At 41.7% G+C, this 56,266-nt stretch carries 64 protein-coding genes (2 of these 64 cut by a window edge); 29 read left to right on the forward strand and 35 right to left on the reverse strand.

Features of this window, described 5'->3' with window-relative positions:
• From nusB to Q3A68_RS07985, 8 genes are all read left to right on the forward strand, one after another.
• A protein-coding gene (gene nusB / locus Q3A68_RS07950) for a transcription antitermination factor NusB (RefSeq protein ID WP_302900529.1) crosses the window boundary here: on the forward strand, positions 1–738 show its 3' portion. Its footprint begins 213 nt before the window's first position; only the last 738 of its 951 coding nucleotides appear in the window; its start codon lies beyond the left edge, outside the window; it ends in the stop codon at positions 736–738.
• Positions 739–781: 43 nt separating this feature from the next.
• The gene (locus tag Q3A68_RS07955; RefSeq protein ID WP_302900530.1) at positions 782–1,207 is read left to right on the forward strand and encodes a DUF1573 domain-containing protein; all 426 of its coding nucleotides are present in this window, start codon (positions 782–784) and stop codon (positions 1,205–1,207) included.
• A gap of 16 nt (positions 1,208–1,223) precedes the next feature.
• Positions 1,224–1,547: a preprotein translocase subunit YajC gene (gene yajC / locus Q3A68_RS07960; RefSeq protein ID WP_302900531.1), complete on the forward strand. Its 324-nt coding sequence runs from the start codon at positions 1,224–1,226 to the stop codon at positions 1,545–1,547.
• 83 nt (positions 1,548–1,630) lie between these two features.
• Complete coding sequence (locus tag Q3A68_RS07965; RefSeq protein ID WP_302900532.1) at positions 1,631–2,578, forward strand: YbbR-like domain-containing protein; 948 nt, start codon at positions 1,631–1,633, stop codon at positions 2,576–2,578.
• Positions 2,579–3,175, forward strand: coding sequence for a dephospho-CoA kinase (gene coaE / locus Q3A68_RS07970; protein WP_302900533.1), 597 nt, complete (start codon positions 2,579–2,581; stop codon positions 3,173–3,175).
• 54 nt (positions 3,176–3,229) lie between these two features.
• Positions 3,230–4,183 carry an MBL fold metallo-hydrolase gene (locus Q3A68_RS07975; protein ID WP_302900534.1) on the forward strand — a complete coding sequence of 318 codons (954 nt, stop codon included), beginning with the start codon at positions 3,230–3,232 and terminating at the stop codon, positions 4,181–4,183.
• 1 nt (position 4,184) lies between these two features.
• Positions 4,185–4,343 (forward strand): C1orf53 family protein, encoded by a 159-nt coding sequence (locus tag Q3A68_RS07980; RefSeq protein WP_302900535.1) that lies wholly within the window; start codon positions 4,185–4,187, stop codon positions 4,341–4,343.
• Positions 4,344–4,373: 30 nt separating this feature from the next.
• On the forward strand, positions 4,374–4,835 hold the full coding sequence (locus Q3A68_RS07985) for a MarR family winged helix-turn-helix transcriptional regulator (RefSeq protein ID WP_368045659.1): 462 nt from the start codon (positions 4,374–4,376) through the stop codon (positions 4,833–4,835).
• 57 nt (positions 4,836–4,892) lie between these two features.
• Here Q3A68_RS07985 and Q3A68_RS07990 read toward each other — a convergent pair whose 3' ends face one another.
• Genes Q3A68_RS07990 through Q3A68_RS08000 form a run of 3 tightly spaced genes read right to left on the reverse strand, consistent with a single transcriptional unit; the run spans position 4,893 to position 6,902 of the window.
• Positions 4,893–5,609, reverse strand: coding sequence for a ZIP family metal transporter (locus Q3A68_RS07990; protein ID WP_302900536.1), 717 nt, complete (start codon positions 5,607–5,609; stop codon positions 4,893–4,895).
• Entirely contained in the window at positions 5,609–6,172 is a 564-nt protein-coding gene (locus Q3A68_RS07995) for a phosphatase PAP2 family protein (RefSeq protein WP_302900537.1), read from the reverse strand. Before Q3A68_RS07995 ends, Q3A68_RS07990 begins: the two co-directional genes overlap by 1 nt.
• Positions 6,165–6,902 carry an SAM-dependent methyltransferase gene (locus Q3A68_RS08000; protein ID WP_302900538.1) on the reverse strand — a complete coding sequence of 246 codons (738 nt, stop codon included), beginning with the start codon at positions 6,900–6,902 and terminating at the stop codon, positions 6,165–6,167. The genes Q3A68_RS07995 and Q3A68_RS08000 overlap by 8 nt, the downstream gene beginning before the upstream one ends.
• A 114-nt stretch (positions 6,903–7,016) precedes the next feature.
• Here Q3A68_RS08000 and glmM point away from each other — a divergent pair, with 114 nt between their 5' ends.
• The 4 genes from glmM (at position 7,017) to Q3A68_RS08020 (ending at position 10,356) form a co-directional block, all read left to right on the forward strand.
• On the forward strand, positions 7,017–8,402 hold the full coding sequence (gene glmM / locus Q3A68_RS08005) for a phosphoglucosamine mutase (protein WP_302900539.1): 1,386 nt from the start codon (positions 7,017–7,019) through the stop codon (positions 8,400–8,402).
• A 105-nt stretch (positions 8,403–8,507) separates the two neighbouring features.
• The gene (locus tag Q3A68_RS08010; protein ID WP_302900540.1) at positions 8,508–9,644 is read left to right on the forward strand and encodes a cysteine desulfurase family protein; all 1,137 of its coding nucleotides are present in this window, start codon (positions 8,508–8,510) and stop codon (positions 9,642–9,644) included.
• A gap of 100 nt (positions 9,645–9,744) precedes the next feature.
• Positions 9,745–10,062, forward strand: coding sequence for a hypothetical protein (locus Q3A68_RS08015; RefSeq protein WP_302900541.1), 318 nt, complete (start codon positions 9,745–9,747; stop codon positions 10,060–10,062).
• Between the two features lie 66 nt (positions 10,063–10,128).
• Positions 10,129–10,356 (forward strand): hypothetical protein, encoded by a 228-nt coding sequence (locus Q3A68_RS08020; protein WP_302900542.1) that lies wholly within the window; start codon positions 10,129–10,131, stop codon positions 10,354–10,356.
• Positions 10,357–10,551: 195 nt separating this feature from the next.
• Here Q3A68_RS08020 and accD read toward each other — a convergent pair whose 3' ends face one another.
• Positions 10,552–11,397, reverse strand: a complete 846-nt coding sequence (gene accD, locus Q3A68_RS08025; protein WP_302900543.1) for an acetyl-CoA carboxylase, carboxyltransferase subunit beta — start codon at positions 11,395–11,397, stop codon at positions 10,552–10,554.
• 312 nt (positions 11,398–11,709) lie between these two features.
• Between accD and fbaA the strand changes: the two genes are divergently transcribed.
• Both fbaA and Q3A68_RS08035 read left to right on the forward strand, forming a co-directional pair.
• Positions 11,710–12,789 (forward strand): class II fructose-bisphosphate aldolase, encoded by a 1,080-nt coding sequence (gene fbaA / locus Q3A68_RS08030; RefSeq protein WP_302900544.1) that lies wholly within the window; start codon positions 11,710–11,712, stop codon positions 12,787–12,789.
• Between the two features lie 89 nt (positions 12,790–12,878).
• A complete protein-coding gene (locus Q3A68_RS08035) occupies positions 12,879–13,304 on the forward strand; it encodes a GNAT family N-acetyltransferase (protein WP_302900545.1) in 426 nt (141 codons plus the stop codon).
• A gap of 27 nt (positions 13,305–13,331) precedes the next feature.
• On the opposite strand, the gene Q3A68_RS08040 is transcribed toward Q3A68_RS08035, so the two are convergent.
• The 6 genes from Q3A68_RS08040 to Q3A68_RS08065 all read right to left on the reverse strand — a co-directional run bounded on the left by Q3A68_RS08040 (position 13,332) and on the right by Q3A68_RS08065 (position 20,632).
• Positions 13,332–14,189, reverse strand: coding sequence for a hydroxymethylglutaryl-CoA lyase (locus Q3A68_RS08040; RefSeq protein WP_302900546.1), 858 nt, complete (start codon positions 14,187–14,189; stop codon positions 13,332–13,334).
• 4 nt (positions 14,190–14,193) lie between these two features.
• Complete coding sequence (locus tag Q3A68_RS08045) at positions 14,194–14,814, reverse strand: hypothetical protein (RefSeq protein ID WP_302900547.1); 621 nt, start codon at positions 14,812–14,814, stop codon at positions 14,194–14,196.
• 42 nt (positions 14,815–14,856) lie between these two features.
• Positions 14,857–16,170, reverse strand: coding sequence for an NAD(P)/FAD-dependent oxidoreductase (locus tag Q3A68_RS08050; protein WP_302900548.1), 1,314 nt, complete (start codon positions 16,168–16,170; stop codon positions 14,857–14,859).
• 88 nt (positions 16,171–16,258) lie between these two features.
• The gene (gene secDF, locus Q3A68_RS08055) at positions 16,259–19,243 is read right to left on the reverse strand and encodes a protein translocase subunit SecDF (protein WP_302900549.1); all 2,985 of its coding nucleotides are present in this window, start codon (positions 19,241–19,243) and stop codon (positions 16,259–16,261) included.
• A gap of 115 nt (positions 19,244–19,358) precedes the next feature.
• Positions 19,359–19,841 (reverse strand): dihydrofolate reductase, encoded by a 483-nt coding sequence (locus Q3A68_RS08060; RefSeq protein WP_302900550.1) that lies wholly within the window; start codon positions 19,839–19,841, stop codon positions 19,359–19,361.
• Positions 19,838–20,632, reverse strand: coding sequence for a thymidylate synthase (locus Q3A68_RS08065; RefSeq protein ID WP_302900551.1), 795 nt, complete (start codon positions 20,630–20,632; stop codon positions 19,838–19,840). The genes Q3A68_RS08060 and Q3A68_RS08065 overlap by 4 nt, the downstream gene beginning before the upstream one ends.
• Positions 20,633–20,804: 172 nt before the next feature.
• Between Q3A68_RS08065 and ispE the strand changes: the two genes are divergently transcribed.
• Complete coding sequence (gene ispE, locus Q3A68_RS08070; RefSeq protein WP_302900552.1) at positions 20,805–21,602, forward strand: 4-(cytidine 5'-diphospho)-2-C-methyl-D-erythritol kinase; 798 nt, start codon at positions 20,805–20,807, stop codon at positions 21,600–21,602.
• 24 nt (positions 21,603–21,626) lie between these two features.
• On the opposite strand, the gene Q3A68_RS08075 is transcribed toward ispE, so the two are convergent.
• The 5 genes from Q3A68_RS08075 to tgt form a co-directional block, all read right to left on the reverse strand.
• On the reverse strand, positions 21,627–22,511 hold the full coding sequence (locus Q3A68_RS08075; protein WP_302900553.1) for an NAD(P)-dependent oxidoreductase: 885 nt from the start codon (positions 22,509–22,511) through the stop codon (positions 21,627–21,629).
• Positions 22,512–22,595: 84 nt separating this feature from the next.
• Entirely contained in the window at positions 22,596–22,874 is a 279-nt protein-coding gene (locus tag Q3A68_RS08080) for a LapA family protein (RefSeq protein WP_302900554.1), read from the reverse strand.
• 917 nt (positions 22,875–23,791) lie between these two features.
• A complete protein-coding gene (locus Q3A68_RS08085; RefSeq protein ID WP_302900555.1) occupies positions 23,792–24,694 on the reverse strand; it encodes a DMT family transporter in 903 nt (300 codons plus the stop codon).
• The gene (locus Q3A68_RS08090; RefSeq protein ID WP_302900556.1) at positions 24,694–25,794 is read right to left on the reverse strand and encodes an LptF/LptG family permease; all 1,101 of its coding nucleotides are present in this window, start codon (positions 25,792–25,794) and stop codon (positions 24,694–24,696) included. The genes Q3A68_RS08085 and Q3A68_RS08090 overlap by 1 nt, the downstream gene beginning before the upstream one ends.
• On the reverse strand, positions 25,795–26,925 hold the full coding sequence (tgt, locus tag Q3A68_RS08095) for a tRNA guanosine(34) transglycosylase Tgt (RefSeq protein WP_302900557.1): 1,131 nt from the start codon (positions 26,923–26,925) through the stop codon (positions 25,795–25,797).
• 255 nt (positions 26,926–27,180) lie between these two features.
• On the opposite strand from tgt, the gene Q3A68_RS08100 reads away from it, so the two are divergent.
• The 6 genes from Q3A68_RS08100 (at position 27,181) to Q3A68_RS23155 (ending at position 30,597) form a co-directional block, all read left to right on the forward strand.
• The gene (locus Q3A68_RS08100) at positions 27,181–28,299 is read left to right on the forward strand and encodes a glycosyltransferase (RefSeq protein ID WP_302900558.1); all 1,119 of its coding nucleotides are present in this window, start codon (positions 27,181–27,183) and stop codon (positions 28,297–28,299) included.
• Positions 28,290–28,895 carry an RNA polymerase sigma factor gene (locus tag Q3A68_RS08105; RefSeq protein ID WP_302900559.1) on the forward strand — a complete coding sequence of 202 codons (606 nt, stop codon included), beginning with the start codon at positions 28,290–28,292 and terminating at the stop codon, positions 28,893–28,895. Before Q3A68_RS08100 ends, Q3A68_RS08105 begins: the two co-directional genes overlap by 10 nt.
• Positions 28,885–29,514, forward strand: a complete 630-nt coding sequence (gene rsmG / locus Q3A68_RS08110; protein WP_302900560.1) for a 16S rRNA (guanine(527)-N(7))-methyltransferase RsmG — start codon at positions 28,885–28,887, stop codon at positions 29,512–29,514. Before Q3A68_RS08105 ends, rsmG begins: the two co-directional genes overlap by 11 nt.
• A 66-nt stretch (positions 29,515–29,580) precedes the next feature.
• Positions 29,581–29,865, forward strand: coding sequence for a hypothetical protein (locus Q3A68_RS08115; protein ID WP_302900561.1), 285 nt, complete (start codon positions 29,581–29,583; stop codon positions 29,863–29,865).
• Positions 29,866–30,062: 197 nt separating this feature from the next.
• The gene (locus Q3A68_RS08120) at positions 30,063–30,446 is read left to right on the forward strand and encodes a DNA-processing protein DprA (RefSeq protein WP_302900562.1); all 384 of its coding nucleotides are present in this window, start codon (positions 30,063–30,065) and stop codon (positions 30,444–30,446) included.
• Positions 30,447–30,510: 64 nt separating this feature from the next.
• On the forward strand, positions 30,511–30,597 hold the full coding sequence (locus tag Q3A68_RS23155) for a hypothetical protein (RefSeq protein ID WP_368045663.1): 87 nt from the start codon (positions 30,511–30,513) through the stop codon (positions 30,595–30,597).
• Between the two features lie 138 nt (positions 30,598–30,735).
• Here Q3A68_RS23155 and Q3A68_RS08125 read toward each other — a convergent pair whose 3' ends face one another.
• The 7 genes from Q3A68_RS08125 to sppA form a co-directional block, all read right to left on the reverse strand.
• Positions 30,736–31,218: a SixA phosphatase family protein gene (locus Q3A68_RS08125; RefSeq protein WP_302900563.1), complete on the reverse strand. Its 483-nt coding sequence runs from the start codon at positions 31,216–31,218 to the stop codon at positions 30,736–30,738.
• Between the two features lie 11 nt (positions 31,219–31,229).
• Positions 31,230–32,198 (reverse strand): glycosyltransferase family 9 protein, encoded by a 969-nt coding sequence (locus Q3A68_RS08130; protein WP_302900564.1) that lies wholly within the window; start codon positions 32,196–32,198, stop codon positions 31,230–31,232.
• 1 nt (position 32,199) lies between these two features.
• The gene (gene rfaE2 / locus Q3A68_RS08135; protein ID WP_302900565.1) at positions 32,200–32,706 is read right to left on the reverse strand and encodes a D-glycero-beta-D-manno-heptose 1-phosphate adenylyltransferase; all 507 of its coding nucleotides are present in this window, start codon (positions 32,704–32,706) and stop codon (positions 32,200–32,202) included.
• A 3-nt stretch (positions 32,707–32,709) separates the two neighbouring features.
• Positions 32,710–33,273 (reverse strand): D-sedoheptulose 7-phosphate isomerase, encoded by a 564-nt coding sequence (gene gmhA / locus Q3A68_RS08140; protein WP_302900566.1) that lies wholly within the window; start codon positions 33,271–33,273, stop codon positions 32,710–32,712.
• 15 nt (positions 33,274–33,288) lie between these two features.
• Complete coding sequence (rfaE1, locus tag Q3A68_RS08145) at positions 33,289–34,278, reverse strand: D-glycero-beta-D-manno-heptose-7-phosphate kinase (RefSeq protein WP_302900567.1); 990 nt, start codon at positions 34,276–34,278, stop codon at positions 33,289–33,291.
• Positions 34,265–35,953: a helix-hairpin-helix domain-containing protein gene (locus tag Q3A68_RS08150; protein ID WP_302900568.1), complete on the reverse strand. Its 1,689-nt coding sequence runs from the start codon at positions 35,951–35,953 to the stop codon at positions 34,265–34,267. The genes rfaE1 and Q3A68_RS08150 overlap by 14 nt, the downstream gene beginning before the upstream one ends.
• 162 nt (positions 35,954–36,115) lie before the next feature.
• On the reverse strand, positions 36,116–37,903 hold the full coding sequence (gene sppA / locus Q3A68_RS08155; RefSeq protein WP_302900569.1) for a signal peptide peptidase SppA: 1,788 nt from the start codon (positions 37,901–37,903) through the stop codon (positions 36,116–36,118).
• 87 nt (positions 37,904–37,990) lie between these two features.
• On the opposite strand from sppA, the gene folK reads away from it, so the two are divergent.
• On the forward strand, positions 37,991–38,470 hold the full coding sequence (folK, locus tag Q3A68_RS08160; RefSeq protein WP_302900570.1) for a 2-amino-4-hydroxy-6-hydroxymethyldihydropteridine diphosphokinase: 480 nt from the start codon (positions 37,991–37,993) through the stop codon (positions 38,468–38,470).
• Positions 38,471–38,517: 47 nt separating this feature from the next.
• Positions 38,518–38,895, forward strand: coding sequence for an Hpt domain-containing protein (locus Q3A68_RS08165; RefSeq protein ID WP_302900571.1), 378 nt, complete (start codon positions 38,518–38,520; stop codon positions 38,893–38,895).
• Here Q3A68_RS08165 and purS read toward each other — a convergent pair.
• The 3 genes from purS to rho form a co-directional block, all read right to left on the reverse strand.
• A complete protein-coding gene (gene purS / locus Q3A68_RS08170; RefSeq protein WP_302900572.1) occupies positions 38,892–39,146 on the reverse strand; it encodes a phosphoribosylformylglycinamidine synthase subunit PurS in 255 nt (84 codons plus the stop codon). The two genes, Q3A68_RS08165 and purS, sit on opposite strands and share 4 nt — an antisense overlap.
• Positions 39,127–39,849 carry a CDP-alcohol phosphatidyltransferase family protein gene (locus Q3A68_RS08175; protein WP_302900573.1) on the reverse strand — a complete coding sequence of 241 codons (723 nt, stop codon included), beginning with the start codon at positions 39,847–39,849 and terminating at the stop codon, positions 39,127–39,129. Before Q3A68_RS08175 ends, purS begins: the two co-directional genes overlap by 20 nt.
• Positions 39,850–39,926: 77 nt before the next feature.
• Positions 39,927–41,546 carry a transcription termination factor Rho gene (gene rho / locus Q3A68_RS08180; RefSeq protein ID WP_302900574.1) on the reverse strand — a complete coding sequence of 540 codons (1,620 nt, stop codon included), beginning with the start codon at positions 41,544–41,546 and terminating at the stop codon, positions 39,927–39,929.
• A gap of 252 nt (positions 41,547–41,798) precedes the next feature.
• Between rho and pyrF the strand changes: the two genes are divergently transcribed.
• Both pyrF and Q3A68_RS08190 read left to right on the forward strand, forming a co-directional pair.
• Entirely contained in the window at positions 41,799–42,632 is an 834-nt protein-coding gene (gene pyrF, locus Q3A68_RS08185; RefSeq protein ID WP_302900575.1) for an orotidine-5'-phosphate decarboxylase, read from the forward strand.
• Between the two features lie 33 nt (positions 42,633–42,665).
• Positions 42,666–43,388: a hypothetical protein gene (locus tag Q3A68_RS08190; RefSeq protein WP_302900576.1), complete on the forward strand. Its 723-nt coding sequence runs from the start codon at positions 42,666–42,668 to the stop codon at positions 43,386–43,388.
• Positions 43,389–43,683: 295 nt separating this feature from the next.
• On the opposite strand, the gene Q3A68_RS08195 is transcribed toward Q3A68_RS08190, so the two are convergent.
• The 8 genes from Q3A68_RS08195 to trpS form a co-directional block, all read right to left on the reverse strand.
• Positions 43,684–45,045, reverse strand: coding sequence for an exonuclease domain-containing protein (locus Q3A68_RS08195; protein WP_302900577.1), 1,362 nt, complete (start codon positions 45,043–45,045; stop codon positions 43,684–43,686).
• Positions 45,046–45,207: 162 nt separating this feature from the next.
• The gene (gene yidC, locus Q3A68_RS08200; RefSeq protein WP_302900578.1) at positions 45,208–47,025 is read right to left on the reverse strand and encodes a membrane protein insertase YidC; all 1,818 of its coding nucleotides are present in this window, start codon (positions 47,023–47,025) and stop codon (positions 45,208–45,210) included.
• 20 nt (positions 47,026–47,045) lie between these two features.
• Positions 47,046–48,656, reverse strand: coding sequence for a CTP synthase (gene pyrG / locus Q3A68_RS08205; protein ID WP_302900579.1), 1,611 nt, complete (start codon positions 48,654–48,656; stop codon positions 47,046–47,048).
• Between the two features lie 260 nt (positions 48,657–48,916).
• A complete protein-coding gene (locus Q3A68_RS08210; protein ID WP_302900580.1) occupies positions 48,917–49,528 on the reverse strand; it encodes a hypothetical protein in 612 nt (203 codons plus the stop codon).
• 27 nt (positions 49,529–49,555) lie between these two features.
• Positions 49,556–50,287: a 3-deoxy-manno-octulosonate cytidylyltransferase gene (gene kdsB, locus Q3A68_RS08215; protein WP_302900581.1), complete on the reverse strand. Its 732-nt coding sequence runs from the start codon at positions 50,285–50,287 to the stop codon at positions 49,556–49,558.
• 16 nt (positions 50,288–50,303) lie between these two features.
• Positions 50,304–50,819, reverse strand: a complete 516-nt coding sequence (locus Q3A68_RS08220; RefSeq protein WP_302900582.1) for a hypothetical protein — start codon at positions 50,817–50,819, stop codon at positions 50,304–50,306.
• A 23-nt stretch (positions 50,820–50,842) separates the two neighbouring features.
• Positions 50,843–51,457, reverse strand: a complete 615-nt coding sequence (locus Q3A68_RS08225) for a deoxynucleoside kinase (RefSeq protein WP_302900583.1) — start codon at positions 51,455–51,457, stop codon at positions 50,843–50,845.
• Positions 51,458–51,670: 213 nt separating this feature from the next.
• A complete protein-coding gene (trpS, locus tag Q3A68_RS08230; RefSeq protein WP_302900584.1) occupies positions 51,671–52,666 on the reverse strand; it encodes a tryptophan--tRNA ligase in 996 nt (331 codons plus the stop codon).
• Positions 52,667–52,704: 38 nt separating this feature from the next.
• Here trpS and Q3A68_RS08235 point away from each other — a divergent pair, with 38 nt between their 5' ends.
• The 4 genes from Q3A68_RS08235 to Q3A68_RS08250 all read left to right on the forward strand — a co-directional run bounded on the left by Q3A68_RS08235 (position 52,705) and on the right by Q3A68_RS08250 (position 55,370).
• Positions 52,705–53,439, forward strand: a complete 735-nt coding sequence (locus tag Q3A68_RS08235) for a lysophospholipid acyltransferase family protein (protein ID WP_302900585.1) — start codon at positions 52,705–52,707, stop codon at positions 53,437–53,439.
• Positions 53,440–53,479: 40 nt separating this feature from the next.
• Entirely contained in the window at positions 53,480–54,220 is a 741-nt protein-coding gene (locus Q3A68_RS08240; RefSeq protein WP_302900586.1) for a lysophospholipid acyltransferase family protein, read from the forward strand.
• Complete coding sequence (gene gatC, locus Q3A68_RS08245; protein WP_302900587.1) at positions 54,207–54,497, forward strand: Asp-tRNA(Asn)/Glu-tRNA(Gln) amidotransferase subunit GatC; 291 nt, start codon at positions 54,207–54,209, stop codon at positions 54,495–54,497. The genes Q3A68_RS08240 and gatC overlap by 14 nt, the downstream gene beginning before the upstream one ends.
• Before the next feature lie 126 nt (positions 54,498–54,623).
• Entirely contained in the window at positions 54,624–55,370 is a 747-nt protein-coding gene (locus Q3A68_RS08250) for an ABC transporter ATP-binding protein (protein WP_302900588.1), read from the forward strand.
• A 4-nt stretch (positions 55,371–55,374) separates the two neighbouring features.
• On the opposite strand, the gene Q3A68_RS08255 is transcribed toward Q3A68_RS08250, so the two are convergent.
• Together Q3A68_RS08255 and Q3A68_RS08260 are read right to left on the reverse strand one after the other, a co-directional pair.
• Positions 55,375–56,001 (reverse strand): hypothetical protein, encoded by a 627-nt coding sequence (locus Q3A68_RS08255; RefSeq protein WP_302900589.1) that lies wholly within the window; start codon positions 55,999–56,001, stop codon positions 55,375–55,377.
• Between the two features lie 91 nt (positions 56,002–56,092).
• Positions 56,093–56,266, reverse strand: the 3' end of a protein-coding gene (locus tag Q3A68_RS08260) for a hypothetical protein (protein WP_302900590.1). It continues 588 nt past the right edge of the window; the window shows 174 of its 762 coding nt (coding positions 589–762); its start codon lies beyond the right edge, outside the window — the gene reads right to left on this strand; the stop codon is at positions 56,093–56,095.

The following is a 56,266-nucleotide window of genomic DNA, read 5'->3' on the forward strand; positions in this document are numbered from 1 at the left end:
ACTGCCGAAGATCTTAACCCACAACTCAAAATCCTTACGAACAGGTTTATTGTCTCTTTAAATCAGAACGCGGAATACCTGGCAGCACTGAAAAAGTATAAAGTATCCTGGGCATTTGAGCCTGAGCTGGCAAAATCATTGTTCATAATCCTCAAAAACTCGTCTGAATATGCGGAATATCTGAAAAAAACAGACGATACACTGCTGACGGATAAGGATATCATCAAGTTTATTTTCAAAAAAGTAATTCTGAAATCGCTTTTGGCCGAACAGGTTTTTGAAGATAAATTTATTTTCTGGCCTGTCGACAGGGATGTATTGCAAGCCCTGATTGCAAAAACATTTAAGAATTTCTCAAATGACGATTATAAGCAAAACAAATTGGCCGAAGTGACAGGTAACTGGGCCGAGGATAAGGAATTCATTATCGAGTTGTTCCAACAAAGTATACGCCATGATGCGGAATACCAGGAGATGATCAGCAAAAAGACCCAGAACTGGGAGCCTGAACGCATTGCGATGATGGATACTTTATTGATGAAAATGGCTATTTCCGAGTTTGTTAATTTCAAGTCGATCCCGGTTAAGGTAACCATTAACGAATATCTGGAGATATCCAAAGAGTTTAGTACACCAAAAAGTAATTCGTTTATAAATGGTATTTTGGATAAAATTTTATACGAATTAAAGGCCGAGAACGTAATTAAGAAAGTAGGGCGCGGTTTAATTGAAGAATGATTAAATTTGAATTGATAATTAGTACATAAATAATTAAAGATCAATGAAAAAATTGTTTTTGGTATTCATGGCTGCAAGCATGCTGATGCTGGCTTGTAATTCGAATGGGAACAATACAGCAGATAATAGTTCTGGAGCTTCGGCAACGGCCGATGGCCCTACTATGAAATTTGAAAAAGAAACGCACGATTTTGGCAAAATAAAGCAAGGCGATAAAGTGACTTATGAGTTTAAGTTCACTAATGCCGGCAAATCACCGTTGATCATAAAGGATGCAATCGCTTCATGTGGCTGTACTAAACCCGAATGGCCATCTACACCTATAAAACCCGGAGAAAGCGGCGCAATAAAAGTTACTTTTGACAGCCGCAGTAAAATGGGGTTGCAGGATAAACAAATTACAATAACAGCCAACACGAACCCGGCACAAAACCTTGTTCACCTGATTGGCGAAGTGACAGCAAATTAATTTTTTATTTAAAACAATGATAGCGACAATTTTATTACAAGCAGGTGGTGGATTTGGTATTCAGCAAATGTTACCATTGGTATTGATCATAGTTGTGTTTTATTTCTTTATGATCCGTCCGCAGGTTAAAAAGCAAAAAGATCAAAAGAAATATGTTGAGGAGCTTAAAAAAGGTGATAAAGTGATCACCACAGCTGGCATTCATGGCAAAATCGTAGATGTGGCTGAAACAACTTTTTTAGTTGAGACCGAAGGTGGTCATAAAATTCGATTTGAAAAATCGGCTATATCGCTCGAAGCTTCAAAAGCGCTAAACACACCGCCAGCAGTAGCTAAGTAAGAGTTTGTAAAGTAGAAGGAAAAAAGGTGAAAGGCAAAAGTTTTTAATAGCTTACCTTTCACCTTTTACCTTTTTACCTCAAAATGGCATTTATAAAACTATCGGCATCGGAACGAAGGCGGCTTTCGGCCTTCTTTACCTGCTTAATATTAGCAGCGGTGGCCTGGGTTTTTACTACGCTGTCCAATAACTATAATTTTACGGTGAAAGAGGTGCTGACCTATAAAAACATGCCGCAAAAGCGCGCTTTCCATTCGTTGCAGCCAGACACGATTAATACAACTATCCAGGGCACAGGCTGGGATATGTTGTTTTCAAAAATGAATTTTGCGAACAGGAAAATCACCGTCGACCTGCATACACTCGACAATAAAGATTATGTTGTTTTAAGTTCTCAGCTGAAAGACATCAATGAGCGAAAGGACTTTGACAACCAGATCATTGGCTTTAACCCGGATACCCTTTATTTTGATTTTTCAAACAGGGCGGTGAAGCGTGTACCTATTCGTTTGGTATCCAATATTAATTATCAGCAACAGTATTCACAATCGAATGATGTGATAATAAAACCGTCGTATGTGACATTAAGCGGCCCCGGCAATGTGCTTGAGCATATCGAATCGTGGGATACAGACTCCCTCACAGCTGATAGCGTAGATGAGACCATGAGAACGAGTGTAGATTTACAACCATCTAAGGAAGGGAATGTAAATATCTATCCAAAATCGGTACAGGTAGTGGTACCGGTTGATGAGTATACAGAAAAAGAAATATCGATTCCAGTAAAGCTTGTCAATAACCACGATTATTACAAAGTGAAGATATTCCCTTTAAAGGTAAAGGTGACATTCACCACTTCACTCAATCGTTATTCCGAATTGGATGAAGATTTGTTTGAGGCTACCGCCGATCTGAACTTATGGAAAAGCCATAATTATACCACTTTGCCTGTAAAACTTTCCAGACGACCCGCTTACTGCAAAATAGTAAAAATAGAACCGCAAAATATTGATTTCATCGTCAGAAAATAGATGCTTAAAATAGGAATAACGGGCAATATAGGCAGCGGCAAAACCACCGTAAGTAGAATATTCGAGGTACTGGATGTGCCCGTATTTTATGCAGATGACGCTGCCAAAAAAGTAATGGTAGAAGATCCCATCCTGATTGACACCCTAAAGAGCGAGTTTGGCAACGAGTCGTACTTTGACGACGGTTCATTAAACAGGAAACATATTGCAGCAATTGTTTTTAATAATGAAGCGGAACTGACCAAACTGAATTCGATAGTTCATCCGGCTGTTTTCAGAGCTTTTGATAGCTGGGCAGCCGGGATAAAAAATGCGCCGTATGTGATCAAAGAAGCGGCTTTGTTGTTTGAGAGTTCATCCTACAAAATGTGCAATCGAACCATCATGGTGACAGCGCCTTTGGAATTGCGTATTAATCGTGTAATGCATCGTGACGGACTTACCCGTGCGGAAATAGAAAGCCGAAACGCAAGACAATTTTCGGAGGAAAAGAAAATCCAGCTGGCTGATTTTGTTATTCGTAATGATGATACTCAGTTGGTGATCCCTCAGGCCTTGGAACTTCATAAGAAATTTTTAACTCTCAGTAGTCATTAATCATTGATGCATCGATCATTAGTGTTTTAACTGAATGACCAATGCCAATGACTAATGACCGATGAACCAATGATATTAGATGACTTCCTTTATTTCGATGCGAACGGCCTATACTGTAAGTATGGCCAATTTTATATCGACCCGCAGCAACCGGTAAATACCGCTATCATTTCTCATGCCCATGCTGATCATGCCATTGCCGGCAATAATCAGGTCTATTGTACCGAAGCGACATCGGCTTTTATGCAATTGCGGTATGGGAAAACCGCTGCAAAGGAATTCAATATCGTAGCGTATGATAAGTCATTTAAGATTGGCGATATACAGGTTACCTTTATACCAGCCGGACATATGCTCGGTTCGGCTCAGATATTAATGGAGTATGAGGGGACAAAATACCTCTATACAGGTGATTATAAGTTACAGCCAGACCCTACCTGCGAACCACTAGAATGGGTAAAAACAGATGTGCTTATAACGGAAAGCACCTTTGCCGATCCGGATATTATCCACCCTGATCCTGTTGAGGAGATAAAAAAGTTAAGTGATATCAAAAGCAATATTCTTTTAGGCGCCTATGGCCTCGGTAAAAGCCAGCGTTTAATAAAGATGATTAATGAATATGCGCCGAAGAAGACCATTCTGGTGCATCATAAAATCATGCCATTGAATTCGATCTATGAGAAGATGGGGTTTTCATTAGGAAGATATCAATTGTACAGCCGCAAACTGATGAAAACGCAGCAGGAATACGTATACATAGTCCCGCCATTCACTTTTGATAGCTATATCAGGGCGACAGGGGTAAAGAGGTTATTCGCTTCGGGATGGAAAAATCTGCAGGTAAATCAGAATGATACCTTGTTTGTTTCTGATCACGTAGATTGGAACGATATTTTACTCACTATAGAAAAAACTCAGCCTAAACAAATATGGACCCTGCACGGCGACGGCAATTATTTACGAAAACATTTCGGCGATGCTATCTTTGTAAAACTTTTGAATTAGGATGCTGATAGAGAATGTTGACTATTATATCAATGAGGATGGAAACTTTGTTTTTACCAAAGAATACCATTTAAAACGGGGGTATTGCTGCAAAAATAAATGCCTCCACTGCCCCTGGGACTACGGAAAACAAAAGGAGTCTAAACAAATTAAGAAATAATCAACATCTTTGTATTAAGCGATTATTAAAGTGAAAGTTGGTATGCAAATAGGGGAAGAAATTCAAAGCAACAAGTTCGAGGATAATTACCACAAGGCAGTTATTAATATTACTTACACCCACTTGTGGTTGAGTAATACCTTCCGTTGTAAGTTTGAAAAACATAACCTTACCCAGCAGCAATTTAATGTGCTGCGCATACTTCGTGGGCAATACCCTAACCCGGCAACCATCAACATGATCAAAGAGCGTATGCTGGATAAAATGTCTGATGCCTCCCGTATCGTTGATCGTTTGATGCAGAAGGGATTGGTTTCGCGTTGTACCAATAATAAAGACCGCCGAGCTGTAGATATCCGAATCAGCGAAGCTGGATTGGAAATATTATCCAAAATGGATGAGGAATTCAAAACCAAAGAAATATTTAAAAATAACCTTACCGAAGAAGAAGCCGGGAAGCTAAGCGATCTGCTGGATAAGTTAAGAGGCTGAGCTTGATTTACGAGTTTAGATTTTAACACTTGTCATTCGGATTGCGCACCCAGCACGTTACAATTCACTTATAAATCCTGCCAGCGCCATTCCGGTACCTAAAAGCACAGCAATCAACTTCCGTATAGTGAATTTATGATCCGGTCCTGATTCAAACAAGATAGTTGTAGATATATGCAAAAATATCCCAATCACTACGCCCATTATCCGGTTAAAGTATTGCTGCAGGTTACCGATCCCACCGGTACTGAGTGCATTGCTTACGAAATACCCCGCGGGAGCCATAACAGCAAATAGAATCACAAAGGATATGGTTTTGCCTTTGCTCTGATGGTTTGCTAATAACACTGTCGCCAATGCAAACGCTGCTGGCACGTGATGCAGTGCAATACCCCAAACCAGTTGATTCTGATTGCCCTCGGCCAGTGGCATACCCTCCAGAAACGCGTGTATACAAAGACTGATCAGTATACCCAGGGGGAAAGCCACATGTGCGTGATCAGGCTTATGCATATGGCCATGCTCAATACCTTCTGAAAATTGTTCAAGAATAACCTGAAATAAAAAGCCGATCAGGATAAAGACGCCTACATAGTTATCATTGCCATGATAAGCATCGGGGATCAGGTGCAAAACAGTAATGCCAAACAGGTATGCCCCGCTAAAGGAGAGCACCAGCTTCAGATTTTTATGATTATCCCCCTTAAACAGGAATACCGACGTGCCGCCTGAAAAGGCGCCTAAAAACAAAACTAATATCTTCCAGAGAGCCATTAAAAATCGGGTTGAAATTTTTTAAATACCAGGTAGAATAACCACCCTACCAAAAGGCCATACAGCATGCCTGCCGTAACATCGATAGGGAAATGGACGCCAACATACACTTGTGCAAATGAGATAGAGCCGGCCCACAAAACAGCCCAGAGCCATATCCATTTCCAGCGCCTGAAAAATACAAGGCTGATGAATGCAGCCATGGCAAAATGATCTGTAGCATGCGTTGATGGGAAACTATAGCCAGTTCCGCAAGGTACCCGGATAATAGCAGTTTCTGAATCAATAGGATCACGGCAGGGGCGAAGGCGCTGTACATTATTTTTCATTAAATGTACGCTGGTAAAGTCGGCAAAGCCAGCAGACAGTGCGAAGAAAATCACAATGAGCGCACCTGTCTTTTTATACTTCCATAAGCAAAACGCAAGTATGAAAATATATAACGGTATCCAGGTACGGGCATTGCGCAGGATCGGCATCAACCAATCAAAAAAAGGATTGGTCAGATCATGATTGATAAAAAAAAAGATATGCCGGTCTAACTGTATAAGATGTTCAAGCATCTGATCTTTTGCAAATAAATATTAATCGGTCTGAATGTTCTGCATCAAATCCGCCCAGTCCGTAGCTGCCAAAAGTACTTATAATTTCAAAACCACTTTGTTTAAAGAATCTCATAAAATCGGCCTCCATAAACGTGCTCACCATTTCCTTAAATGAGTAGCTTTCGTTGCCATGATCGAAGGAGATTGTTTTGATGATCTTATTTCCGTTAATAGTTCTCTGGATATGAAAATCAATGTCTTCTACCTTTTTAACATCATTTGGCACCAGGTTTTGCAGTATTTTATGACTGTTGAAATAATCCAACACCAATGTTCCGCCCGGTTTTAAAGCATTGTGGAAATTGATAAGCGAACCGATATGCTGCTCGTCTGTTGTAAAATAGCCAAAGCTGGTGAACAGGTTAAAAGCAACATCGAAGTAACGATCATAGGATAATTCGCGCATATCGTGCACGAAAAAGCGCAGCGTATCGTTTTCAAATTGTTTGGCGAAGCGAATGTTTTCAACGGAGAGGTCGATGCCGGTAACATCATAACCGTGCGTATTCAGGTAAATAGCATGGCGGCCGCGTCCGCAGGCTATGTCCAAAAGTTTTGAATGCAATGGGATATGAAGTTTGGAAAGTAAATTATCGATGAAATACTGAGCCTCGGCATCATCGCGTTTATGGTATAAAAGATGGTAATACGGAGAGTTAAACCAGTCATAAAACCATTCGCTGACCATCGTGTTTTTGTATAGTCACAAATATAGCTATTTATCAAAATACGTTCTAAGCCTCGGATTTTGTACAGCTATCGTTCAAATATTTTTAATTTTGCACTTAAATAACTTAACACATTGACTTTAATAAAATCAATTTCAGGAATTCGCGGCACTATTGGCGGCGCTGCAGGTGATGGTTTAACACCATTGGATATTGTAAAATTTACTTCAGCATTCGGTACATGGGCAATAAAACGATCCGGGAAAAAGAAGATCATAGTAGGCCGTGATGCGCGTATATCGGGCACTATGGTGAATAACCTGGTTGTAGGTACTTTGCAGGGCCTGGGCATCGATGTTGTCGATCTTGGCCTTTCTACTACACCAACGGTTGAAGTAGCTGTGCCATGGGAAGAAGCTGCAGGTGGTATTATATTAACTGCCAGTCACAATCCAAAACAATGGAACGCGCTTAAATTACTGAATGAAAAAGGGGAATTTATCGGCGATGCGGATGGCAAAGAGGTTCTTGATATTGCCGAAAATAGTGATTTTAAATATGCCGATGTAAATGATCTCGGTAAGATTACCATAGATAATAGCTATCTGCAAAAACATATCGATCAAGTGTTGGCTTTACCGTTGGTGGACGTAGCTGCCATTACCAAGGCTGATTTTAAAATTGTCATTGACTGTGTTAACTCGACCGGCGGAATATTTATACCTGCTTTATTGAAAGCATTGGGCGTAAAAACTATTCATAAACTATATTGTGATCCTGATGGTAACTTTCCGCATAATCCGGAACCTCTGCCTGAGAACCTGATTGCTCTTTCAAGTGAAGTTGTAAAAAAAGGGGCACATTTAGGCATTGCTGTTGATCCTGATGTTGATCGCCTGGCATTTGTTTGCGAGGATGGCAATATGTTTGGTGAAGAATACACATTAGTTGCCGTTGCCGATTATGTACTAAAACATAAAAAAGGAAATACCGTGTCTAATCTTTCATCAACCCGTGCATTGCGCGATGTTACCGAAAAAGCAGGCGGAGAATATCACGCCGCGGCAGTAGGCGAGGTGAACGTGGTAAATAAAATGAAAGAAGTGAATGCAGTAATTGGGGGCGAAGGCAATGGAGGAGTGATCTATCCTGAATTGCACTACGGCCGTGATGCTTTGGTGGGAATTGCTTTGTTTTTAACACATCTGGCTAAATACGGCAAGTCGGTCTCAAGTTTACGGGCTTCGTATCCAAGCTATTTCATTTCTAAAAATAAGATCACACTGACACCAGAAATGGATATCGATCGACTTTTGAATGAAGTGGAAAACAAATATAAAAAGCAACCACACACTACTATCGACGGCCTGAAGATAGAATTTGATAAAGAATGGGTACATTTGCGCAGGTCAAATACAGAGCCAATTATCCGTATCTATTCTGAAGGTAATTCGGAAACTATCGCAGATAATCTGGCCAACAAGATCATAACTGATATAAAAGAAATTCTCAATTTATAACAGGATTATTGACTGAATTCAGGCAGGACAAAAGAGTTTTGGGGATTCTTTCTGCTGGTGAATTCAAATCACTAATTCACTAACTCACTAATTCAAAAATTAAAGATGCGTGTCTATTTTGATAATGCTGCTACTACGCCTATTGACCCTGAGGTTTTGAAAGAAATGTACAAGGTGATGGAAAACAACTATGGTAATCCGTCATCTATACATGCTCATGGCCGTGAAGTCCGTTCTATTGTAGAAAAAGCGCGTAAAACTGTTGCTAACTTGCTGCATACTTCGCCTGCAGAGATATTTTTTACCTCAGGTGGTACAGAGGCTGATAATACTGCTATCCGCTGCGGAATTGTAGATAATGGCTTAAAACACGCCATATCGAGTCGTTTGGAACATCATGCAGTAATTCACACGCTGGAAGCCATGCAAAAGGCCGGTTCGATCAAATTAAGCTTTGTTGATACAGACGATAAAGGCAATATCGACTATACGCATCTGGAAGAATTATTAAAAGGCAACGACCGCAGTTTGGTATCGCTGATGCATGCCAACAACGAGGTAGGCACCCTTAGCGATATGGAACGTATTGGCGACCTGTGCGAACATTACAATGCTATTTACCATTCCGACACGGTTCAGACCATGGGCCATTACAGGCACGATCTGAGTAAGCTGAAAGCCCATTTCATGGTTTGTGCAGCGCATAAGCTGCATGGTCCCAAAGGGGTAGGCTTTTTGCATGTAAACCACAAGGTGAAGATCAAACCTTTTATCTATGGTGGTTCCCAGGAACGCAATATGCGCGGTGGTACCGAGAATGTATATGGAATAGTTGGTTTAGCGAAAGCGCTGGAATTGGCTTATGCTAATATGGACGAGCATCAGAACCAGATACAGGCACTTAAGACCTATATGATCGGTCAGCTTAAAGAAAATGTACCTGCCATAGAATTTAATGGTGAGGTTGATCCGGCTAAAAGCCTTTATACCGTGCTAAATGTATCATTCCCTTGCAGTGATATGGCTGATATGTTATTGTTCAACCTGGATATAGCAGGTATATCTGCGTCCGGGGGCAGTGCATGCAGCTCAGGCAGCGATATAGGTTCACATGTATTAACAGCTATTGGCGGTGACCCTACCCGTCCTTCAGTTCGCTTCTCATTCTCGAAATATAATACCAAAGAAGAAGTGGATTATACTGTATCCAAATTAAAGGAACTGTGTATGGCTTACGTCTAAGCAAGCTGGATTATTGGATAAATTTATTTCATAATAAGAAATAATTAAAAACAACAAGGCAATAAAAAGGGTTTATACAATAGAGTAAATGTATAAACCTATGATAACTGCAAAAAATAAATCCGGCCACGCCCGGAGTAAAAATACCAGGAATGAGGCTGCCGGGCACGGTAACATGCCGAAAGAAGACCCCCGGAAGCGCACTTCAAAAGAGGAAATACTTTATCCTCACCAGAGTGAAGCGGGTCCGCAGCGTGAAGGAGCAGACGCTTCATTTACCGAGCGTAACGATGTTACGCCGCCAAACAAGAAAGAGTTCCCCTCAGTCGGTCCGGCCAAAACCGACTTCGAGGCGCGTAAACTGGGTCGCACCACGGGCCGCATGATCGGTCACGAACCCGGAACAGAAAGCATATAATTTATCAGAAAGACATATCGCAGGGCTTATTGCTCTGTGATATGTCTTTTATCAAATCGATCTACCATGAGTGAGTATCTTGATCCTGAAGATGAAGTTCGGGATAAAAATAAGACTGTAAAATCAAACAATCTAGCTGGTAATAAAAAGTCTGGTGCATCTTTTGAAAAGGATGGCCCGGCAAAGGATTTAGAAAAGAAAGTGCTTAAAAAGGATGGAAGTCTTGCTGATTTACCATACAATAATCAGCCGGGAGGCGGTGCTTTGGAGGGCACGGTAGGCATCGGCACATAAAATGAAAAAATACCTGGGAAAGATCAAATAAAATCGTAACTTGGTATTAACATAGCAAACGTTTTGGAGTTATTTCCGGAATTATTGCAAATAGTCGGGTAGCCGAATATCCGACGGGCGTTGAAAAAGCGCATCAAAAAAAGAAAAAGGCTCTGGTTACAACCAAAGCCTTTTTCTTTTGCATTAAATTGATGATCAGTTAGCCATCATTTTTAAGAACGTCGCCAGTTTTTCTTTCATCTCCCGGCGGTCGACTATAAAATCTAGGAAACCATGTTCCTGAACAAACTCCGCAGTCTGGAATCCTTTTGGAAGATCCTTCTTAATCGTCTCCTTAATAACCCGCGGACCCGCAAAGCCGATCAATGATCCTGGCTCAGCAATATTGATATCGCCAAGCATCGCATAAGATGCGGTTACACCACCGGTGGTAGGATCGGTAAGTAATGAAATGTATGGTATCTTAGCCTGAGATAATAAAGCCAGTTTGGCAGATGTTTTCGCCATCTGCATCAAGGAGAAGGCTGCCTCCATCATACGCGCACCACCTGATTTGGATATCATCAGGAACGGCACTTTATGCTCGATGCAATAATCGATAGAGCGGGCTATTTTCTCACCAACAACGGATCCCATCGAACCGCCGATAAAATTAAAGTCCATACAGGCGATCACGATATCCTGGCCATCAATCTTCCCAACTCCAGCACGGATAGCGTCTTTCAGCCCGGTTTTATTAGTGGTTTCGGTAATTCTGTCGGTGTATTTTTTGGTGTCCTCAAAATGCAGCGGGTCGCCTGATTTTAAGTTCGGGTATAATTCGGTAAACTCGTTATTATCAAATAATACAGAAAAGTATTCTTTTGAACCTATGCGGATGTGGTAACCACAGTAATGGCAAACGTATTGGTTCTCAACTTGTTCGCTATAATGCAATGGTTTTTTACAGTTCGGGCATTTATTCCATATCCCGTCCGGGGCCTCTTTTTTCTCCTCGGTAGTAGTTATTATCCCTTTTGATTCTCGTTTAAACCAGGTCATTTGTTAGTTGTGCCTCCAATTTCAGTGCAAAGAAACAAAAAATATATCATAGAAGTAGTTAAGCAATAAAGCTTGTAACACGCCTAAATGTTTTGTACATCTAAAGCTATTGCAAAAATGTTAAAATAGCGCATCCTGAAAATTTAAATTTTGAAGAAATCAAAATGATATGACTGTTAAATGGAAATATGTTAAAATGCCACATTGGATATTAAAAATTAGATACTTACATGATATAAATCAGGAAATTTTATAACTTCGAAGCCCCAATAAATACTAAGGAATTTAAGAGAACCAAGGAATTTTAAGCTAATGGATTTAAAAAATTATAAAGGCGTTTTGCACGGCGATCAGGTGCAGGAGCTGTTTGAGATCGCTAAAAAGCATCAGTTTGCGTTACCTGCTGTTAACGTAACCGGTACCAATACTATCAATGCCGTAATGGAAACTGCAAAAGCGGTTAACTCACCGGTAATTATACAGGTATCACACGGTGGCGCGCAGTTTTATGCTGGCAAATCAATGGATAATTCACAGTTACAGGCGACTATTTTAGGCGCTGTTTCTGCTGCAAAACACGTTCATCTTTTGGCTGAACATTATGGTGTGGCGGTAATTATGCATACTGACCATTGTGCCAAAAAATTATTGCCATGGATTGATGGACTGCTTGATCATGGTGAAAAATTCTATGCTGAAACCGGCAAACCATTATTCTCATCACATATGCTGGATCTTTCTGAAGAACCTATCCAGGAAAATATCGAGATATCAGCAAAATATCTTGCACGTATGGCTAAAATGGGCATGACGTTGGAAATTGAATTAGGGGTAACCGGCGGTGAGGAAGACGGCGTAGACAACAGTGATGTTGAAAGCCATCACTTATACTCTCAGCCTGAAGATGTTGCTTATTCTTATGAACAACTTTCAAAAGTTAGCCATCGTTTTACGGTTGCTGCTGCTTTTGGTAATGTGCACGGTGTTTACAAGCCAGGTAACGTGAAACTGCAACCGATCATCCTGCATAATTCACAGGAGTATATAAAACAACATTATAACCTGGTTGCTGAGAAACCGATCAACTTCGTATTCCACGGTGGTTCAGGTTCCAGCCAGCAGGAAATTCGCGAGGCGATCTCTTACGGCGCTATCAAAATGAACATCGATACCGATATGCAATGGGCGTTCTGGGAAGGTATTAAAGATTACTACAAAGCGAAAGAAGGTTACCTGCAGTCGCAGATTGGTAACCCTGATGGAGAAGATTCCCCGAACAAAAAATACTACGATCCGCGTGTATGGTTGCGTAAAGCTGAAGAAAACTTCGTTAAGCGTTTGACTGTTGCATTCGAAGATTTGAATTGTGTCGATGTGAACAGCAAGCTGTAATATCAGTATAATTTTACAATACAAACGCCCCGATAATTGTTGGGGCGTTTGTTATTTTAACTAATTTCGAACCTAAATCTGAACATTCTATGTCAAACAAGGTAGAAGTAAAAAAAGTTGTTGATCCTTCTGAACTTGAAGAGGTATTTGCCATACGCCGCGAAGTTTTTGTAGGCGAACAAAATTGCCCGCCTGAGCTGGAATGGGAACATGAAGAAGAATCGAACCACTTTTTAGCTACTGTTGATGGCGAACCGGCTGGTGCATCACGCTGGCGCAAAACCGAAAAAGGTTATAAATTGGAGCGTTTTGCCGTTCTGAAAAAATACAGAGGACACGGAGTAGGGCAGGCGCTTGTTCAGGCGGTTTTGGATGATCTTCCTGAAGATGCTACTTATGTTTACATGCACGCGCAAATACAGGCAGTATCGCTATATGAACGATTTGGTTTTATGAAGACCGGTCCGCAGTTTGAAGAGGCAGGCATTCAGCATTTTAAAATGGAAAAGAGTTGATGCCGGATGTCTGAAATCGAAATTAAATCAGCCAAACACGCTTCCCGAATAATTCATGGCCGCCTGCAACTTATCTAAATTAAGCCCAAGGTTGATATTCTGATCCTGCAAGTAAGAGATTACATTCTCCGTAGCGATGTTGCCTGTAAGCTCGTCTTTTGCCATCGGGCAGCCACCATAGCCCTTTAATGCTGAATCAAACCGTTTACAGCCGCTTTGATAAGCTGCTTCAACCTTGTGACGCCAGGTATCTGGTGTCGAGTGCAGATGAACACCCCAGGTTGTTTCTCTAAAATTACCCGATAAAGAAGAAAACAAACTTTCTATTTGCTCGGGCGATGCAATGCCGATTGTATCCGCCAACGAAATGTATTCAACACCTTCATCGATCAGTTTTTTGGCCCAGTGCAATACAATGTCGTTATGCCATTCATCGCCATAAGGGTTGCCAAAACCCATTGACAGGTAAACCAGTAGTTTCTTTCCTTTAGTATCGCTAAGTGTCTTTATTCGTTTCACAATTTCAAAGGCTTCGGCTATGCTGGTATTGGCATTACGCTGTTGGAAGGTCTCAGATATAGAAAAAGGAAAACCCAGGTAGGTTATCTCCTTATGCAGTGCCGCTTCTTCAGCGCCTCTGTAATTGGCTATGATAGCCAATAACTTTGATCGCGAGCTGCTCAGATCCAATTGTTGTAATACCTGTGCAGTGTCCTGCATCTGAGGGATGGCTTTGGGGGAAACAAAACTGCCGAAATCAATAGTGTCAAAGCCTACTTGCAATAGCAGGTTAATATAGGCCGCTTTAATCTCTGTAGGGATGAAGTTATGGATTCCCTGCATGGCATCTCTCGGGCATTCGGTGATCTGGATGTCTGAGGCCATGCGGTTAGAATTTGCTATTATAGATCATAGCCTTGTGATTGATACTTTCCCTCAGTTCGGCAGTCAATGAGCCAATGTATTTTTCAAAGGCATCGATCACTTTTTTTGAATCCTTTTTTATGTACCGCGAGTCGCCATTGGTTGCCCGCAAATACATTTCATACAACGACATTCGAAGATTGCCGGTCTCTGTCGGCCTGTAAAATGTCACGTTATGAATGGTATAGCGATAACGTTGTTTTTTCATATCCACAGTTACTGCAAACTGAACGGTAAACGGATCGATATTATCAGAGTAATTGCCGATGGTAAATGGATTAGTGTTCAGGTCCTGTGTGGTGGTGAATATCTCTTTTCCTTCCTGCTCAAAGCCATAGGTTTGCTGGAAGTTTTTTGCCGCCATGAATTGTAACGTGCGCAGATAGATTAAACTCACGCCAATGCCGGTATCCACTTTAATGGTCTTTTGATAATAGGCGTTCGTGCCGTCAATCGTCATCCTCACGGAGTCGCCCTGCGGCATCGGAACGGAACCATTTACCTGGTAGGTTCTTGTTGTTTCATCCTGCCCATACCCGGAAAGTGCAATAAGGAACAAACAAATACTCACTAACAAAGCTTTCATAACACACCTGTATTTTAAGCTAAATATAGCAGGATATTTCCTTTATTCTTCATGGGTTACAAGTTCCGCCTCATGCAAAGGGTCTTCCTTTACAAACTTCCGGATAATTAATCTTGAGCCGCCGTTGTAAGTAAGATAATTACCTATCCAGCTGACAAACACAATAGCCTTGTTCCTGAAACCTAAAAGTGAGATCAGGTGCACGAACATCCATACTACCCATGCAAAAAATCCCTGGAATTTGATCTTACCTAAATCAGCAACGGCTTTGTTGCGGCCTATTGTAGCCAATGAGCCTTTATCAAAATATTTAAATGGTTCGGTTGCTTCACCTCTTATGATATGAAGAATGTTTTTGCCTGTGGCTTTACCCATTTGTATCGCTACCTGTGCTACTCCGGGATGGCCCTTTGGCGTATCCTTAGTGATCATGGCTGCCACGTCGCCAATAGCAAATACATTACTAAATCCCTCCACACGGCAAATACCGTCGGTCTTGATGCGGTTGCCTCTTTGTGTGATATCCTTATCAATTCCCTCAAAGACATTACCCATTACGCCTGCTGACCAGATCACATTCTTCGTACGTATCTTTTTTCCGCCTTCAAAAGTGATCACATCGCCATCATAATTCTCCACCTTGGCATTCAGCATCACTTCGACACCCATTTTGGTCAGGAAATCCTTTGCTGCTTCTGATGCCTCTTCTGACATGGCGCCCAACACCCGTGGCATAAAGTCGGCCAGGTAAACTTTCATTTCCTCTTTCTTCAGCTCTGGATAGTCTTTGCAAAGGATATTGTTTCTGAGTTCAGCCAAAGCCCCTGCCAGTTCAACACCAGTAGGACCTGCGCCAACCAGTACAAAGTTTAAATAAGGTGCACGTTCTTCGGGAGTTGCCTTTAAAACAGCTTCTTCCAGGTGCTGCAATATCATGTAGCGAAGATTCAGCGCTTCAGGTACTGATTTCATGGGCATGGCATGGAATTCAATATCCTTATTGCCGAAGAAGTTTGTTGTCGACCCGGTAGCAATCACCAGGTAATCATATTTAATCTCGCCAATTGAGCTATCGATCGTGTTTTTGTCAGGATTGATCTTCGCTACTTCGGCTACCCTAAAGCGGAAATTTTTCTGATTATCAAAGTTTTTACGGAGTGAGAAGGCTATAGAACCTGCCTCAAGGCTGCCGGTCGCCACCTGGTATAATAAGGGCTGAAAAGTATGATAGTTGTGTTTATCAAGCATTAGTACTTCTACGGGTTCGTTAGCTAAAGCCTTAGCTACTTCGAGGCCTCCGAAACCGCCTCCTACTATCACAACCAAAGGAAACCGGGATGCATTTGTTGTTTCCATAATAATATATTTAGAAGAGTATATACAATGGTAAACAAAAAAGGCTCCAAATGTTGTTTGGAGCCTTTAAAATAACGGTTATATGACTTTATCTCAGGTCTTTTTTGCCGAAATCGATGATGATCGGAGTCGCAATGCAAATAGACGAGTATGTACCGAAACATACGCCCACCAATAAAGCGAATGAGAAACCGCGGATCACTTCACCACCGAAGATGAATAACACGATCAACACGAATAATACTGTCAAAGCAGTGATAATGGTACGGCTTAACGTCTTATTGATCGCATGATTGATTACCTCCTTAGGGTCATCGGCCTTTGAATGGTGCAAACTCAGGAATTCGCGGATACGGTCGAATACCACAACCGTGTCATTGATAGAATAACCGATTACTGTCAAAATGGCTGCAATAAATGACTGGTCGATATCCAAAAATGGAATCCATTGTCTGAATAAAGTGAAGAACGATAATACCATTAATGCGTCATGTAAAGTTGCCACCATTGCACCCAAGCTGAACTGCCATTTGCGGAAGCGGATCAGTATGTAAGCTGATATTACTATAATCGCGAAAAGCACTGTCCAGAAGGCCGATCGTTTGAGCCCCTCAGCGATAGTAGCTTTAACTTTCTGGTATTGAGTTTTAGCCGGATCGTCAGTAACCTTGGTCGCCGGGTTTGCATTTAAAGCATTGAACAATGTTTGTCTTACTTTTGTATCGGCAGTTGTTGTATTTTCCTCGATCAGGTACTTGGTAGTAATACTTATTTTATTGGCGCCAAATGTTTTAACCTCGCTGGCACCAAGTACTTTGTCAATAGCACTGTGCACCTGTTCGGTAGTCACATTTTTATTGTCAAACTCGAGAATATAGTTACGTCCGCCGACGAAGTCTACACCGTAGTTAAACCCTTGTGTAAACATGGATATGATTCCGGCAGTGATAAATGCTCCTGAGAATATGTAAAATTTGAAACGGTTTTTTACGAATCCAAAGTTGGCATTTTTGAAAGTATGCGAGCTCCATGGGTTAGAGAATTTGATATCCCAGCCTTTGGTGATCATCCATTCAAAAATGATCCTTGAGATTAATAATGAACAGAACAGCGAGGTAACGATACCGATCATCAATACAACTGCGAACCCTTTGATAGGGCCGCTACCAAATGTGAACAAGATCAAACCGGTAAGGAATGTACTGATGTTCGAGTCAAGAATTGACCATAAAGCATGTTTAAAACCATCGGCCACGGCCAATTTGATGGACTTGCCTAATAGCAGCTCTTCGCGGGCACGTTCGTAGATCAGTACGTTGGCGTCAACTGAGATACCGAGCGTTAATACGATACCTGCAACACCTGGCATGGTTAATACCGAACCTAAGCTGATGAGTACACCCATCAGGAAGAATACGTTTATCAAAACCGCAACAACAGCGATAGTGCCTGCACGATTGTAGTAGGCGATCATAAATATAAGCACCACCACAAAACCCATTACCGCTGATAGCAAACCAGCGTGAATAGCTTGTTGACCTAAGGTAGCACCTACGGTTGCTTCTGAGACGATAAGCGCAGGAGCAGGTAAACGACCGGCTTTTAATACGTTGGCTAAGTCTTTTGTATCTTCCTGTGTAAAGTTACCACCGGAAATAGAGGAAACGCCACCTGAAATTTTACCATTTACGGCAGGTGCAGAGTAGACATTATCATCCAGAACTATAGCGATAGCTTTGCCTGGTTGATTAGGACTTGAGGGCGCAGCTTCTCCCGTAATTGCTTCCCACTTTTGAGCACCCTGAGGGTTCATATACATGGTTACTTCCCAACCACCTTTGGTCTGATCGATATCGTTTCTTGCATCGTTTACAACGTCACCGTCAAGTACCGGGCCATTATCGGCACCAGCAAGTCTTATAGCATATAGCTCAAATATTTTTGTTTTCTCAAGTGGTTTTACACCCCAAAGGAATTTAATAGTTTGAGGCATTTGCGATTTAACATCGGCACTGTGCAAGTAAGTATTAACCTTTGCAGTATCTTTTAGGGCCACATACCCTACTACTGGACCAGGGCGTAATGCCGGCTGACCGTTTTGCGTTTGGTAAGTAGCAGGCTGTAATATGGAGAATAACGGATTTTGTGCAGCTAATTGGGCTTTGTTGTTTAACAGCGAAGTGTCTTTAGATGCGCTTTTGTTTACCTTATTCAATAAAGATAATCCAGCTTTTGATGTATCTTTTTTAGCCGTTGCAGTAGTCGTAGCAGTGGCTTTAGCGGCAGTATCTTTTGCTGCGCTTTTGGCTTTTGCGGCCAGGAAGGTATTTACATTGCTTAATATCCCGTACGCCTCTGTGTTGTCATAAGTTTTGTAGAACTCAAGTTTTGCAGTTCCTTGTAACAATTTACGAACACGGTCGGGCTCAGTCACGCCCGGTAACTCGATTAATATCTGGTTACGGTCTTTTAACAGCTGGATGTTTGGCTGAACTACCCCGAACTGGTCAATACGGGTATTTAATACGGTATAAGTTTGTTGTACCGCAACATCAGCCTGCTCCTTTAGGAAAGCCTCAACTTCAGCATTGGTTGAGTTGAACTTCACATGCTCTTTATTCGCCTGTGTAGCAAACAGGGCCGCCAATTTACCGTTTGGATTTAATTTTTCGTACTCGCTTACAAAAAGTGTAATGTAGTCGCTCTGGCTGGTACGGCTGTCAACATCAGCTTTATCCAAAGCCTGTGCCATGGCAACGTCAGGGTTATTGCTGGATAAAGCCTTCACCAGGTCGCGCAGCGATACCTGCATGGTTACACTCATACCACCCTGTAAGTCGAGACCTAGTTGCAGCTCTTTTGCTTTGCAGTATTGATAAGTGTGTTTGAATAATGGATACACTGGTTGTGTCTCCATTGAGTCCAGGTACGCCCTTTCTTTTTTGGCATTGCCTTTGGCGTATGTTTTTGCATCATTCTCTACTTTATTTGCTACCCACGTAAATGACAGCTGGTATAAGCATACTATCGCCAGTAGAATGGCAAAAAATTTAATAACCCCTTTACCTTGCATTGTAAATTAGAATATGTAATAAATTAGTCTATAAGCTTTTTAAACAAGACGGCAAATCTAATAAAATTTTATAACCATAGAATTTTATCTTCAAACAAATTATTGCGCTCAGATGTTAAATGCGCTCGAGTGTGATGAATGAGTAAGCATATTTATGTTTCTCGTCTGCCGGGTGATCTTCCCTCGCAACCTCTTTCCATTCCAGATAGTCAATCTCGGGGAAAAAAGTATCTGCCTCAAATGAGTGGTGAATAATGGTAAGGTAAATGCGATCGGTTTTGCTCATGGCCAATTTGTAGATCTCGGCACCACCAACTATAAATACTTCTCCCTCATTGGCGCAAAGCTTCAGCGCTTCATCAACTGACTTAACTACCTCGCATCCGGGAATAGAAATTTCCTGGCGTGTGATAATGATATTGCGGCGATTAGGTAATGGTCTGCCAACAGAGTCATAAGTTTTACGGCCCATGATAACCGTATGTCCGGAGGTTATCTGCTTAAAGTGCTTCAAGTCGGCAGGCATGTGCCAAAGCAATTGATTGTTTTTGCCGATGGCGTAATTTTCAGCAATGGCCACGACGATGGTAACGATCATACAGCAACCGATCCTTTAATGTGCGGCCATGGATCATAATTCTCCAAAGTAAAGTCCTCGAACTTAAATTCAAAAATATCTTTCACTTCAGGATTGATTTTCATAGTCGGAATCGGTCGTGGTTCGCGGCTTAATTGCAGGTTGGCCTGCTCGATGTGATTGTTATATAAATGAGCATCGCCAAAGGTATGGATGAAATCGCCCGCCTGCAGGTCGCATACTTGTGCCATCATCATGGTGAGTAACGCATAAGAAGCAATGTTAAAAGGAACGCCTAAGAATATATCCGCACTGCGCTGATACAACTGGCACGATAATTTCCCCTCTGCTACATAAAACTGGAACAGGCTGTGACAGGGAGGTAGGGCCATATGCTCAACTTCAGCAACATTCCATGCCGAAACGATAATGCGGCGCGAATCCGGGTTCTTTTTAATCGTGTTCACCACCTGGGTGATCTGGTCTATATGTCCGCCGTCTGGTTTTGGCCATGAGCGCCACTGGTGACCGTACACCGGGCCAAGGTTACCCTGTTCATCGGCCCATTCGTCCCATATGCGCACGCCGTTCTCTTTCAGGTAGGCGATGTTGGTATCGCCCTTTAAAAACCAGATCAGCTCGTGTATGATCGATTTAAGGTGAAGTTTCTTGGTCGTCACCAGCGGGAAACCTTCCTGCAGGTTAAAACGCATCTGGTAGCCAAATACGCTAAGGGTGCCGGTTCCGGTACGGTCATGCTTTTGGGTACCGGTCTCCAAAACATGCTTCATCAAATCGAGGTACTGTTTCATGTTGGTTATAATGGTTGTAATGGTTGACGTAGTTGTAATGGTTGTAATAATTTAAAATTTAACATCTCCAACCTTTACAACTTGTCCAACTAATTTCCAACCACAAAGAAAAATAATCTATTTTTGGTATCCTATGGATGTGCAAAAATACATCCGATGTTAATCAATCTGAATGATCGTATTTCCAAGCGCCAAGATCAATATAGGCATCAACATAACCGGCCGCCGGTCGGATGGCTATCATAATATCGAGACTGTTTTTTATCCGTTGCCCATTTACGACGCTTTAGAGGCCTTACCAGGCGATGAGCTAACCTTCCACTCGTCCGGACTGGAAATCCCCGGCAGGATAGAGGATAACCTGTGTATTAAAGGCTATCACCTGATAAGCAAAGACTATGATCTGCCTCCGGTGAATATTCATCTTCTAAAACACATCCCGATAGGAGCGGGTTTGGGGGGGGGGTCGGCTAATGCGGCGTTTTTTATAAAACTGATCAATAATTTATTCGATCTGAAGCTGACCGTTGAGCAGATGCTGAACTATGCCCGGCAGTTGGGCGCCGACTGCGCTTTTTTTATTGAAAATAAGCCTGTATTTGCATTTGACAAGGGGGACAGGTTCGAGGATATCCAACTCGACCTTTCAAGTTATCATATAGTCCTTGTAATGCCTCCCGCACATGTATCTACGGCCGAGGCTTATCGTGGTGTTAGACCTGTTCAGGTAAAACAATCATTGAAAGAGTTAATCAAGCTCCCGGTCGAAGAATGGAAGCAATACATCAAAAATGATTTTGAGGATTCTGTTTTTAAAAATCACCCGGTAATACGCGGCGTAAAGGCTGCCTTGTACGAATCCGGTGCTATCTACGCTAGTATGAGTGGCAGCGGTGCCTCTGTATTCAGCATATTCAACAAAAAACCTGATCTGTCGGAATTAGAAAAGACAAACCAGGTTTTTTATTGATTTCGAATTTGGGATTTGAAATCATCACAGTCCTGCATCCTCTGCGACTCCCCGGTCAAACGCTTCCACGCAGTCGCGATCGCCCCAACCTTTGGCTACGGCCGTGAGCATACGGTTTAGCAGTGCTGAGCCGATAGGCATTGGCGTTCCGCTTTGTTGAGCAAGATCAAAAGCAAGGCTGACGTCTTTATAGCCCAGCTTGGCTTTAAACCGGACAGGCTCGTAAGCTTTAGTGGCGATGAGCTTGCCATAGTTTTGATAGATGGGCGCATTGAATAAGGTCGAGCCGAAGAAGTCGGCCACCTGCGCACGATCCAGCCCTTGTTTTTCAGAAAGTGTAAATGCTTCGGCCATCATTTCTACAGAAGCGAAGATCATAAAGTTCCCTACAATCTTCACCACATTAGCGCCGCCTATACTATCTCCAAAGTCAATTACTCCTTGTCCTAACGCCTCGAGAATCGGCTGTACGGATTCTTTTGCTTCCTTGTCTCCGGATACGCAAATCCAGAGACGTTTAGCGGCAGCAGCTTCTGGCCTCCCGAACACCGGTGAAGCGAGGTATTTACTGCCTGCTTTTTGATGTGCTGCAGCCATCTTTTCAGAGGCGTTAGGGGAGATGGTGCTCATGGAAATATGAATGCCCCCTTGCTGCAAAGTTTGCAGGATACCATCCGTACCAATCACTGTTTCTGTTACCACCTCGTCGTCCGAAAGCATGGTGATTACTGCCGGTACATTTGCAGCCGCTTCGGCAGGCGTTTTGCACCGCGTGATGGCTGTTTGCTCCAGCTCGTCAGCCTTGCCTGAACTACGGTTGTAGACCTGCAAGTGATAGCCCGCGGTGATAAGATTTTTGGCCATTTCAACGCCCATGTTTCCTAGTCCGATAAATCCAATTTTCATCATATATAATTTGTTTTTTAAAGGAGATGAAGCTACCATGAACAATTGATTTTTGCTCTTAGCTCATGATGGTTTGTTTTCCATAGTTTAACTTATATAATCCCTGTCTTCCTGACTTAGTGTATCAGGTTTTGTTTTTGGTTCTTCAGGCTCCTCGTCCCGGCCCTGAATATATTTTGGTCTGCCCGGGCGGCCAACCAGCACGCCAACGATAAACGAAACGACGGCCACTGCCAGCAGCAAGACTAGTTTGGAAACATAGAAAGTAGCGAACAAAAAATTGAAAGGAACCTCCTTGGTGTTTTGCATGACCACTACGGTAAGCAGCACGGTGATGAGGATAATGAACATCGTTTTAATTCTCATGACGATCTCAATTTTAAGAGTTGTGAAACGTATGGGGTTTTTAATGGTGTGAAAAATTCACATCGAATTTTCGCTCCTTTTATAAATCTACAAAAAGGGTACAGGTATCACAAATTGATAAAATCTTGAAGCCTCTTTTTGCAAAAAATCGAAAATCAAAAAATTAACCAAAAGGGGCACTTTTTTAGGCCAGAATATCCATCGCGATTTTTTGACCGAAAGTGGGTAGGGTGGGCTGAACGGCTCGCTGTCTGTTCAAAAAATAGACTCTCTTATTTATTAATTTTTAATCAAAAATTCTGCAAAAAATTGAAAGAAATTCACCGCACTAAAATCTGTTTTGCATACGAATCTGCATCGGCCTCGATTTTTATTAAATTCTCATTTTTTGATTCAGTACACACTTAGAAGAAATGCGTGCTAGATTTATACTATGAAGTGTTTTGTTAGATAACTTATATTAAATAATTGATTATAAATGTTATATACCTAAAAAGAGCTATAGGAGCCGTCAGTTGCTAAAAATATTAGCTTTTGGTATATTTTCAAAATTTGGTTTTGTTAAACTATTGATTTATATAAATAGTGTAAGCATTTGATTTTTATTGATTTAAAAATTTTGATTGGAATGTATAATTAAAAAATATTTGTGGTTTTTGTGAGAAAATATATCGATGGATTGATGTTTTGCAGGATTGGGTTAATTACACTAAGTAAAAAATAGATTTTGCGTCAGGCCGTTCGAAATAGTTTTATTGATAATCTGATCAGCTGTTTTTTTAAGGTCGCTTATTCGGGCTTAAAATGCGTCGTAAGGGGTATGTATTTTGAGGGCCCCTCTCCTCCCCGCCGGGGGCAACTGTCATTATATTGGGGAATTTATCCAGAAGTTTTTAAGTAAAATAGACTCGCAGAAGTTATCGGTTTCTTCTCCTGGCGACCTGTTTTTGGGCAACAGGAAACAGGAAAATTGTCGACAAAATAATGACGGCGCCGACCCAGAAACCGGTGGTCATTTTGTTCATGTCGCCAAAAAATACGAAGGACATGATGATGCCGTATACCGGCTCGAGGTTGGTGATAAGAGCTACCCGGAAGGCAGAAAGCTCGCGCATTACAGACACTCCGGCGACGTAAGCAAGCGACGTACAGATAGTACCGAGAAGCAAAAGGTAGCCAATATCGGCACGGTTCAGGATCATCGATTTGTCGTATCCGCCGATCGCGGCGAGGAAGATGGAGATCCAAACAAAGGCGCCGGATAGCTCGTAGAATGCGATCACGGGCGCCTCATATTTCTTAACTTGCCGTGAGTTGATAATGGCAAAAAGGCTCGCGAAAACAGCGCTTGTAAGCCCTGCTATGATACCCTTAGTGTATTGTGTTTCGAATTTAAAAATGATCAGTATGCCCGAAATGATCATAACTCCCGAAATGATTTCGAGTTTCGATATCCGTTTTTGATTGATCAGCGGTTCGAAAATTGCCGTGAATAATGTCACGGATGAAAGGCACACCAGGCTTACCGAAACAGTAGATAATTTAATGGAAAGGAAGAATAAAATCCAGTGCCCGCCAACCAATGCTCCGGTAGAAATCAGCTTGAAAAATGTGCTTCTGCTTACGCGGAAGACGGTCTTGTTAAAGTTAAAATAGAGGAACAATGTGACCGAGGCGATGAGCACACGGTACCATACTAATTGCACTGCGGATATGGAAATCAGCTTGCCTAAAATGCCCGTAAAGCCCCAGATAAAAACCGTAAAATGAAGAATTATCAGGTTCTTATTCAGCGGGGCCGGAGCATATTTTTCTGCCATTATTTAGGCGCCTTTACCAGTAAATAGTAGCCTAGTATGAAGAATAAAAGATTTGGCATAAACACCGAAATCAACGGCGGTGCGCCTCCTTTTATAGAGAAAACCAATGCAAATCGCTCGACAATAATGTAGGTGAAGCACAAAATAATGCCTATCCCAAGCGGTAATCCTACACCTCCGCGGACCTTTCTTGAGGACATCGAAACGCCAATTAAGGTGAGCACATAGGTGGATAGCGGGTAAACAAAACGGTGGTATTTTTCGAATTGCATGTCCAGTAACTCACCCGTTCCGCGCAGTCTTGCCTTGTCAATATTCTTGTTCAAAACGCTCATCGACATAGCGCTGTACTGATTATCTTTTATTTCAAAGTCCTCCGGACGCATATCGAGCACTGTGTCTTTTGTGGCTCCATGCCATACCATGGTCTCTTTTAAGCCGTTGATCTGCCTGTCAGAGTAGGATTTCATGGTCCAGAAGCGCTTTACTGAGTCGTAAACTACATTGGTGGCAACGATTTTACGGGTCATTACATCGCCGTTAAACTTCTCTAAAATAAACTCATAACCTGTTTTTGAAGCAGGATCAAATGATCGTACAAAAACGAAGGTATGCTTATCCAGCTGCATGTGCACCTCATTTTTTGTGGGGTCGCTATCACTAAAATGCGTGGCTTCAAAGTCGACTTTTAGGCGATTTGTATAGGGGATAAGAAATACGTTGGCGAGAAATGATATGATAAACAGCAGCGACGCCGCAATAAAATAAGGCCTCAAAAACCGGTTAAAGCTGGCTTTCGATGTCAGTATCGGTACAATTTCCGTTTGATTGGCCATCTTGGCAGTAAACAGAATAACTGCCAGGAAATTGATGAGCGGCGATAAGTAATTCAGATAAAACGGAATGAATCCGGCATAATATTTAAAGGCGATATCATGAAAGGTACTTTGCTTTTTCAGGAAGTTGTCCAGATGCTCCGATACATCAAAAACCACCATCACTACCGAAAAAATGGCCAGCGTAAATATGAACGTGCCGAGATATTTTCTTATAATATACCGGTCAACAACTTTCAGATGTCGTCTTAAAAAATTTCTCATTTATAATCGTTGGCCCAGGCGGTTTACCATCATGTTTTTCCAATTGTAGAATTCGCCCGAAATGATCTTTTTACGTGCTTCCTTTACAAGCCACAGGTAGAAATGCAGGTTATGTAAGGTTGCAATCTGCGCTCCTAAGATTTCGCCCGAGTGAATCAAATGCCTAAGATAAGCTTTTGTATAACTCCTGTCAGCATACAAGTCGCTATCAGCTTCAATCGGACTAAAATCATTCTTCCATTTCTCGTTTTTGATATTTATAATACCCTCTTTGGTGAAAAGCATGCCGTTACGTGCATTGCGGGTCGGCATTACGCAATCAAACATGTCAATACCCAGTGCAATATTCTCCAATATATTTACAGGTGTACCTACACCCATTAAATAACGTGGTTTTTGCTGCGGTAATATATTGCAAACTAATTCTGTCATGGCATACATTTCCTCAGCCGGCTCACCCACGGATAAACCACCTATAGCATTGCCCTCACGTTCAAATGAAGCAATTACTTCAGCAGATTTAGTCCGCAGATCTTTATAAACCGAGCCCTGCACAATGGGGAACAAGGTTTGGTTGTATCCGTATTTTGGCTCTGTACTATCAAAACGCTCGCAGCAGCGTTTGAGCCAACGGTGGGTCATTTCGATAGATTTTCGCGCATAGCCATATTCACAGGGATAAGGTGTGCATTCATCAAAAGCCATAATGATATCGGCACCAATAATTCGCTGGATATCCATTACATTTTCCGGAGTAAACAGGTGTTTTGAGCCATCGATATGCGAACGGAATGTAACCCCTTCTTCCTTTATTTTACGTACCTCAGTAAGCGAATAGACCTGGTAGCCGCCGCTGTCGGTCAATATTGGCTTATCCCAGCCATTGAATTTATGCAATCCGCCAGCCTTTTCAAGGGTATTGAGCCCTGGTCTTAAATATAAATGATAGGTATTGCCCAGGATAATCTGTGCTTTTATATCATCCTTCAACTCATGCTGATGAACAGCTTTTACGGTACCTGCAGTACCCACAGGCATAAATATCGGTGTTTGTATAGTGCCGTGATCTGTGGTGATTTCGCCCGCGCGGGCCTTCGATAACGGGTCTTGTGCTGTTAAACTGAATTTCATTTCGAGGCTGCAAAATTAGTCATTTATGTTTGATTTGATTGTAGTGGTTGTAAATGTTGTAAGGGTTGAAATGGATTGATTTTCACCAATCTTAATATTTCCAATTATTGCAGCTACCGCAACCTCTACAACCGATCCAACTATACAACCTCACCTGATTTTTTCCACAATAGGGGTTTTCAAGCCAAAACTTATCCACCATTACTAGACAATCATGGTTTTTTTTACAATTTTACCCTTATATATTCATCTGATTTGGAAACCTATTTACCCGACGCGGTCTTCGTACTATTAACCTTCTGTTTTATTGCCCAGCTGTTTTATCTTATTTATTATCATAACAGGCTGAAGTCTTATAAGCCAGCTGAGGGATTAGCACCATCTGCTCTTGCAGTTTCAGTGATCATCAGTGCACGGAATGAGGCTGAAAAATTACCGGAAAACCTGCCTTTAATACTTGAACAAAATTATCCCGATTTTGAAGTAATTGTAGTAAACGACTGTTCAGTTGACGATTCGGAAAATGTATTAAAAGCGATTCAACTTAAATACCCGCGACTGAAAATTGTTACCGTAGTTGAAAATGACCGTCATAAAACCGGGAAGAAATTCGCCCTGACTATGGGCATCAAGGCATCTAAAAACGAACACCTGCTGTTTACTGATGCAGATTGCAAACCTGCCTCGGCTGATTGGATCGCGCGTATGGTTGCAAATTTTACAGGTGATACGGAGATTGTTCTGGGGTATTCTCCTTATTACAAAACCAAAGGGTTTCTAAATTCGCTTATCCGGTTCGAGACAGCTAAAACAGCCATAAATTATCTTTCAGCTGCGCTTGCGGGTAATCCATATATGGGAATAGGCCGCAACCTGGCCTATACAAAAACGTTGTTTTTTAAGAACAAAGGCTTTGCATCACATATGCACGTCATGTCGGGCGATGATGATTTGTTCGTAAATCAAAATGCTACGGCTGAGAATACCAACATCGAAATTCACCCTGATGCCTTTACTTTCAGTCCGGCCAAAAACACTTTTACCTCTTTCTTTGTTCAAAAGAGGAGGCACATGGGCGTAGGGAAGCTGTATAAGAATAATCACCGCCGTATGCTGAGTTTTGATGCGCTTACAGGCTTTTTATTCTATATACTACTTATATTATCTCTTGTCCTGGACTATGATCCGCTGCCTGCTTTGGGCTTATTCATTTTCAGGCTTATTGCGCAAATAATTATATATTCAAGGATATTTACAAAGTTGGATGTTAAAAACTTATTGTGGTATTTACCATTCTTCGACCTTGTTTATTATGTTTATTTAAATACTTTTGGATTGATAGGTACTTTTATAAAAACTACACAGTGGAAGTAAACGCAAATTTTACCGAAAACGCAAAAAACGATTTTCACCTTGTTGTGAAAGCACGCGAGGGAAATCAAAAAGCTTATGCCGACCTGATGCACAGGTATAAGGATTCTATCTATTTTATGGCGCTTAAAATGGTGAATAACAAGGAGGATGCAATGGACCTCACCGTTGAAACCTTTGCCAAGGCGTTCGAGAAATTGGAGAAATACCAACCGGATTATGCATTCAGTACCTGGCTGTTCCGTGTAGCTACCAATAACTGTATCGACTTTATTCGCAAAAAGAAATTGAATACCATGTCCATCCACGGAATGGTGGATGACGACGGAGAAGAAAAAACGCTACAGATAAAGGCAGATGTACTCAACCCGGAAGAAACTTCTATTAAGAAGCAGCAAACGCAAGAGTTAAAAGTTCTGATTGAAAGTTTGCCTCCCCGCTATCGCAACCTGATCACCCTGAGATATTTTGATGAACTCTCATACGAAGAAATAGCGCAGCAGCTCGACCTGCCTTTGGGTACAGTTAAAGCGCAATTATTTAGGGCCAGGTACCTGCTGGGTAATATCATAAACCGCTTTAACAGGGATGACATCTGATATCATACTCAAATATTTTCCTGATCTAAGCTCAGCACAACAGCAACAATACCAGCAACTGCCCGAACTATACAATTTCTGGAACGACCAGATCAATGTTATATCCCGAAAAGATATCGAGTCTTTATTGGAACGGCATGTATTACACTCGTTAGGCATTGCCAAAGTGATGCCCTTTTTGCCAGGCGAAAGCGTGCTGGACGTTGGCACCGGAGGCGGTTTCCCGGGAGTGCCACTAGCTGTTATGTTTCCTGAGACTCAATTTTACCTGGTCGATTCCATAGGGAAAAAGATAAAGGTGGTAAACGAAGTAGCCAAAGCCACCGGCCTGAAAAACCTGAAAGCCGGACATATCCGAGCTGAACAAATACGCGGAAAATTTGATTTTGTAGTTTCACGCGCAGTAACACAACTGAAGGATTTCTATCCCTGGGTGAAAGGAAAATTCAATAAAGATTCAAAGAATAAACTGCCGAACGGCATACTGTATCTAAAAGGCGGCGACTTGACTCAGGAGATTGCTGAATCGAAATTGGCGGTAAAGCAGTATTATCTGAAAGATTATTTTACAGAAGAGTTTTTCGAAACCAAGCAGGTGATCTATGTAAAGGGGCAATAATTTCTTGTGGCCCTTTATTTATTCTGTCAATTTTTGCCATTCTTAGTTGTATCCTTCTTTTTCTTTTTGAAGAGATTTAAAGGGTTTGGTGGAGGAGGAGGCCCCGCCGGTTGTGTAGAAGGTCCGGAAGGCGGCGCGGCCGTTTTATCATCACTTTTTTTGTTGGTCGTGGTATCCTTTTTATGCTTTTTAAAAGGGTTGATTTTTTTCAAAACTTCATCCGGTGGTGGCGGAGGAGGTGGTCCGCCCGGAGGGGGTGATGGCTGGCTTTGTGCAAATGCATGGTTTGAAACACAAAATAATGCCAGGAATATTGGAACTATAAGCAGGCATGTCAGTCTGGCTGGGTAACCTTTTCTTTTTATCGGTTTCTTCATCATACAGCTTGATTTTGAGGCGGTTATTTACTGATCTAAATTATCAAAAAATACTTTTCAGAGCTAAAGTTTATATAATATTTATGTTAAGCTTTTTGAAAATAAATGCTAAAAATTTGAGCAAATTCAATTTGTTTGTAATTTCAACGCCAGATACCTGAACTTTAAAATATGTCATTACTTCATCGCATTGCTTTAACTTTTATAAAAAATATTGGTCCCGCACTATCCAAGTCCATGCTTTTTCATTTTGGCGATCAGGAACAGGTGTTCAAAGCATCTAAATTGAAGCTGATACAAATACCGGGCATCTGCGAAAGGAGATTTATTGACATGAATTTTAAAGCAGCCCTTGAGCGCGCAGAAGAAGAATTGAAATATATCGAAAGAAATAATGTCAGACCTATTTTTTATACTGATCCGCAATACCCAAAGCGACTGAAAAATTGTATAGATGGCCCGATATTATTATATGCTAAAGGCGATTTCAACCTAAACCCAGGCCACGTGGTAAGTATTGTAGGCGCCCGCAGGGCCACTAAGGGTTATTTTTGATATCATTCATCAGCATAAGTCGCCATTGGCTATTGATGAATTGAGGTTGAAAACAAATATGCCGATGAGCCAACTGGCAATCAACCTGCTAAATATGGAAATGCAGGGGTTTGCCAGGTCGTTACCCGGGAAAACTTATTGTATCAATTGATTTGAAAATTTGAAGATGTGCTAATTTGAAAACAGGTGGGAGCGAGTCAAATTCAAATCCTTAAATTGGTAAATCTTCAAATTTGAAAGTTAGCATTGAGATTCAATTTTCAAATCTTCAAATTGACAAATCTTCAAATCAATGGTTTTCTTTCGGTGAACTAAACCATTCCAGGTGGCCCGAGTCATAGGTCAGTTCCCGCCAGGAATCGAACTCAAATCTGATCAGGACGGCGGCCCCCGGCGGGACTTCGCGTATCTGGCCGGTAAAATAATGAACTAATTGCGCTATCCCTGGATTATGGCCAACCAAGCCTACAAAATTTTGATTTTCAGGGAATTCACTGATAACAGAAAGCAGCGATTGCTGACTAGCATCATAAATCCGGGAATCTTCTGATGGTTTGTGCAGGCTTAAATGCTCTGAAAGTATATTAGCTGTCGCCAAAGTGCGCAGCGAAGGGCTACTTATGAGTATCTGAGGAACTGCCCCTGCACTTTCTATTCGCTCGGCCATGATGGTTGTATCCCGCATGCCGGAGTGTTTAAGAGGCCTTTCAAAATCGCTGTAGCTATCGTCGTGAACAGCTTTGGCATGGCGAATCAGCAATATTTTTTTCATAGCGTTTTTGTTTAGGCATCATTTGCGAAGTTAATAACAACTTCTTCGGGTATATTGTTCATACATTTGAAGTGCCCAAGCGGACATTTTTCAAGGCCGAACTTTGAGCACGGGCGGCAAGGTAAGTTTATCCCGATCACCTCCGCGTCTTTTACCATATAGGGCTGTACACCAAGTAATTCCGGTACTGTACCACCCCAAATTGAAGCGATCGGCCTGTCAAATGCTTCGGCAATGTGGGTCAACCCGGTATCAAACCCTAACACCCGTTTCGCTTTCGAAACTAAATATACGGATTCATCCAGTGAAGTAATACCGCAGGCATTATAAATATTTGAGCCGATGGCATTGGCAATTTCGTCGCCATTTTCTTTTACGTCGCTTCCTCCTAGCAAAACAATTGGGGAGTTGATTTTATGGCATATGCTGATGATCTTCTCATTCGGCATACGTTTGGTAAAATGCGTTGCTCCGATGATAAATGCTACAAAGTCCGACTGATGAGAAACGGGCAATAATTTTGTCAGATCGTGCTCTGTTTTTATATAATAATCTATCGGTTTGCCATCATTTTTAACACCCAGGAACTTAACCGCTTTCATGTAGCGCTCCACCAAATGAACAGATGGAACAAGCTTTAAATTGAATTTGAGGCTAAGCCATTTGCGGATACGCTGCTTTTTGTAGGAGGAAGATTTAATACCCGTCCGCAATTTGATAAGCGAAGTCCGCAGGTTACTGTGCAGGTCGATCAGGTAGTCGTATTTTTCTGCCTTTATTTCTTCAATAGTTTCGGCCAGGGTAGGCTTTAATAAGAGCAGCTTATCGAGATGCGGATTGTTATCGTAGATGTATTTGAAGGCTGGCTTTGTTAGGAAATGCACTTCGGCGTCAGGCAGTTGCGTTTTCAGGCATCGCACCACAGGCGTCGTATAAATAATATCACCCATTGAGCTGAAACGGACAACCAGTATCTTCATGTTATTTTGTGATCTGTTCCCTGATCTTTTTGATGATAGAGGTAGAGGAGTAACCCTCCACAAAATCAATGGTCTTTACCTCGCCGCCATTGGCCATTACTTCTTTAGCCCCGACAATGTTTGCGATTGAGTAATCGGCTCCTTTTACTAATATATCGGGCATCAGGGCCGTGATTACCTTTATCGGAGTATCTTCTTCAAACACGACTATGGCATCCACAAAAAATAATGCTGCCAGCAAAGCAGCGCGACTATTCTGATCATTTACAGGCCGGTGCTCGCCTTTGATCCGTCTTACTGAACTATCAGAATTTAATCCGATTACCAATTTATCACCCAGTTCAGCTGCTTTGGCCATATAGGTAATATGTCCGATATGCAGCAGGTCGAAAACGCCATTCGTAAAGACAACCTTTTTGCCCTCGCTTTGCCATTGTGCAATAGAAGCTTTAAGTGATGGTATGTCACTTATTTTACTAAGCAGTGTTTTTTCCAGGTTGTTTCTCATCGATCAGAATTCATTATCAACAGCCTTGCAAAGTATATGACCGATCAGGATATGCATTTCCTGTATGCGGGCAGTAATGTCAGACGGCACGATGACGTTTAAATCACATATGCCGTTCATTTTTCCGCCATTTCTGCCGGATAGACCCAGTGTTTTACATTGTAGCTTTTGTGCTGATTCAAAGGCTTTTAGTATGCCTTCGCTGTTGCCACTGGTAGATATGCCGATGAACAAATCGCCCGGTTGCGCCAATGCTTCCACCTGACGTGAAAACACAAACTGGTAGCCATAATCATTGGCTATGGATGTTAAAGCGGAGGTATCGGTAGTAAGGGCGATCCCGGGTAGAGCCCTGCGCTCTTTCATAAACCTTCCGCTCAATTCGGCTGCAATATGCTGAGCATCAGCTGCGCTACCGCCATTTCCTGCTATTAATACCTTTTTGCCATTTTTTAGGGTACTTACAATCATTTCGCATGCAGTTTCAATATCTGCACCAAGCGAATCAATTACTTTTTGTATCAATTGCTGATGATCTTGCAGTTCCTCAATAACCAGTTTATTCATATTGTATTTCGTTGGTCAATTAGTTTGACCGTTAGTTATATCTTCTAAAATTTCGTCAATACTGGTAGTTGCGCTGCCCACACGTCGTATTACAATAGCAGCCGCATGGTTCGCCAGCTCACAGGATTCTTCAATGGTCAATCCCGAGGCAATAAAGTAAGCGATGGTTGCCAATACAGTATCGCCAGCACCAGTCACATCAAATACGGCCGTTGCCTTAACCGGTAACAGTTTGTAAGTGAGCTCATCCAGTATGACCATGCCTTCTTCTGATAAGGTAACGATTAAGTAATCAACCCCAGTTTGTTTAAAGATGACTTTAGCGGACTTTTGCAGATCGTCAATTGTCTTAATGCGCTCTGTTTTGGCAGCTTCGGCCAATTCTTTACGGTTGGGTTTAATAATAAAAGCACCCTTATATTTCTCGTAATTCAATCCCTTTGGATCGATGATCACTTTCTTTTCTTTGCTTTTGGCAAGCTTGATCAGTCTTTGGGTCAGATTCTCAGAGAATAAGCCCTTGCCATAATCAGAAAACAGTACAATATCAGCCTCATTAATATAGTGATCCAGCTGATTCACCAGTTCATCTTCCAGTTCACTCAAAACCGGATCAGTAATTTCCCGGTCGACCCTTACTAATTGGTGGCTGCCAGCTACCACACGGGTTTTTACGGTGGTTGGGCGATTTACATCCTTCAGAATGGCATCTGTAGCAATCCCTTCGCTTTCTAATATTTCAATCAGGCGCAGCCCATAAGTGTCTTCGCCGACCAAGCCTCCAAGTGTCACTTTTGCACCTAAAGCAACCAGGTTTTGAGCCACGTTTGCAGCCCCACCCAATGTAGTTGATTCATTTTTTACATTGACTATCGGAACCGGTGCCTCAGGCGAGAGCCTGGTGGCATCACCCCAGATATAATGATCGATCATCAGATCACCGATGACCAGGACAGCAGGCGGGGTTTGCTTTTGTTGTATATAACGTACTTTATCTATGAGCATTTACCTGCTTTTTTGATTCAAATTCTTTCTTAATTTCTTCAAGGGAGAACGTATTTAAACACATTTCCTTATATAAACCGCCTTTTCGCGCAGCTAAAACACCATAATGCATGTCGGAGAAACCCTCCACCCGGTGTGCATCAGGGTTAATGGATAATTTTACACCTATATCCAATGCATATTGGTGCCAGCGCCAATCCAGATCGAGGCGCAATGGGTTGGCATTGATCTCAATGATCACATGATTTGCAGCACAAGCGTCAATTACCTTTTGATAATCAAATTCATAGCCTTTACGGCTTAACAATAACCGGCCAGTAGGGTGTCCTAAAATGGTAGTGTAAGGATTTTCAACGGCTTTAATCAAACGCGCGGTCGCCTTTTCCTTATCCATTTTCAAGTTGGAGTGTACCGACGCTACAATAAAATCAAAACGCTGCAATATCTCATCGGGGTAATCCAGGGAACCATCGTTCAGAATATCTGATTCAATTCCTTTAAAAATATGAAAGCCGGTGATCTTTTTATTCAGATGATCAATTTCTTCATGCTGCTGCAATACCCGCTCAATACTTAAACCTTTTGCATAAAAGGCGCTTTTGCTGTGATCGCAGATGCCCAAATATTCCAGTTTTAGCTGATCACGGCAGTATAGGGCCATGTCTTCCAATGTATTTACACCATCGCTCCATGTGCTGTGGTTATGTAGCGTACCTTTCAGATCCTGATAAGTAACTAGCTGAGGTAAGGCATTGTTGGTAGCTTTTTCAATGAATGTATTACCCTCACGAAGCTCCGGCGGCATATAGGTTAGACCAGCTTTTTTATAGATCGCTTTTTCGCTTTCGGCTTGTTTTATATCATCAGATATACGAGCCAAAACAGCCTGAACATGATCGTCAGCACCGGTCTGTGTAAATAATTCGTAATGGAACGAAAGATTATTTACTACTGAAATGCTCACCAATAGACCATTGGCCGTTTCGCCACTGATCGTATGCTCCTTAACTGTCAGGTTTTGAAGTATATCCGATTGAGTCAATGTTTCTACATCTGCTCTAACATCACCGGAGCCAACCAGGAAACTCAATTCATCAATGATCTCGCAGCAACGACGGAATTCCCCGGTAAAACTCAATATGGATTCAGGAAGCATATCCTGTATCTTTTGAAACAGCTCACCTGCAATGGCATCCACCCGCGCAAACAAGAATTTGCCATTGCTGGCCATCCTGAATTCAATGACCTTTACTATTTCTTCCTGTGTCTTTAACCCGAAACCTTTTGCTTCGATCAGGCGGTTCTCATTACAGGCATAGTACAATTCGCCGACCGTCTCGATGCCTAATTCGTGCCAAATGATGCCGATCTTTTTAGGGCCAATACCTTTGATGCCCAGCATCTCCACGACTCCTTCCGGCGTAGCTGCAAGCAGATCGGTCAAGTCTGTTATGGCACCTGTTTCCAGTAATTCCACTATTTTGGTAGCGGTACTTTTCCCAATGCCGTCAATTTTCTCCATTTCGGCAAGGCTTTTACCTGCGATGCCATAGGGGAGCTTATCCACCTTAAAGGCAGCATTGGCCAGCGACTTCACCTTGAAGGGGTTTTCGTCGTGCAATTCCATCAGTTGCGACAGCAGGCGGAGCGTACGGGCAATGGGTTTGTTTTCCATAAGCGGATTCGGGGTGTAAAAATACAAATAGTTCATAGATAATAGTTCATGGTTCATAGCTTGTCGGCAATTTAAAGGAGAAAAACGAAAGCTATTCCCATAACGGAAATAGCTTTAAAACAAATGGCCATGTTCTATGAACCATCAGCCATGAACTAACATCTACTTGATTACAATATCATAAGGCATGCGCATTTGCGGGGTGCGCATCATTTGGGTAAGACCTTTTATCTGATCGTAATACCGGTAATTATCACCCAGCTCTGATTTTACAAAGTGTACCCTCATTTGTTCGCTGATATCAGCGCCGAACTTGTTAAATACGCCTTTCTTTTGTTCCGGATAAGCTACCAGCTTAAATTTCCTGATGCCAGCTTTCTTAGCTGCTGATGAGATGGCATCATTAATATTACCTAAACGGTCAACCAAGCCAATTTTTACGGCTTGTTCGCCGGTCCATACGCGTCCCTGGCCAATACTATTGATATATGCCTGTGTTTTATGACGGCCTTGGGCAACTGCCTTGGTAAAATCGTCATAACCATGGTTCACATTGTTCTGCAGGATAGCTTTTTCTTCAGCCGATAATGGCTTGCTAATGTCACCCAAATCGGAATATTTCCCGGTTTTTACACCGTCAAAGGTGATGCCCAGCTTATCATTAAATAGTTTTTGAAGGTTAGGAATGATCGCGAAAATACCGATGGAGCCGGTTATGGTATTCGGTTCGGCAATGATCGAGTCTGCAGCGCATGATATATAATACCCACCCGATGCTGCCAGGTCACCCATCGATACGATGATCGGTTTTACTTTCTTGGTAAGCATCACCTCGCGCCAGATTACATCTGATGCCAGCGAACTACCGCCGGGTGAGTTCACGCGTAAAACCACCGCTTTTACGTTATCATCCAATCTTACCTTACGTAAAGCAGCTGATATTTTTTCTGAACCTATGGTATTATCATCTCCGTCGCCGCCATTGATCTCTCCCGAGGCATAAACAACAGCTATCTGGTTTTTGATCTTTTTCTTTGAATCATCATCGTCTTTCGATGAGGAATGGTTGCCGGCTGCATAGTCGCCCATCTCTACTTTATGAAGCTCGGTCTTTGAACCAATGCCGGTGCGGTCCCGCAATTCGTCTAAGACTTCGTCCTTGTATTTCAGGCCGTCAACCAGCTTATATTTCAGCGCATCTTCGGGGAATTGCACTTTCAAATTGTTAGCTATATGATACAGAGAATCTTTACTGATCTTACGGCTTTTGCTGATATTGGTCAGGAAATAGCTATATAATGAGCCCAGGTAAGAATTTACCTGTTCGCGGTTGGCATTGCTCATTTTGGTCAATACAAATGGCTCGACAGCACTTTTGTAAGTGCCTACTTTTATCACTTGAGCTTCAATACCCAGTTTATCCAAAGCGCCTTTAAAGAAAGTGATTTCTGAATTAAAGCCGCTAAATTCAAATATGCCTTTAGGGTTAATGTACACTTTGTCGGCTACTGATGCCAGGTAATAGAAGCCTTGTGTATACACCTCGGAATAAGCGATAATGAACTTGCCTGATTTTTTAAAATCGAGCAGCGCATCACGTATCTCCTCGGTAGTAGCCTGGCCCGAAAGCATATAGCTTTCGTCAAGGAAAATACCTTTTATGTTCTTGTCTGCTTTTGCTCGTTTTATATTGGCGAGGATATCGTTAAGGCCTAAATTCTTGTCACCGTCCAGACCTAAAAAGTCGAGCCCAGAAAACGGGTTGTATGGGGTGCGCTCAGGTATTTCGTGCGTAATTGCGATATGCAGGTATGAATCTGAATCAACTTCGACATGTTTATCACCACTTGCGGCTGCCATTATTATTCCAACGATAATAACCAGAAATACCACACTACACAAAATAATCCCCACCATCGTGGCGAAAACAAATTTGAAGAATTGTTTCATTAAATATTATAAATCTTTTATCTATGCAAACTTAGCAATTCGATATGTATAATATTAAGAGCTTTGTCTATAATATTTGTTACAACAATGATTGATGTTTTTTTGTTATTGGGTAGTAATCTGGGGCACAGGGAAGCGTATTTGCAAAAAGCCATTGACCTGATTGAGACTGAAATAGGTCCTGTAATTCAAAAATCATCGATTTATGAAACGGAAGCCTGGGGCAAAACCGACGAGCCGAATTACCTGAACCAGGTAGTATGCGCTGGTACAGAATTACCGGTGCGCCAGGTGCTCGAAAAAGTATTGCAGATTGAAACCAGTATCGGGCGCGTAAGAGAGGAAAAATGGGGATCGCGGATTATTGATATCGATATCTTGTTTTATGGGCAAGATATTATTGACGAACCTGGCCTTATTATCCCGCACCCCGAACTCCATAACCGTATGTTTACCTTAGCTCCATTGAGCGAAATTGCCGCTGATTTGCAGCATCCAGTATTTAAAAAAAGTATTTTTCATCTTAAAAACGAACTTAAAGATAACTTGATCGTAAAAAAGTTATAATTTTGATTTAATACTAACTGAATTTATAATAATATACCAGCCTAAACATGCCGGACAGCTCAGCAACACCAGATCTTGATCTTACATTTTTATATGAAATTGCTGACGGCAGCGACGAATTTGTTGTGGAATCTATTGATATGTTATTGCAGCAAGCACCGGAAATGCTCAACAGCATTGACCAGGCATTGCAATCAGCCGATTGGCCTACTGCTGCTGCAGCTGCTCACAAACTAAAACCATCTATGGGCTTTTTCGGGATGCTTATTTCCCAGGGCTTATTGCAGGACGTGGAATTGCTTTGCAAAGCTGGTGGGCAAGAGCCAGATGAGATAAGAGCAAAATACAATCAGGCAAAAGAGCTGGTCGAAACTAACCTCACTGCACTCTCACGCATCAAATCTGAAAAAGAAGCCGGAATTTAAACTTTTTGGATTTTAAAGCTGTAGCTCTCCATAATCAGGTTAGCTAACAGGCTTTTGCAGGCTTGTTCTACTTTTGAGTTAGCTATTTCTTCATTTTCAGCTTCAATTTCGAGCGAAATGTGTTTGCCGATGCGCACGTTGTGTATCTCGGTTAATCCAAGATTTTTCATACTACCGGTTACAGCTTTTCCTTGAGGGTCAAGAATTTCCTTTTTTGGCATTACGTCGATTTCAGCCTGAAACTTTGTCATTAGAGAACTTATATTGAATGATAGATAAGGTGATATACATTAATATGATCACCGGAACCGCGGCAAATTTAAAAAATAGTATCAATATTGCCGAGAAGAGTAATAATAAATAGCGATAAATGTTCTTATCCAGGTCGCTGTTTTTGAATTTGAGCGACATTAAGGGGATCTCAGCCACCAGCAAAGAACACATTATCAAAACAAAAACTGCCAGCACATACACGTTTAATATGTATTCACTAAAATTGACATGATGTTCCAGTATAAATGGTATAGATGCTATCAGTATGGCATTGGCCGGGGTAGGCAGGCCAATAAAACTTTCAGCCTGACGTGTATCATTGTTGAATTTAGCAAGCCTCAGTGCCGAAAAAACTGAGATCAGAAACGCGCTAAAATTAAGCCACGGACTAACATTAGGAACCTGCGGGGTTTTTAAGAATAACTCATATAAGATAGCCGAAGGCAAAAAACCGAAGCTCACCATGTCAGCTAACGAATCAAGGTCCTTTCCGATGTGTGAAAATGATTGCAATACGCGGGATGCAAAGCCATCAAAAAAATCAAATATTGCTGCTAAGAAAAGAGCGTATGATGCAAATATCAGGTTTTCCTGAAAAGCAAAAACTATCCCGACACATCCGCTGAACAAGTTAGCACAGGTAATGGCATTGGGAACATGTTTGCTTACGCGTTTATTCATTTCTCGGGGCGAAGATATGCAAGGTTTATAAAGAAATTATGAAGTTATGATATCATAACTTCATAATCCCAAAAGTATTAAGAATTCATCGAGATCAGGAATTCTTCGTTCGTTTTTGTGCCTTTTATCTGGCTTTGCAAAAACTCCATCGCTTCCTGCGAATTCATATCTGCCAAATGGTTACGTAATATCCAAACACGCTGCAAAGTGTCGCGCTCCAGCAACAGATCGTCGCGACGGGTACTTGAAGCAGTAATATCGATAGCAGGGAATATACGTTTGTTAGATAACTTACGATCCAGTTGCAGCTCCATGTTACCGGTACCTTTAAATTCTTCGAAGATCACCTCATCCATCTTAGATCCGGTTTCTGTAAGAGCTGTAGCAATAATGGTTAACGAACCGCCATCCTCGATGTTACGTGCAGCACCAAAGAAACGTTTAGGTTTGTGTAGCGCATTAGCATCAACACCACCTGATAATATCTTACCTGAAGCAGGGGCCACGGTATTGTAGGCACGGGCAAGGCGGGTGATCGAGTCGAGCAGGATCACAACGTCATGTCCGCACTCAACCATGCGTTTTGCTTTCTCCAAAACGATATTGGCGATTTTTACGTGGCGCTCAGCAGGCTCATCAAATGTTGATGATACTACCTCAGCACGCACGCTGCGAGCCATATCGGTTACTTCTTCCGGACGTTCGTCTATCAGCAGGATGATCAGGTAAACTTCAGGGTGGTTCCTGGCAATGGCGTTGGCCACATCCTTCAGTAACATGGTTTTACCCGTTTTAGGCTGAGCTACAATCAAGCCGCGCTGCCCTTTACCGATAGGAGAGAACAAATCCATGATGCGGGTTGAATAGTTACTGGCGTCTGTAAACAACTCCAACCTTTCGGAGGGGAAAAGTGGCGTTAAGTGGTCGAAAGGAACCCGGTCACGAACTTCGGCAGGGATACGCCCATTAATGGCTTCAACCCTAACCAACGGGAAGTATTTTTCGCCCTCTTTTGGAGGACGGATGCTTCCACGGACGGTATCGCCGGTTTTCAAACCAAATAATTTTATCTGCGACTGTGATACATAAATATCATCAGGAGAAGTCAGGTAGTTGTAATCCGAAGATCTCAGAAAACCGTAGCCATCCGGCATGATTTCCAAAACGCCTTCGTTTACAATTACATTATCAAAATCAAGATTGATAGCCGGTTCCTGGCTTTTTTGCTGGTTTTGGTTGTTGAAGCGCCGCTCAAATTTTTGAGGTTTGGTTTCGCTTACAGATTCTTCGGACTTGATTCCAGGTGCTTCCTGTTCATCAGCTAATGGAGTCGATGTGACAACGGGTTCGCTTTCTGTATCATCTACCAGGGTTTCATCATCAGGTTCGTCAAACAGGTTTGTATCGTCCAAAGGAACCTCTACACGCGGGCCGTTGCTTTTTGATTTTGTGGTACGGATTCTTTTGCGGGTTCTTTCAGCAGGTTCTTCGGTAGCTGCTGATGGTTTTATTTCGCTATAATTATTGATCATAGCAGCCTGCTGAGCGCGGGCCGCCTCTATTAATTGTTGTTGTTCTACAATTTTGCTTATGAGTTGAGGTTTTCGCAGTTCCTCGGCTTCAGCAATACCTAAACTCTTTGCCATTTCGCGCAACTCTGAAACGAGTTTGTCGTTCAATTCTGTGGTATCAGACATGGATATAAATAATGATTCAAATGGAATATTTTACTTGAGAGAAATTGTCTTGCAACTGTGCTTACGCAACATCTAAAAATTTATAGATTGTGGATTTTTAAATTGTTTCTTTAGCGCAAGAAAAATTCAAAAGGATAACGCTGCAATTTTACTCATTAATATTAACAAAACAAAAATTTTGAAAAAATATGTTTGTGTATCAACACTTAGGTTATTTTTTAGTTGTTTTGCAACAGAAAATAATCCGCGCTAATGCTTTCCCGCCAGCAACTAATTCAGCAAATCAAACAAAAAAAATCTTTCCTGTGTGTAGGGCTCGATACTGATATCGATAAAATACCTGCGTTTTTAAAGGCATACCCCGACCCGGTATTTGAATTTAATAAGCGTATTATCGATTCCACCAAAGACCTGTGCATCGCTTATAAGCCCAATGCTGCTTTCTACGAGCGCCACGGTATAAAAGGTTTGCAAAGTTTGATAGCTACTTCTGAATATTTACCAAAAGATTGCTTGAGCATTATTGATGCCAAGCGCGGCGATATTGGCAATACCTCCGGTATGTATGCCCGTGCATTTTTTGATAAGGAAGCTGCCGGGATGGATTTTGATGCCATAACCGTTGCACCTTACATGGGTAACGACAGCGTAACACCTTTCCTGGCTTTTGAAGGAAAATGGGTTATCGTGCTGGCACTTACTTCTTCTATCGGCAGCAAGGATTTTCAATATCTGCAAACTGGCGACGGTTATTTGTATGAAGAAGTCATAAAAAAGGCCAATACCTGGGCAGGTGCCGACCGCCTGATGTATGTGGTAGGGGCCACCAAGAGTACCGAATTTACTAATATTCGCAAGTATGCACCGGATAATTTTCTGCTTGTTCCGGGAATTGGAGCACAGGGCGGCAGCCTGGAGGATGTTTGTCAGTTTGGTATGACCAAAGATTGCGGATTGATCGTCAATAGTTCCAGGGCTATTATCTATGCATCAAACGGCGAAGATTTTGCCGAAGCTGCACGCCAAGAAGCTTTAAAAGTGCAGCGGCAAATGGAAACTGAACTGAAAAATGCCGGAATTATATAAGACATTTTATTAATAACTTAAACCAATAATCACATGAAAATACTCTCTAAGTCTATTGCCTTTTTTTTTGTAATTACATTTATCGCCATTCAAGCCAATGCACAGGTGCAAATACTGGAAAAAAATGCACTTGAGAAAATTCAGAATGGACATAGCCATGTTGTAGTTAATGAATTGCATTTTCCGGAATCCGAAGATTTTTTAGACGTTTTTAAGAAATATTGGACATTAACCAAAGGTGTCGACTTTATCAGTTCAGAAAACTTGTCGGGTAGCCTGGTGGCAGGCGACTCTTATTTTAGCATCGAGGCGCTTCATATATCGGGGTATTATGGATCTCAGCAGATATATTATTATCTTAATTTATGGGTGCCATCGGCAAAGAGTTTAAAAGATAAAAACTTTAAAATCGAACACGAAGAAGAGCTGGCACATATCGCCATTTCGGCCGACTTTGGTACAATGAAGGAAACTATGAAGACTAACGGTATGTTCTTTGACTTTAATAGCGAAGGCCGTCTTTTTCATTGGCACCCTGGGTTATTAAAAAACTACTTGCAGCTTTTAACAGCAGAATTGAAAACAGGTAAAAAATTGGATTATCACGATGATATGACCGATAAATCGCAGGTAAAAGCACTGAGTACGCAGACATTATTCATTGCGGAAGATAATCTTAATAAGGTGACAGCATTTGTTAATAAACAAAAGGTGATGGATATTAAGGAAATTACGAAAGATTATAAATTCAATTAGGAATCTATTTCAGACCGTCAGCTTGGCGAAAAAATATTGGAGGACAAAGAGCAATTCTATTACATTTTATATATAAGGAATAGCAGTAGTAAGTTGGTATCCATTATTAATTCCCGCACAGGCGAGGTTATCTATTCGCGATATGAAAAATCAATGAGTAATAATTTCAAATCCAGCGATCTTAAGGAGTTGTCTAAATTAATTAGTAATAACTGATCCGGCAAAATCGCCATTAGTTACGTTATCTACTCTTTGAGACTTACAAAGTTTTCAAAACTAAGTCTTAAAGAGTAGATCAGAACACCATCGTCCTCTCAGGGTATCTTAGCGCATAGTTAGATATCATATTCCTTATATAATCGTTCCCCGGGTAAGGTGTGAGGTGGTTTTTAAGCTGCTCCAGGCTATCAACATCAAAATAATGGGAGATATAACCCATACCATAAAACTGCCCCTTTTCGATCAAAATGCAGCTATGCTCATCTACCTGTCGGCCTTCGTCGCGTATTGCAAAGGTAGGTAATGCATCCTTCAATTGGGCAATCGCCTGATTTACTTTTCTGTTATAGTCCTCCACGGTTTCAACGCCTTCGCATGCGCATAGATGGTGCATGGCACCGGTGCAGGGTGCGTTATTGTTTTGTATAAAACAGAGTTTTGGGCAAAGCTCAAACTCGTCAATGAGTTTAAGCAGCAGGTTACGGCCATCCAATAACGAATTGCAGGTGTATATTGGTTGTGAGAGCTTCCTACGTTTATCTACAGCCAATCTCAGGTAGCCTTTCTGATCCTCAAATGCATAAAGCCCGTAGGCATGTTCAAACCGTTTTAATGAGCGATTATATTTTGGCCACAGCCGTTTGATTTCGATAGCTTCCAACACAAAGGCGATGAGCTCCGTACCGCAACTTTGATAAGATATATGATGAATGTTGCGCAAGAACTCCTGCCGCTGTAAGCCGGGATTATTGCCTGAGAAATGGCTGCAAACCCGTTGCTTTATATTACGTGCCTTACCAACATAAATCACTTTACCCTTTTCATCATGAAAATAATAAACGCCGGGTATATAGGGGAGTTGGTCAATGTCCTCTTTAGGCAAATTGGCCGGTAATACCTGCTCGCGCGACCGGTGTTTGAGTGCCTGGCCGATATGATTGCCATTATCATTCTGAAGCAGGATTGAGAACAAGATGGCTGTTGCTTCCGCGTCACCTGCAGCTCTGTGCCTGCTTTCATTTTCTATGCCAAGATGACGGCATAACTTACCGAGACTGTAAGACGGCATCCCCGGCAAAATCTTACGGCCAAGTCTTACCGTACACAATTTATTGCATTGCAGATCATAGCCGGCCACGGCTAAGTGATGGCGAATAAAGGAAAAATCAAAATTGACATTGTGGGCAACGAATATCTTGCCGTGAAGCATGTGATAAATGTCAGCGGCTACATCCTCAAATGGCGGCGCATCCTGGACCATTTCGTTGGTAATACCTGTCAGCGCCCGGATGTAAACCGGGATATCCCGCCCTGGATTAACCAGTGTGCTGTAGCGTTGGGTTACTCTTTTACCATCGTGCAGGCATACAGCAACTTCGGTTATACCATTTGAGCTGGCATGTCCCCCCGTCGTTTCTATATCCACAATAGCGTACATGGTTCAAATTTAGTGAATTTTAGTCCGGAAGTCCGCAAAAAGTCGGGAAGTCCGTAAGTGATAATTTAATCTGAAAAATAAGACCCGGTACTTCTGCCGGGTCTTAGTATCAATTAATAATCTTTCGGACTTGCGGTCTTCCCGACTTCCCGACTAAGAAAATCACTTCTTCTTTCCCTGTATTTGTTGCTGCTGGCGCATAGCTTCTTCCATACGCGCCTGGAAACCTGATTTCTTTTTCTTCTCTTCAGGTTTCTTTTTGTTCTCTTGTATCTGGGCGTGGATCTTTTTATCGTCGACCATCAGCCTGATCAGGTATTGCTGCAGGAAAGTGAACATGTTGGCCAGGAAGTAATAGTAATTCAAACCTGCGGGGTAGTTGTTCAGTGTGATGAGGAAGATAATAGGCGTGACGTATCCTATATATTTCATTTGCCCGGTTGCACCTGATATCTGGTTGTTGAAATAAGTATAAACCAGAGTCGAGATGGTCATCAGCAAACACATCAAGCTGATATGATCAACACCGAATATAGGCGAGAAGCTGATTACTGAATCATAAGTAGAAAGGTCATGCATCCAAAGGAAGTGTTCACCTCTTAACTCAAATAAGCTTGGGAAAAAACGGAAGAATGCAATCACAATAGGCATCTGTAATAATAATGGCAAGCATCCGCCCAACGGGTTTACACCTGCCTTTTTATACAGTTTCATATACTCCTGTTGCAGCAGCGTAGGATTATCTTCGCCAACTTTTGCTTTGATCTCATCCATTTCTGGCTTAAGTATCCGCATTTTAGCCATTGAAAGGTATGACTTGTAGGTAAGTGGAGACAATACTAACTTAAGCAGTACAGTTAAAGCCAGGATGATAAGACCGTAATTCCAGTTAAATTGTTTTAGGAAGTTAAATACCGGCAATACTGCATAACGGTTGATATATTTTAACGGCCCCCAACCCAAACTAACCACTTTATCAAGCTCATAACCTTGCTCCTTAAGCGTGCTAAAGCGATTTGGGCCAAAGTAGAATTCCAAAGGCACAGCACCATCAGCCATCCGGGTAAAAGAAAGATCGGCCTTCATTTGCTTCACATCGGCAGTATTAGTTACATCGGTACTTACTGTTAAGTTCGACTTATCAATACCTTGTTTAGCGACCAGGATATTTGAAAAGAAGTGTTGCTTAAAAGCTACCCATTGCAGTTTTTTATCTGTGATAGACTTCTGGTCGTCTTTGGTATCGCCGAAGTCATTTACCTCATTGTCCGTATTTTTATAATAAATTTCCGAATACTGGCGCTCCTGCTTCATGTCCTTTTCCTGTTTGTGCAGGCTTGCCTGCCAGTTCAGATTAAAGGTGCTGCTGTTCGCGATAATATTATCCAATCCGGTCGACTTTATAGTCAGACCCAATTTAAAGCCGGTCCCTTTTAATGAGTACACATAGTCAATGTACTGGGTAGGGCTATAGCTCAGGCGCATGGTCAGGTTGCTTGAGTCTTTTTCTGCTACAGTAAGGCTCTGAGAGCTTGGCGTAAAATACAGATCTTTTGTATTGACGTTTTTACCGGGGATATTTAGTATTAATCCAAACTGATTATTATCACCATCGAATAAAATGAGAGGTTTTTTATCGAAAGTCTTATAGTTCTTCAATTCAACCGAGTAAACGCGACCACCATGTGTACTTAATTTAACGCGCAGTTCCTGGTTTTCGAGGATGACGAATTGCTCGCTGCCTACGGATGCCATGCCGAAAGGAATTTTCTTCAATGTTGAGTCGGCTAAAGCAACAGTTTTTTTTGATGTGTCCGGCTTAGTAGTTTTAACAACAGCAGCGGCGGCTTTTGCTCTTTTGATTGAATCCTGCACCAACTGCTCTTTTTTCAGCTCAGCATCCGAGGGCTTCAAAAGAAAATAAGACCCCAGCATGATCAAAACTATCAGGACAAACCCTGTTATTGTATTCTTATCCATTTTATCGTTATCGTACTTTATTACTTCTTGCGGGCATATGCCAGCGAAGCGGCGACAAAGTTAACAAAAAGTGGGTGAGGATTAGCAACTGTTGATTTTAATTCCGGGTGAAATTGTCCGCCCACAAAAAACGGGTGATTTTTCAGCTCAATGATCTCTACCAGACCATTATCCGGGTTGATGCCTGAGGGGGTCATTCCGGCTTCTTCGTATTGTTTCAGGTATTTGTTGTTAAATTCAAAACGGTGACGGTGACGCTCGGTAATATGCGTTTTTCCGTATATAGCGGCCGCTTTTGATCCTTTCTTGATATCGCAAGGATAAGCGCCTAAACGCATAGTGCCGCCTTTGTTCTTGATTTTCTTCTGCTCTTCCATCATGGCGATAACCGGATGGGGAGTGTGCTCGTTCATCTCGGTACTATTTGCATTTTTCAGCCCTAAAACATTACGACCGAACTCAACAACTGCGCACTGCATACCTAAACAGATACCAAAGAACGGAATATTATTCTCGCGAACATACCTGATCGCCTCAATTTTGCCTTCGAAACCACGCTCACCGAAGCCTGGTGCAACTAATACGCCATGCAGGCCTTTTAAACGTTCAATCGCGTTTTCCGGCGTTAGCTGTTCTGACGGGATATATTCAACCCGTACTTTACATTCATTTTTAGCACCCGCATGTATGAACGATTCTGTGATCGACTTATAAGCATCCGGAAGCTCCACATATTTACCTACCAAACCAATGCGTACATCTGATGTCGGGTTTTTCAAACGGCCCAGGAAATCCTTCCAGCTTTCCAGTTCGGGTTCGTTTTTGTGCGAAAGTTTCAGCTTGGTTAATACCGTTTTGTCCAACTGTTCTTTCAGCATCAGCAGCGGAACATCGTATATCGTAGAAGCATCGATGGACTCGATTACCGCATTGATATTTACGTTACAGAAAAGAGCGATTTTTTTGCGGATATCCTGGTTGATATGATGCTCAGTACGGCAAACCAGAATATCTGGCTGGATACCATATTCCAACAACATCTTCACAGAGTGTTGTGTCGGCTTAGTTTTCAATTCGCCTGCTGCTGCAAGGAATGGTATCAAAGTTAAATGGATAACCAATGAGTTGCCAGAACCAATTTCCCACCTGAACTGACGTACAGCTTCGATATATGGCAGTGATTCGATGTCGCCTACCGTACCTCCCAATTCTGTGATCACGATATCATAATCACCGCTCTCGCCAAGTAAACGGATGTTTCTTTTAATCTCGTCAGTAATGTGAGGAACTACCTGAACCGTTTTACCCAAAAACGCACCTTCGCGCTCCTTGTTGATCACATTCTGGTAAATACGACCGGTAGTAATATTATTGGCCTGTGAAGTTGGCGTATTCAAAAAACGCTCATAATGACCCAGGTCAAGGTCGGTTTCGGCACCGTCTTCAGTAACATAGCATTCACCATGCTCATAGGGGTTAAGTGTTCCGGGATCGATGTTGATATAAGGGTCGAACTTTTGGATCGTAACGCGGTATCCGCGCGATTGAAGAAGTTTGGCTAACGAGGCAGAAATAATGCCTTTCCCTAACGACGAAGTAACGCCGCCCGTCACAAAGATGTATTTAGTCATGATGATATGTGTATTTGGCGCCTGTTTTTACACCTGCACCTTTTGTTTGTGTACGGGATACAAAAGTAGCAAAATTTTCAGACTTTGCTCACTGAAATCGCAAATGTTGAAAAGGAATCGTGATGTGGAGAATGTTAACTTGTTGTAAAGTTGTTAATTGTCTGAACCTGAATTTGCGGAATTAATAAGATGACAGAATGAGAATTCTGCAAATTAATTAATTGTGAAAATTTTGGTTCAGACAGAAAGGCTTAGGGTTTTTATTTAGAAGTTTTTTGATTCTCTAAAAATCCATCATTATATAGTTTTACATAGAATTCGATAAGTTCAAAATTATAATTGGTGCTTTTTCTTTCTTCTTTATACTTGTCTAACAAGGCTGGATTGTCTGCAATGAGATTCATGAAAACTTGCTCCCGGCTTTTGCGAGAACTGCCAATGTAAATCCCCGTAGTACCGATTTTAATAAATTTTAATGAATCGTTATTTTTGCTTACATACCAAAAAAAAGATATGCTATTAGCGTTGCTTGCATTTTTTTCATATAAATTTATTTTACCACGTTCAAGTAACCGAAGAAAAGTTAATTTGTCTGCCCCTGGCAAACGCCGGGGTACAAAAAAACTTGAATCTTCAGACCTGTAAAAGCCATTAACACTATCAGCATCGAAAGGTTTCGCCCTGTGGGCACCATCTACCTTATACGTTAATTTCCCTGAAAACCTACTTCCTAAATGGCATTTAATGGTATCATTTTTTAGGCTGATGATATAGTCATTGAATTTTTTAGTAGTATCCGCATCCTGTGCAAACACTTTAGCGATGGGTACAAGCAAACAAATTGAGCTCAGTAGTAATAATTTGGCTTTCATAATGATAAGGTCAGTTGAGATAGTCTATTAATCAAATATAAGCTTTTTCAAATCCTCCGGTGTATCAATAGCAATGGTTTCAATTTCGGTCTCGGCTACCTTTATTTTGTAGCCATTTTCTACCCAGCGCAATTGCTCCAGGCTTTCGGCTTTTTCAAGTGGGGATACCGGCAATTTGGTAATCTGTTTCAGAATATCAGCCTGGTAACCGTAAATGCCAATATGTTTAAAATAAGTAAAATGCTGCAGCCAATTTTGAGACTCCTGTCCGCGGATATGAGGTAGGGGGGAGCGCGAAAAATAAATAGCTTCTGAGTTTTTGTTGACAATAACCTTTGGGGAATTGGTGTTGTGCAGTTCCTGTTCGTTTGATATTTTCTTTATCAACGTAGCCAGTTGTGTATCAGCACCATTAAAGCAACCAATCAATTTGCTGATCTGCTCCGGATCGATATAAGGCTCATCGCCCTGGATATTAATGATCACATCATGTTCCGAATATTTTTCGGCTACCTCGGCACAGCGATCGGTTCCGCTTTGATGAGACGGGGAGGTCATCACTGCTTTCCCTCCAAAACCAAGCACATGCTCAAAAATACGGTCATCATCCGTAGCAACGATCACCTCAGATAATTGAGCGCATTTTTTTGCCTGCTCATATACCCGTTGGATCATGCTTTTTCCGGCAATATCCGCCAGCGGCTTTCCGGGAAAGCGGGTGGAGTCGTAACGGGCGGGAATGATACCGAGGATTTGCATTAACGAAATAAAGTAGTTAGAAGGAATTTAGATTATCATCAGGATTTACAACGTGTTTTTGTATGGCCAATTTAACGCTTTCGAGATTTAAATGCGCGTCAACTTTTATTCTTGTCTCATTTTCTACTCCGGTTTCGTTGTATATATCAATACAAGGAATCATCCAGTTCCCTTTTTCTACAATTGGCATAATCTTTACTATCTGACCATTTATATTCGCATTATAGAATAATTTATATCCCCAACCACTGTATGTTTCATACATCACTACAGGGAATTCTTTTATCTCAGCGAGGCCAATACTATTCAGCCTGGTTTTAAAAAAGTTCTTAAAATAGTATTCTTTTAATACCACTGCTGAATTTACAATTAATCCTCCTCCAATTGATATTAAAAGCAAGAACTCTACATCTTTTGAGCTTATACTATCTAAATGCCCGATATTACTTAATAAGAATCCGACTATCGGGAACAAAAACACGATTGATATTGTTATGATCAGTTTTTTAAAACCTAATAAATGTTCCTTCATTTATTTAAATGACGAATTGTGATTTAAAAAAGCCCGTTTATTTCGCGCTCTATTCTCTCTACAATAGTTGCCATATCATCAGTATTATTGGCGAAGTCGAGTTTGTCTTTATCTAAAATCAGCAGTTTGCCCAGTTTATAGCCGTTGATCCATTTTTGATACTTGTCGTTCAGTTTGGACAGATAATCCAAACGGATACCAATTTCGTATTCGCGACCGCGGCGCTGGATATTATTAACCAGCGTAGGCACTGATGCTTTCAGATAGACCAGCAGATCGGGAGGTTTGATGAATGCGGTAATATTATCAAAAATGGCACGATAATTTTCATAATCGCGGGTGGTCATCAGGCCCATGTCATGCAGGTTCTCGGCAAAGATGTATGCATCTTCATAGATGGTCCGGTCCTGGATAATATTTTTATTGCTTTGCTGAATATCCAATATCTGCCTGAAACGGCTGTTCAGGAAATAGATCTGCAGGTTAAAACTCCAGCGTTTCATGTCGCTGTAGAAATCTTCCAGGTACGGATTGTTGTCAGCAGCCTCATACAGCGGTTCAAAACTATAATTTTTGGCCAATAATTCAGTAAGGGTGGTCTTTCCGGCGCCGATGTTTCCTACGATAGCGATGTGCATGCGATGGTTTTAGTTCATGGTTTACGGTTGATGGTTCATAGCTCTTCACAAGGAAGTGTAGAAACCACAATTAACTACGTCCGACTAATATACATTATGAAGTATGAACTCACAATATTTTGTGAATAGTTAATTGTCAATAGACCATGGCCCATAGTATAATAATGATGGTAAAAGCAGGCATGGACTATTGTCTATCAACCATTGACTAAATCAAAAACTACGGAAGCCGATAATTTCCCTCACTTCGCGAATAGTTTTTGAAGCACTCTCGCGTGCCTTGATTGCGCCATGGCGGGCAACCTGGCGCAAATAAGAGGTGTCCTGGCTGATGTCATTTATCCTATTACGAATAGGAGTGGTGGCGATGATCATATCTTCAGCCAGTTGCTTCTTCAAATCTCCGTAGCGTATCTGGCAGGTATTATATAGATTATCGAAATGCTCATAAGTATCTGGCGTGGATACTACTTTCAGCAGGTCGAACAGGTTTTGGATCTCTACTGGTTTCTCTTGATTTTCGGCCGTCGGGCCGCTGTCAGTAACAGCTTTCATTACCTTTTTACGGATAATTTCAGGCGAATCGGATAGATAAACGGCATTGCCTTCGCCTTCTGATTTGCCCATTTTGCCTTTGCCATCCAAACCGGGTATTCTCACCAGGTTATCGCTGAAATTAAAAGCGTAAGGTTCTGGAAAATAATCGTGATTGTATAGACGGTTAAAACGGTTGGCAAATGTACGGGACATTTCCAGGTGTTGTTCCTGATCTTTACCAACAGGGACTTTAGTAGCACGATGGAGGATAATATCGGCGGCCATTAATACAGGATACGTCAGCAAACCGGCGTTTACATTGTCTGGCTGAGCACGTATTTTATCTTTAAATGAGGTACTACGTTCCAGTTCACCTACATAGGCATTCATATTAAGATATAGATATAATTCAGTAGTTTCCGGTACGTCCGATTGAACGTATAGCGTGGATTTTTCAGGATCGAGGCCCGCTGCAAGATATTCTACTAACACCTGTTTCACGTTGCTATGAAGATCAGACGGGGTAGGGTGGGTAGTTAAAGAGTGCCAATCAGCAATAAAGAAAAAACAATTATACTCATGCTGCATCTTTACGAAGTTTTGAATAGCTCCGTAGTAATTCCCCAAATGCAGCTTCCCGGTAGAACGTATACCACTAACAACAGTTTCCATGGGCGCGAAAGTAAGGAATTTTTATATTTTTGATACCGATGAAATTGATATTGAAGAAAGCACACTGTTACCTATACATGGGTAGTGTGGCACTCTTCTACTTTTTGCTTTACCCTTTTCTCTGGTATTATTCCCGAAACCCATCTACGTATAAGCAAATGAACGAGTTCCGGCGGCTGTGGGGCTTTTTAAGTTCAGCCTGCGTTGGAATATTTTATCGCTTTACTTTCGAGGTGCCGTTCGATCGTACCAAGCCATATATTATCTGTCCCAATCATACCTCCAACCTGGATATTACGGCGATGAGCCTTCTTGCAAAAAATGATTGTTGTTTTATGGGTAAAGAGGAGTTGACGGAAGGCCTGGTAACCGGCCTGTTCTTTAGAACGGTAGATATACCTGTCAATCGCGAAAGCAAAATGTCCTCGTTTAGAGCCTTTAAAAAGGCAATAGAAAAGCTGCAAAGCGGTATTACCATGATCGTCTTCCCGGAAGGGAAGATACCGGATGATTACCCGCCACAATTGCATAGTTTTAAAAACGGACCGTTTCGTTTGGCGATAGAGGCAGGTGTGCCCATAGTTCCCGTTACCTCATTAAATAACTGGAAATTGCTTTGGGATACGGGCACCAGGCATGGCAGCATGCCGGGCGTATGCCATATCTATGTACATAAACCTATCGAAACAAAAAATTTGACAGTTGATGATGCTGATAATTTGAGAGATCAAGTGTACCGGATCATGAAGGGAAAGTTTGATAGTATGAATTGATAATTCAATTTTTGGGGATGGTTTTTTATTTTTGAGTCCGATGATCCTGGCCCTTAAAAAATTCCATCGTTTACTATACAGGTTTAGTATTTCATTTATATTTTACCTGCAATGGCCGCTTATTCATTATGCCTCCAAAAAGCCGTCCAGGTACCCTTTGATGAACCGGCTGCGGAAGATATGCGCCGCATTCAGTTCAGCAACTACCGGAATTTTTTATAAGATAGAGTATGAGCAACCGATAGACTGGTCGCGCACCTATATTGTTTGTCCCAATCATATTTCAAATCTGGATATCATGTCTGTCAGCAAGGCACTCAAAAATACCTTTTGTTTTATGGGTAAGCACGAACTGCTGGACAACCCGTTGTTGGGCATTTTTTTCAGGTCGATAGACATACCCGTTAACCGCGAAAGTAAGCTGTCATCTTATAAGGCATTTAAGCTGACAGGCGAGCGGCTGGAACAGGGTATCACCGTGGTGATATTTCCGGAAGGGACTATCTCGAAAGAATACCCGCCGCAATTGCAAGAGTTTAAAAATGGCCCGTTCCGGTTGGCCATTGAATTAAAAATACCTATTTTGCCTATTACTTCGCTGGATACATGGAAGGTAATGTGGGATACTGGTAGTGTACATGGCAGCAGACCGGGGATTTGTCATATATTTGTGCACAAACCCATCGAAACGGCGCACATGAGTGTTGAAGATGCTGATCTGCTAAAAGATGAGGTTTATAACGTGATAAAGCAGAAACTGGACGAAAATGAACATCGATAAAGAAACCGTCGAGAAAGTGGCCCATTTGGCAAGACTGGAATTGGCTGAAGACGAAAAAGAGAAGATGATTGCCGATATGAATAAAATCCTCGGTTTTATGGATAAGCTGAACGAGATCGATACGTCTGGAATTGAGCCGCTGGTTTATATGACCAACGAGATCAATACGGTGCGTGAGGATGTGATAAAGCAAGAGATCACGCATGAAGAAGCGTTGTTGAATGCACCGAAGCACGATAACGATTATTTCCTGGTAGCTAAAGTGATCGAGAAATAATTTCGAATTTCGAATTTCGAATTTCCGATTTCGAATTTAAATTCTTAGAGTTTAGGTTTTAGAATTTAGAATTTGAATTTCCTGTAACAATTCCTATCCTCTTATAGTCAAACCTGGAAAACACGGATGGAGCCATTAATTACCATTAAAGATATCGGGCGTAAATATGTGATCGGTGCAGAAACCATACATGCACTTAAATCGGTATCCTTAACAATAAATAAAGGCGAATTCGTTGCCCTTATGGGGCCTTCAGGCTCTGGCAAATCAACGTTAATGAACATTCTGGGCTGCCTGGACACACCAACTAAAGGTGAGTATATTCTCAATGGAATCAATGTAAGCCATATGAGCGATAACGAATTGGCGGAGGTTCGTAATACAGAAATCGGTTTCGTTTTCCAGACTTTCAACTTATTGCCTCGTAATACTGCGCTTGATAATGTAGCACTTCCCCTGATTTATGCAGGTATTAATAAAGAGGGCCGGCAAGAACGCGCCAGGCAAGCGCTGGAGAATGTAGGGCTTGGTCATAGGGTAACTCATAAACCAAACGAGCTTTCAGGCGGGCAACGTCAGCGTGTAGCCGTGGCCCGGGCGTTAATAAATAACCCGTCTATTATTCTTGCAGATGAGCCTACAGGTAACCTCGATACCAAAACTTCCATCGAAATAATGGGTTTGATCGAAGACATCCATGCAAAGGGCAATACAATTATCTTAGTAACTCACGAAGAAGATATTGCAAAACACGCCCACCGCATTGTACGTATGCGCGACGGCCTGATCGAAGATGATTATCCTAATACCAATATCCATAAGGTGGACAGAAGCAAAATCCTTGCGGATGATGCCGAAATTGCAAGCAAATAATTAATCAGCAGTTAGAAGCTAACCGCGCAACAAATTCAGCTAATTTAAGGGTAGTTTCAGGCATAATAGGTTTGTGATGACCTATGATCAGTGTATGATTGATGATCTCAATAATCACATCTTCGTGCCGCATATCCATTACTACATTACGGAAATCGCGGTTCATGGCTGATTCAGCTTTGTAACGATCATTAACCAATACATAAAACGTGTCGCTGAAAGCTTTATCGTCATAAAAGTCCAGTTCCACAGGATGTACCAGTTCGATCAATTTATCAGCCAATGTCTCAGGCCGGATAAGCGCTCGCCCGCAATCTTTCTTCAGATAAGCCAAAGCCCAGCTTTGATATTCATAATAATCGTATAAGGAAGACGACCTTGTGTTACCATCCTTTTTTACTTTATGAATCTCAACGAAAAGTATATAGCAGTCGGTCCGGGCATTTTTAATAACGTAAGAGCCTTTGACATTAATATTGTCGCAGCCTTTGAAGGCCTCAAAATCTTCCAGGTGAAAATCGATGTTCCCGGTATGTTCAATGCGGAATTTTGATTGTAATAACTTATACGTATCCTCGAAGGTATCGATAGCTTCGCTGCTTAGGCCGACAGTATCAAAGGGGTAGTCCATGTACAATAATACACGATTTCAGGATTTTAAGGAAATGAACCATTGATTGTTTTGATTTTTAAATTTTGTTGAGGGGGATTTTATTTCTTGATTATTCCCACCATTTAGCTTCTTCTATTTTATCATTCTTATCTCTGACGCTTTGCCAGCCAAATTTTAAGTATTTATCATTTGGTGAGAATTCACCTGCGCCAATATCTAAATCTCCAGAATTAGGTACTCGGAAATCGCCCCAATTGCACCGTTTAGCTAAATTGCTTTTATA

This window comes from Mucilaginibacter tolerans, assembly GCF_030519375.1.
GTDB lineage: Bacteria > Bacteroidota > Bacteroidia > Sphingobacteriales > Sphingobacteriaceae > Mucilaginibacter.

Bases quoted from the DNA above. Each gene is read 5' to 3' on its own strand.
- Q3A68_RS07955 (WP_302900530.1), top strand. From the start codon at position 782: ATGAAAAAATTGTTTTTGGTATTCATGGCTGCAAGCATGCTGATGCTG.
- yajC (WP_302900531.1), top strand. From the start codon at position 1,224: ATGATAGCGACAATTTTATTACAAGCAGGTGGTGGATTTGGTATTCAG.
- Q3A68_RS07965 (WP_302900532.1), top strand. From the start codon at position 1,631: ATGGCATTTATAAAACTATCGGCATCGGAACGAAGGCGGCTTTCGGCC.
- coaE (WP_302900533.1), top strand. From the start codon at position 2,579: ATGCTTAAAATAGGAATAACGGGCAATATAGGCAGCGGCAAAACCACC.
- Q3A68_RS07975 (WP_302900534.1), top strand. From the start codon at position 3,230: ATGACCGATGAACCAATGATATTAGATGACTTCCTTTATTTCGATGCG.
- Q3A68_RS07980 (WP_302900535.1), top strand. From the start codon at position 4,185: ATGCTGATAGAGAATGTTGACTATTATATCAATGAGGATGGAAACTTT.
- Q3A68_RS07990 (WP_302900536.1), bottom strand. From the start codon at position 5,609: ATGGCTCTCTGGAAGATATTAGTTTTGTTTTTAGGCGCCTTTTCAGGC.
- Q3A68_RS07995 (WP_302900537.1), bottom strand. From the start codon at position 6,172: ATGCTTGAACATCTTATACAGTTAGACCGGCATATCTTTTTTTTTATC.
- Q3A68_RS08000 (WP_302900538.1), bottom strand. From the start codon at position 6,902: ATGGTCAGCGAATGGTTTTATGACTGGTTTAACTCTCCGTATTACCAT.
- Q3A68_RS08010 (WP_302900540.1), top strand. From the start codon at position 8,508: ATGCGTGTCTATTTTGATAATGCTGCTACTACGCCTATTGACCCTGAG.
- Q3A68_RS08015 (WP_302900541.1), top strand. From the start codon at position 9,745: ATGATAACTGCAAAAAATAAATCCGGCCACGCCCGGAGTAAAAATACC.
- Q3A68_RS08020 (WP_302900542.1), top strand. From the start codon at position 10,129: ATGAGTGAGTATCTTGATCCTGAAGATGAAGTTCGGGATAAAAATAAG.
- accD (WP_302900543.1), bottom strand. From the start codon at position 11,397: ATGACCTGGTTTAAACGAGAATCAAAAGGGATAATAACTACTACCGAG.
- fbaA (WP_302900544.1), top strand. From the start codon at position 11,710: ATGGATTTAAAAAATTATAAAGGCGTTTTGCACGGCGATCAGGTGCAG.
- Q3A68_RS08035 (WP_302900545.1), top strand. From the start codon at position 12,879: ATGTCAAACAAGGTAGAAGTAAAAAAAGTTGTTGATCCTTCTGAACTT.
- Q3A68_RS08040 (WP_302900546.1), bottom strand. From the start codon at position 14,189: ATGGCCTCAGACATCCAGATCACCGAATGCCCGAGAGATGCCATGCAG.
- Q3A68_RS08045 (WP_302900547.1), bottom strand. From the start codon at position 14,814: ATGAAAGCTTTGTTAGTGAGTATTTGTTTGTTCCTTATTGCACTTTCC.
- Q3A68_RS08050 (WP_302900548.1), bottom strand. From the start codon at position 16,170: ATGGAAACAACAAATGCATCCCGGTTTCCTTTGGTTGTGATAGTAGGA.
- secDF (WP_302900549.1), bottom strand. From the start codon at position 19,243: ATGCAAGGTAAAGGGGTTATTAAATTTTTTGCCATTCTACTGGCGATA.
- Q3A68_RS08060 (WP_302900550.1), bottom strand. From the start codon at position 19,841: ATGATCGTTACCATCGTCGTGGCCATTGCTGAAAATTACGCCATCGGC.
- Q3A68_RS08065 (WP_302900551.1), bottom strand. From the start codon at position 20,632: ATGAAACAGTACCTCGATTTGATGAAGCATGTTTTGGAGACCGGTACC.
- ispE (WP_302900552.1), top strand. From the start codon at position 20,805: ATGATCGTATTTCCAAGCGCCAAGATCAATATAGGCATCAACATAACC.
- Q3A68_RS08075 (WP_302900553.1), bottom strand. From the start codon at position 22,511: ATGATGAAAATTGGATTTATCGGACTAGGAAACATGGGCGTTGAAATG.
- Q3A68_RS08080 (WP_302900554.1), bottom strand. From the start codon at position 22,874: ATGAGAATTAAAACGATGTTCATTATCCTCATCACCGTGCTGCTTACC.
- Q3A68_RS08085 (WP_302900555.1), bottom strand. From the start codon at position 24,694: ATGGCAGAAAAATATGCTCCGGCCCCGCTGAATAAGAACCTGATAATT.
- Q3A68_RS08090 (WP_302900556.1), bottom strand. From the start codon at position 25,794: ATGAGAAATTTTTTAAGACGACATCTGAAAGTTGTTGACCGGTATATT.
- tgt (WP_302900557.1), bottom strand. From the start codon at position 26,925: ATGAAATTCAGTTTAACAGCACAAGACCCGTTATCGAAGGCCCGCGCG.
- rsmG (WP_302900560.1), top strand. From the start codon at position 28,885: ATGACATCTGATATCATACTCAAATATTTTCCTGATCTAAGCTCAGCA.
- Q3A68_RS08120 (WP_302900562.1), top strand. From the start codon at position 30,063: ATGTCATTACTTCATCGCATTGCTTTAACTTTTATAAAAAATATTGGT.
- Q3A68_RS23155 (WP_368045663.1), top strand. From the start codon at position 30,511: ATGAGCCAACTGGCAATCAACCTGCTAAATATGGAAATGCAGGGGTTT.
- Q3A68_RS08125 (WP_302900563.1), bottom strand. From the start codon at position 31,218: ATGAAAAAAATATTGCTGATTCGCCATGCCAAAGCTGTTCACGACGAT.
- Q3A68_RS08130 (WP_302900564.1), bottom strand. From the start codon at position 32,198: ATGAAGATACTGGTTGTCCGTTTCAGCTCAATGGGTGATATTATTTAT.
- rfaE2 (WP_302900565.1), bottom strand. From the start codon at position 32,706: ATGAGAAACAACCTGGAAAAAACACTGCTTAGTAAAATAAGTGACATA.
- gmhA (WP_302900566.1), bottom strand. From the start codon at position 33,273: ATGAATAAACTGGTTATTGAGGAACTGCAAGATCATCAGCAATTGATA.
- rfaE1 (WP_302900567.1), bottom strand. From the start codon at position 34,278: ATGCTCATAGATAAAGTACGTTATATACAACAAAAGCAAACCCCGCCT.
- Q3A68_RS08150 (WP_302900568.1), bottom strand. From the start codon at position 35,953: ATGGAAAACAAACCCATTGCCCGTACGCTCCGCCTGCTGTCGCAACTG.
- sppA (WP_302900569.1), bottom strand. From the start codon at position 37,903: ATGAAACAATTCTTCAAATTTGTTTTCGCCACGATGGTGGGGATTATT.
- folK (WP_302900570.1), top strand. From the start codon at position 37,991: ATGATTGATGTTTTTTTGTTATTGGGTAGTAATCTGGGGCACAGGGAA.
- Q3A68_RS08165 (WP_302900571.1), top strand. From the start codon at position 38,518: ATGCCGGACAGCTCAGCAACACCAGATCTTGATCTTACATTTTTATAT.
- purS (WP_302900572.1), bottom strand. From the start codon at position 39,146: ATGACAAAGTTTCAGGCTGAAATCGACGTAATGCCAAAAAAGGAAATT.
- Q3A68_RS08175 (WP_302900573.1), bottom strand. From the start codon at position 39,849: ATGAATAAACGCGTAAGCAAACATGTTCCCAATGCCATTACCTGTGCT.
- rho (WP_302900574.1), bottom strand. From the start codon at position 41,546: ATGTCTGATACCACAGAATTGAACGACAAACTCGTTTCAGAGTTGCGC.
- pyrF (WP_302900575.1), top strand. From the start codon at position 41,799: ATGCTTTCCCGCCAGCAACTAATTCAGCAAATCAAACAAAAAAAATCT.
- Q3A68_RS08190 (WP_302900576.1), top strand. From the start codon at position 42,666: ATGAAAATACTCTCTAAGTCTATTGCCTTTTTTTTTGTAATTACATTT.
- Q3A68_RS08195 (WP_302900577.1), bottom strand. From the start codon at position 45,045: ATGTACGCTATTGTGGATATAGAAACGACGGGGGGACATGCCAGCTCA.
- yidC (WP_302900578.1), bottom strand. From the start codon at position 47,025: ATGGATAAGAATACAATAACAGGGTTTGTCCTGATAGTTTTGATCATG.
- pyrG (WP_302900579.1), bottom strand. From the start codon at position 48,656: ATGACTAAATACATCTTTGTGACGGGCGGCGTTACTTCGTCGTTAGGG.
- Q3A68_RS08210 (WP_302900580.1), bottom strand. From the start codon at position 49,528: ATGAAAGCCAAATTATTACTACTGAGCTCAATTTGTTTGCTTGTACCC.
- kdsB (WP_302900581.1), bottom strand. From the start codon at position 50,287: ATGCAAATCCTCGGTATCATTCCCGCCCGTTACGACTCCACCCGCTTT.
- Q3A68_RS08220 (WP_302900582.1), bottom strand. From the start codon at position 50,819: ATGAAGGAACATTTATTAGGTTTTAAAAAACTGATCATAACAATATCA.
- Q3A68_RS08225 (WP_302900583.1), bottom strand. From the start codon at position 51,457: ATGCACATCGCTATCGTAGGAAACATCGGCGCCGGAAAGACCACCCTT.
- trpS (WP_302900584.1), bottom strand. From the start codon at position 52,666: ATGGAAACTGTTGTTAGTGGTATACGTTCTACCGGGAAGCTGCATTTG.
- Q3A68_RS08235 (WP_302900585.1), top strand. From the start codon at position 52,705: ATGAAATTGATATTGAAGAAAGCACACTGTTACCTATACATGGGTAGT.
- Q3A68_RS08240 (WP_302900586.1), top strand. From the start codon at position 53,480: ATGATCCTGGCCCTTAAAAAATTCCATCGTTTACTATACAGGTTTAGT.
- gatC (WP_302900587.1), top strand. From the start codon at position 54,207: ATGAACATCGATAAAGAAACCGTCGAGAAAGTGGCCCATTTGGCAAGA.
- Q3A68_RS08250 (WP_302900588.1), top strand. From the start codon at position 54,624: ATGGAGCCATTAATTACCATTAAAGATATCGGGCGTAAATATGTGATC.
- Q3A68_RS08255 (WP_302900589.1), bottom strand. From the start codon at position 56,001: ATGGACTACCCCTTTGATACTGTCGGCCTAAGCAGCGAAGCTATCGAT.